The sequence below is a fragment of the Magnetospirillum sp. LM-5 genome, from assembly GCF_902729445.1.
Classification (GTDB): domain Bacteria; phylum Pseudomonadota; class Alphaproteobacteria; order Rhodospirillales; family Magnetospirillaceae; genus Magnetospirillum.
Genome location: NZ_CACVCE010000034.1, coordinates 1 through 56,438, shown reverse-complemented (window position 1 = coordinate 56,438; position 56,438 = coordinate 1). Strand labels below are relative to the sequence as shown.

Genomic DNA, 56,438 nt, shown 5'->3' with positions numbered 1-56,438 from the left:
CGCCGGCGGCGTGGCCCAGCGTGTCGTTGATCACCTTGAAATGGTCAAGGTCGATGAACAGCAGGCCGATCAGGGTCTCGGTGCGCCTGGACTGCGCCAGGGCCTGGGTCAGTCGGTCCTCGAACAGGAAGCGGTTGGCCAGGCCGGTCAGGGAATCGTGGGTGGCCTGGTGTTCCAGCTGGCGCTCATAATTCTTCTGGGCGCTGATGTCTTGCAGCGTCTCGACGGCGCCGACCACGCGCCCGTCCAACCCGCGCAAGGGGGCGGCGGTGAAATAAAGCCAGCGGGCGCCGCCACGGCAGTAGGGGAAGTGGTCGACGGCTTCCCAGGCGCCGTCGATCAGCTCCGACGGCTTGTACTTGCCGTCGTAATGGGTGGCGACCCGGGTTTCGGTGTCGGAATCGACCACCAGATCGGCCATCACCGGCCGGGCCTCGGGATAGAACGGCCGCCACTGGTCGCGGGTGCCGACCATCTGTTCCTTGGTCAGGCCGATGATCGCCTCGCAGGCCTTGTTCCAATGGGTGACCTTGTGGTCTTCGTCGATGACGAACATCGGCACCGGGCTGCCCTCGACGATGGCGGCCAGGCGATGTTCGCTTTCGCGCAAGGCCTGTGCCGCCCGCTTCTCGGCGGTGATGTCGCGCAAGGTCTCGATGGCGCCGACCACGGTGCCGTCGCAATCCTTCAGGGGCGCGGCCGAGAAGGACAGCCATTTGCCGCCGCCGGGGAAATGGGCGAAGAAATCCTCGGCTTCCCATACGCCGGGAACGGTCGCCGAGCGACGGCACTTGCCGCCGTAATAGGTATCGACCTGCTCGGCCAGGATGCCATCGACGATCAGGTCGGCCATCACCGGGCGTTGCTTGGCATAGAACGGCGCCCACGACCGGTCGGTGCCGACGACCGCCGAGGCCTTACACCCGGTCACCGCCTCGCAGGCGGGATTCCAGTGGGTGACGCGGTGCTTGGCATCGATGACGAAGGTCGGGACCGGGGTGCCGTGGACGATCTGATGGACCCAGTCGTCGGACTGTTCGGGTACGGACAGGGGCACCCCGTCACCATGGGGCTGGATCATGCAGTCATTTGCTCCGGGGCGCCGCGTGTGCCGACGGCTGTGCTCACCGGGCGAAGCATACGGTGATGACCCGATGGGATGCAACATTTACAAGGTGTTCACCCCGGTTAATTCCCGCCAAATCAGGCCGGCGGTAGAGCCCTTCCGTCGTCGCGCAACCAAACATAAAGGGCCGGTATGACCAGCAATGTCAGCGCGGTCGACGAGGCCAGGCCGAACACCAGACTGATGGCCAGACCCTGGAAGATCGGATCGGCCAGGATGAAGGCGGCTCCGATCATGGCGGCGGCGGCGGTCAGGGCGATGGGCTTGAAGCGTGTGGCGCCCGAATCCAGCACCGCCTGGCGGATCGAGGCGCCCTCGGCCAGCCGGTGGCGGATGAAATCGACCAGAAGGATCGAGTTGCGCACGATGATGCCGGCCAGGGCGATGAAGCCGATCATCGAGGTGGCGGTGAAGGGGGCGCCGAACAGCATGTGGCCGATGACGATGCCGATCAGGGTCAGGGGCACCGGCACCAGGATCACCAGCGGCAGGCGGAAGCTGCCGAACTGGGCGACCACCAGCAGATAGATGCCCAGGATGGCCACCCCGAAGGCGGCGCCCATGTCGCGGAAGGTGACATAGGTGATTTCCCATTCGCCGTCCCACAGCAGGCTCGGCTTCGATTCGTCGGTCGGCTGGCCGTGATATTTGACGTCTATGCTGCCTGCCAGCTTGTCCTCGACGGCGAACATGCCGTAGATCGGCGCCTCGGTACGGCCGGCCAGTTCGGCGGTGACCATCTCGGCATAGCGGCCGTCGCGTCGGAAGATCGGCGGGCTGGCGGCTTCATAGCTGACCTCGACCACGTCGCCCAGTTCGACCGTTCCCTTGCGGGCCGGGACCGGGGTGTTGGCCAGCAATTCGCCGGGATGCTTGTCGCCCGGCGCCAGCGCGATGACGATGTCCTTGGGCACCGCGCCTTCACCACGATGGGAATATCCGACACGGATGCCGCCCATCAGGGCCTGGATGGTGTCATAGACCGCCTGCTGTTCGACCCCGAAGAATTCCAGCCGTTCCTGGTCGATCGAGACGTGCAGGCGCTGCCACGGCGCCGCCAGCGAATCATCGACATCGACGACGAAATCGACGCTACGGAAGGCGTCGCGGACCTTGGCGGCGGCGGCGCGCCGGGTTTCGGCATCGGGGCCGTAGATCTCGGCCAGCAAGGTGGCGAGAACCGGCGGGCCGGGCGGCACCTCGACCACCTTGACCGAGGTGCCTTCGGGGACGTCCAGGCCCTGCAGGCGGGCGCGGACATCCAGCGCGATGGCGTGGCTGGCCCGGTCGCGGTCGTGGCGACTGGTCAGGTTCAGCTGCAAATCGCCCAGCTCGGGGCTGGCCCGCAGGAAGGAATGGCGGACCAATCCGTTGAAGTTGAACGGCGCGGCGGTGCCGGCATAGGCCTGGATCGATACCAGCTCGGGCAGCGAGGCCAGGCGCCCTGCTGCGGCCAGCAGGGCGCGGTCGGTGTCCTCGAAGGTGGCGCCCTCGGGCAGGTCGATCACTACCTGCAGCTCGCTCTTGTTGTCGAACGGCAACAGCTTCACCGTCACCGCCTTCAACGGGAACATGGTCATGGACAGCAAGGTGGCGATGGTGATTCCGGCCAGCAGCTTCCTGGACGGGGCACGGCCGTTCAGCAGCGGCCGGGCCAGGCGGCGATAGAACCCGTCCAGCCGGTCGGCGTGGCCGTGGTGCGAGGCAGCGTTCGAGCGGCCGGCGATCTTCAGCAACAGCCAGGGGGTGATGATGATGGCGACGAAGAACGAGAACATCATCGCCGACGAGGCGTTGGCCGGGATCGGGCTCATATATGGCCCCATCAGGCCCGAGACGAACATCATCGGCAACAAGGCGGCGATGATGGTCAGCGTGGCGACGATGGTCGGGTTGCCCACTTCGGCGACGGCGGCGATGGCGGTGTCGGCCTTGTCGGCGCCCGGCTTCAGGCCCCAATGGCGGACGATGTTTTCGACCACCACGATGGCGTCGTCCACCAGGATGCCGATCGAGAAGATCAGGGCGAACAGCGACACCCGGTTGATGGTGTAGCCCAACAGCCACGAGGCGAACAGGGTGAGCAGGATGGTCGACGGCACCACCAGCGCGACCACCAATCCCTCGCGCCAGCCCAGCGCCCAGGTGATCAGCACGACGATGGACAGCGTGGCCAGGCCCAGATGGAACAGCAATTCGTCGGCCTTGTCGGATGCCGTCTCGCCGTAATTGCGGGTGGTCTTGATGGCGATCTCGGTCGGCACCACCCGGCCCTGGATGGCGGCCAGGCGGTCCATGATCTGGTCGGCCACCAGCACGGCGTTGGCGCCGGCCCGCTTGGCAATGGCCAGGCTGACCGCCGGCACGCGGGCGAGCGTGCCGTCGGCCGCCTTTTCCAGGTGCCAGGCGCGCTGTTCGCGGTGTTCGGGGCCGATCACCACGCGGGCGACGTCCTTGACATAGACCGGGCGGCCGTCACGGGCCAGCAGCAGCAGATTGGCGATTTCGGGCACGCCCTTCAGGGTCTGGCCGCCGACCACCGGCAGGAAGCGCCCGGCCTCGCGCACGCTGCCCGCCACGAACGAGCGGTTGGCCGCCTCGATCTTGGTGACCAGCTGGTTCAAGGTGATGCCGTAAAGGGCCAGGGCCTCGGGGTCGGGCTCGACCCGGATCTGGTCCTTGCGGCCGCCGACCACATAGGTCAGGCCGACATCCTCGACCTTGACCAGTTCCGAGCGTAACTCCTCGGCGATGCGGAACAGGGCGGAATCGTCCCAGCGGTCGGCCGCCTCGGGCTTGGCCGACAGGGTCAGGACGATGATGGCGACGTCGTTGATGCCGCGGCCGACGATCAGCGGCTCGCGGATGCCGGTGGGCAGGCCGGTCAGATTGGCGCGCACCTGTTCGTGCACCCGCAAGATGGCGGCATCTTCCGAGGTGCCGACCTTGAAGCGGGTGGTCACCACCACGCGGTCGTCCCAGGTCTGGGAATAGACATGCTCGACGGCGTCGATGCCCTTGACGATGGTTTCCAGCGGCTTGGTCACCAGTTCGGCGGCGTCGGCGGCCTTCAAGCCTCCGGCCTCGATGATGATATCGACCATCGGCACGCTGATCTGCGGCTCTTCCTCCCGCGGCAGCGCGGTCAGGGCGATCAGGCCGACCGCCAGCGCCGCCAGCAGCAGCAGGGGCGTCATCGGCGAGCGGATGAAGGCGCGGGCAAGCTGCCCCGACAGGCCCAGCTTCATGGCGCTCACCATGTCACCACGTCGCCGGATTTCAGGCCGCTCATCACCTCGATCCCGTCGGCGGTGGGGGCGCCCAGTTGCACGGCGACGGCGCCGACGCCCTTGACGGTGACCAGATCGACGCCCATGCGCCGGCTGACCGCCTCGCGCGGCACGATGATGGCCGGGCGCTTGCCGGTAGAGATGTGGACCGGCACCCGTTCGCCGACGAAGAAGCTGTCCAGCCCCTCGACGCCGACGTCGGCGAAGACCCGGCCGTCCTCGATGCGGGGATAGACCTGGCGCACGGTGCCGGGGCGCAAGCGGGCGTCGGCGGTGCCCAGCGCGCGGGCGCCGACCTCGACGGAATCGCCTTGCTTGATGAAGCGGGCATGGCGTTCCGGCAGGGCCAGGCGCAGCACGTAATTCTCGGCGGCGATGGTGGCGATGGTCTCGCCGGGCAGCACGACGCTGCCCTCGGTGACGTGGACCTTCAGGACCCGGCCGGCCTTGGGCGCCAGTACCGCGCCCTCGCCCGAACGCTCGGCCGAGACCTGGACCTCGGCGCGGATGGCGGCGATGGCCCGGTCGGCCACTTCGAGGCGGGTGGCGGCGTCCTCGACCCGGGCCTTGGTGGCGGCACCCTTGGCCAACAGGTCCTGGGCGCGGCGATGCTCGATGGCCGCCAGGTCGCGCTCGGCCTCGGACGCCTTCAGCTTGGCGGCGATGCCGGCGGTGGTCAGAGCCAGCTTGGGATCGCCCACGGCGGCGATGCGCTCGCCGGCCTTGACCTGCGTTCCCTCGTCCACCAGCAGGGCCGACACCGTGCCGCCGATGCGGGCGCGGGCCAGCACCTCATCGACGCTTTCGACGGTGGCGAACACCGCCTTGACATCGTCCACGGGTTGGATGTCGATGGTCGCCTCGCCGGCCAGGACGGGGCTTGCGGCGCACAGCAGCACCAGGGCGGAAAGACGGGCGAGGGCGGGCATGGCGGACTCTTTCGCGAAGGGTTCCCTTGACATATATATTAGCTTGCGCTAATTTTCAAGCAACACACGGCCCATTTGGCAATTAAGGATAAACCATGAGCATCGATCGCGTCGTCTTCGCTTTTGCCGGCACCGTCATCCTGATCAGCCTGGGCTTGAGCCAGGTTCATTCGGTCTATTGGCTGCTGATGGTGGCCTTCGTCGGCGCCAACATGCTGCAGGCCGCCTTCACCGGCTTCTGCCCGCTGGCGATGATCCTGAAGAAGTTCGGCGTCAAGCCGGGCTGCGCCTTCGAATAGGGATTGTTCGGCGGCGCCCGGCGAGGGGCATGATTTAACGCGCCGCGAACATCCGCCAGCGGCGTTCGGTGTCGATGGCCCCTTCGACGGCGGTCGGCGACAGGGTCAGGCAGCGTTCCTCGCCGTGCTGGCGCAGGCGCAGGCAGGCGGGGACGGCCTTTTCCTCTTTCAGCCCGGTGATCAGGCCGCGATAGCGCAAGCCGCCGTCGAACGGGCGAACTGTCACGACCGGCGTGCCGCCGCCCAGTTCCGCCCGCAGCGCCTTGGCCTCGCGCGCCAACTCACGAGCCACCGTGGCGCGGTCGCGTCCGAACGCCACCTCGATGGCCCAGCCGGCCGGGGCCTTGGGCAGGGCATGACTGTCGCCCGGCACGCCGCCCCGGCAGGAATCCGATGACAGGTCCGGGGCCGGCCCCGGCAGGTTGGCCAATTGAACCAACGCAGCACCTTCCGTCGCGCCGTTGAAGGCGCGGTCCATCAGCCGGGCGGCCAAGGACAGGCGCTGTTCCTTGCTGGCCGCGCCCATCACCACGGCGATGGCCTGGCGGCCGCCCCGGCTGGCGGCGGCGGTCAGGTTATAGCCGGCCGGACAGGTGAAGCCGGTCTTCATGCCCTCGGCGCCTTGATAGGCGGTCAGGAAGCCGTTGAGCGTGGGCAGGCGGTTCTTGCGCCATTCGACCTCGCGGGCGGAAAACAGCGACCAGCGGTCGGGGAAATCGCGCTTCAAGGCCAGGGCCAGCAGCGCCATGTCGCGGGCGGTGGTCAGGTGGCCGGCGGCGGTCAGGCCGGTGGCGTTGGCGAAGCGGGTGGCGTTCATGCCCAGGCGGGCCGCCTCGCGGGTCATGCGGGTGGCGAAGGCCGGTTCGGACCCGGCCAGATGTTCGGCCACCGCCACCGCCGCGTCGTTGGCCGACCGCACCACCACGGCGCGCAGCGCCTCGGCCAGGGTCAGCGACTGGCCGACCTTCAGTCCCAGCACCGAGCCGCCCTGGGCGGCGGCATGGTCCGAAACCGTCAGGCTTGTGTCGGGCGATACTCTTCCGGCGGCAAGCTCGGTGAAGGCGACATAGACGGTCATCAGTTTGGTCAGTGACGCCGGATGGCGGGGCTGGCCGGCCCGGTCTTCAAGCAACACCCGTCCGCTGCCCGCGTCGATGACCAGGGTGGCGGGCGAGGGCGGCTCGGCGGCGCGGGCGGGCGTCAGCCACAGGGCGATCAGGGCAAGGGCGGCAAGCTGTCTCATGGGGGGCGGATGACACCATCTTCGCCCCCATAAGGCAAGGGGATCAGGCGGCCTTGTCGACCAGGGCGTAGAACTCGGCCTCTTCGCGGGCGACCCGCGCCTTCAACCGGGCCAGCATGTCGCGGCTGGCGGCGACGAAGCCCACGGGGTCGCGGGCGATGGCCAGCGGGCCGGGCCACGCCTTCTTGTAGGCATCGAAATCCTGGCCCAAATCACCCATCTCGGCCTGGAAACGCCGCGCGGTGTCGCGCACCCTCAGGTCGGCGTGGGCCAGGCAACTGGGGTAAAGGGTGTTGTCCTCGATGGCCAGGTGGACCGAGAATTTGCCGAACAATTCGCGCACCACCGTCGCGACGGCGGCGGGATTGTCGGCGATGGCGGCTGCGTCCAGATGGGTTTCCAGCCGGGCGGCGATGGCGCGCAAGTCGTCGTGATGCTTGCGGTAGGTGTCGGTCTTGGGCATGGCGGGCCTCGTTTCGTTGTGGTCCGCCGTTGATAGCCGACAAAACAGCTATGGTAATTGACCCCAGTCAAGCCGGTTTGGTGCGGCAAAGTCGCACCAACCTGATTGGGTTTAGAAGCGATAGCCGACACTGACCATGGTCAGCCAGTTGTCCAGGCTGTCGGCCTCGGTCCACTGATAGCGGGTCTCGATCCCGAAGATCGCGTTGCCGACATAGGAATGGGCCGAACCGCCGAATTGCAGACCCAGCGAATCGTCGAGATTCTTGCCGTCGGCCCACACCCAGCCCAGGCCGGGTCCCAGTCCGATCCACAGATTGGGGCGGGCTTCCACCATCCAATGGACATTCCACTCGGCGCTGTTCAGTTCCAGCCCGTCCTGGTCGGAATGGTTCCACGAGAACATGTGGTGCAGTTTGCCGTAGGTGGGGGCGACGCCCAGATTGTCGATGGCGAATTCCGCGCCGAAGGCCGGCCGGCCGTTGGTTCCGGAATTGTCGATTTCCCACCAGCCGCCCTTGGCGGCGACCGACGGGTTGGCGTTGGTGCCGATATCGTCTTGGGCGATGGCCGGGCCGGCAAACGTCAAGGCGATCAGGGCGGCGCTCAAAGCTTGAAATAAGCGGCGCATGGCATCCTCCTTCGGAAGATGGCCGTCTATCCCATATGGTACTCCGATCGCTTCCTTCCAGGCGGGCAAGCTTTGCATCCCAGCCCTGCACGTCTTTGTGCTATCAGCGAGGCCATGGAAACCACGTCGTCCCGTCTTGGCTTCGCCGCGCTGATCTTTGGGGCCTGCTGCATCGGCTTCGCGCCGATTCTGGTGCGGCTGTCCGAGGTCGGGCCGGTCGCCACCGGCTTTCATCGCCTGCTGTGGTCGCTGCCGGTGTTCGCCCTGGTGGTGGCGTGGAGCCGCGCCCGCGTGCCGGTCGATCGCACCGCCTGGGCCGGCATGGCGGCATCGGGATTGTTCTTCGCCGCCGACCTGACGGTGTGGCACCTGGGCATCTGGCTGACCACCATCGCCAATGCCACGCTGTTTTCCAACACCGCGCCGGTCTTCGTGGCGATCGGCGCCTGGCTGGTCTGGGGCCAAGCCCCCAACCGCCGCTTCCTGGCAGCCCTGGTGGTGGCGATGGCCGGCGCCGCCTTGCTGGTCGGCTCGAGTTTCCGCCTGTCGCTCGACCGCGTCGCCGGTGACGGTCTGTCTTTGCTGTCGGGGGCCTTCTATGGCGCCTATATCCTGAGTGTCGGGCGCTTGCGGGCCAGGCTGTCGATGCCGCTGGTCATGCTGGCCGGCGGGGCGGCGGGCTCGGTTCTGGCTTTCGCCGCCGCCCTGGCCCTGGGCGAGTCCGTCTGGCCCGAGACGGCGCGCGGGTGGGCGGTGGTGGTCGGGCTGGCACTTCTGGGCCAGGTGGCGGGGCAGGGATTGATCGCCTGGGGGCTGGCCCATGTGCCCTCGACCCTGGGGGCGGTGGTCCTGCTGGTCCAGCCGGTGGTTGCCGCCGCCATTGCCTGGACCTTGTTCGGCGAACGGCTGGGGGCGATGGAGCTGACCGGCGGCATGGTGGTCCTGTTCGGCATCCATCTGGCCCGAAGGTCCCAGCGGGCTTGACAGTCGGGCGTCTGCGTCGGCACCATCATTGGTATGACCAGAATCACCGCTTCCACCGCCGAGGCCCGCATCCGTATCTCGGATCGTGTCGCCGATCAGATCCTGGCCCGCATCGCCTCGGGCGAGTGGGCGCCCGGCCAACGCCTGCCGGGCGAGCGCCAGTTGGCCGAGGAGATGGAAGTGTCGCGCGTGTCGGTGCGCGCCGCCCTGCAGGGGTTGAAGACCCAGGGCTTCCTGGCCGCCGTCCAAGGGGGCGGGACCCGGGTGGTGTCGAATGCCGCCAGCATGGACCCCAGCCTGGCCGAGTTGATCCGGGTCAACCACCAGAATCTGGCCGACCTGGCCGAACTGCGCTGCATCATCGAGGTGTGGGGCGCCGGCCGCGCCGCCAGCAACGCCACGGCGGCGCAGCGGGCCGAGCTGTCCGAGATCATGGACAAGATGGAAGCCGACATCGCCGCCGGCAAGCACAAGACCGAGAACGACATCCGCTTCCATCTGGCCATCGCCAAGGCCTCGGGCTCGGCGGTGCTGATGCATGTGATGGGGACCTTCCGCGGCATCTTGCAAAAGATGCTGGACGTTCATCGCTACGAGATGTTCCCGACCCCGGCCGACGACCAGACCATCCTGACCCATCACCGCGCCGTCCATGACGCCATTCTGGCCGGCGACAGCGAAAGGGCGAATGCGGCGATGCGGACCCATCTGGATTGGGTGGTCGCCGCCTATCGCGACGAACAGGTCCGCAAAGGCTCAGACCCGTCGTGACCGCGAACGGCGCGCTGCCCTGGGCGATGTGGGCCCTGGGGGCGGCCTATTACTGCTATGGCTTCTTCCAGCGGGTGGCCCCCGCGGTGATGGTCGATCAGATGATGGCCGAGTTCCAGGTCGGCGCCGCCATCGCCGGCATGCTGTCGGGCCTTTACTTCTACACCTACGCGCCGATGCAGATTCCCATCGGCCTGCTGCTCGACCGCTTCGGGCCCCGGCGGATGCTGGCGGTGTTCGCCGCCTTTTCCTGCGTCGGCAGCGCCCTGTTCGCCAGCGCCGACAGCGTGACCGCCGCCTATATCGGGCGCGGCCTGGTCGGGGTCGGCGCCGCCGTCACCTGGGTCGGCGCCCTGAAGCTGGCCTCGCTGTGGTTCCCCGCCGACCGCTTCGCCATGATCACCGGCCTGACCCTGGCCATGGGCATGGCCGGTGCCGTCGGCGCCCAGGCGCCCCTGGCGGCGGCGGTCGCTTCGGTGGGGTGGCGGGGCACCATGTGGGGGGCGGCCGTGGCCGCCGGAATCCTGGCCTTGGTGCTGGCCCTGTTCGTGCGGGACGGCGCCCATGGCGCGCGGTCCGGTGCCGGAGCGCCGTCGCTGCTTGAAGGTCTGCGCCGGGTGCTGGCCTTGGGGCAGACGTGGCTGCTGGGGCTTTATTCGCTGACCATGGCCGCGCCGATGCTGTCGTTCGCCGGGCTGTGGGGCGTGCCGTTCCTGATGCAGGTGCACGGGCTCAGCCGGGCCGAGGCGGCCTTCACCACCTCGGCGATGCTGGTCTCGTGGGGGATCGGCTCGCCGCTGACCGGCTGGATCTCGGACCGCATGGGCCGGCGCAAGCCGGCCCTGGTGGCGGCGGCCGCCCTGTCGCTGGTCTTCACCGTCGCGGCCCTGTTTCTGCCGGGCCTGCCGATGCTGGTGCGCCAAGGGCTGCTGTGCCTGTTGGGCATGGCCTCGTCGGGTTTCGTGCTGTCCTTCGCCACGGGGCGCGAGAACGTGCCGGTGTGGGCTTCGGGGGCCGCCTTGGGGGTGGTCAACACCGCCTCGATGAGTTCGGGCGCCATCTTCCAGCCCTTGATCGGCTGGCTGCTCGACCTTAGGTGGGAAGGAATGGTGATCGCCGGCAGCCGGGTCTATGGCGCCGACGCCTGGGAGATGGCGTTGGCGACCCTTCCGGCCTGCCAGGCGGTGGCACTGATGGCCGCCCTGGCCACGCGCGAGACCTGGTGCCGGCACCCCGAACGCTGACCCACCCCGTGGGGGATGGGGGAAAACCGTCATACCGGGGCGGTTTGCCGGGGGCGCCGGCTCTGCTATGGTGCCGCGCGAAAGCAAGATGGCCCTGAAACGACTACGGATATCGTCATGCGCAGGTCACGAAACGCCAAAATCATTGCCACCCTGGGGCCGGCCAGTTCGACCCCGCAGGCCATCGAGGGGCTGTTCATCGCCGGCGCCGATGTCTTTCGGCTGAATTTCAGCCACGGCAGCCACGCCGATCACCAGGAGCGCTACAACACCATCCGCGCGCTGGAAAAGGAACGCGGGCGTCCGATCGGGGTGCTGGCCGATCTGCAGGGGCCGAAGCTGCGCGTCGGCAATTTCGCCGATGGCAAGATCCGGCTGGAGAACGGCGACGCCTTCCGCTTCGACCTGTCGTCCGAGCCGGGCACCCAACAGCGGGTGTCGTTGCCGCACCCGGAAGTTTTCGCCGCCCTGACCGTCGGCACCGACCTGCTGCTGGATGACGGCCGCTTGCGCATGCGGGTCGAACATCACGGGTCGGATTTCGCCGAGATGCGGGTGCTGGTCGGCGGCGATCTGTCCAACCACAAGGGCGTCAACGTCCCCAACGTCATCTTGCCGATCTCGCCCTTGACCGATAAGGACAAGCTGGATCTGGACTTCGCCGTCGATATGGGCGCCGACTGGATCGCGCTGTCGTTCGTGCAGCGCCCGTCCGACGTCCTGGAGGCGCGCAAGCTGATCAACCGCAAGGTCGGCAATCGGGTCCGCCTGCTGTCGAAGCTGGAAAAGCCGTCGGCGATCGAGCACCTGGCCGAGATCATCGACCTATCCGACGCGGTGATGGTGGCGCGCGGCGATCTGGGCGTCGAATGCCCGGCCGAAACCGTGCCGATCCTGCAAAAGAAGATCGTCAAGGCCGGTCGCTGCGCCGGCAAGCCGGTGGTGGTCGCGACCCAGATGCTGGACAGCATGGTCCATGCGCCCACCCCCACCCGGGCCGAGGCCTCGGACGTCGCCACCGCCGTCTATGACGGCGCCGACGCGGTGATGCTGTCGGGGGAAACGGCGGCCGGCGATTACCCCATCGACGCCGTGACCATGATGCACCGGATCATCGTCCAGGTGGAAAAGGACGATCATTACCGCCTGATCACCGACGCCTCGCGCTCGCTGCCCAACGCCACCACCCGCGACGCCATCTCGGCCGCCGCCCGTCAGGTCGCCCACACCCTGGGGGCCGCCTGCATCATCACCTATACCGCGTCGGGCTCGACCACCCTGCGCGCCGCTCGCGAACGGCCGGAACAGCCGATCGTGTCCCTGACCCCCAACATCGAGGTGGCCCGCCAGATGGCGCTGGTGTGGGGCGCGCATTGCGTGCTGGGGCCGGAGGTGCGCAATGTCGGCGAGATGCTGGAACGCGCCGCCAAGGCGGTCCAGAAGGACGGCTTCGCCGGCCCGGGCGACAGCATCGTCATCACCGCCGGTGTGCCGTTCGGCTGTTCGGGGACCACCAACCTGCTGCGGGTGGCCGAGATCGACGATACCGGCGAGGGGGTCTAAAACAACGGTATGGCCGCCCTGCGTTGATGCCGCTTCCTGCACCCCAGGCCCAGGCGTATGATGGGTTTGTCAGGTGAGGGAGGCGAATATGTCCAATATCCTCTCTGTTATATCGGCCATGGCCGAGGTGGCGACGGTCACCCACGAGGAACCGACCACCCGCAAACCGAAGCAACCGGTCGTCACCATCTCGCGCGATTACGGATCGGGCGGCGACATCATCGCCACCCGTCTGGCCCAGCGCCTGAACATTCCCCTGTATGACGAGCGGGTGCTGAAGGAAATCGCCGTCCGTCTGAACGACGATCCGGCCATCGTCAAACTGCTGGACGAAGGGTTCGGCAAGGCCAAGGACATGTGGTTGTACCGCCTGTTCTCGGGCAAGGATGTCGGCCCCGATGCCTATCGCGACACCTTGATCAAGGTGGTGATGAGCCTGGGCCGCATGGGCGGCATCCTGGTCGGGCGCGGCGCCCACGTCATTCTGACCGACGCCTGCGCGCTCAGGGTCCGGGTCACCGGCTCGCCCGAAGTGTGCGCGCGCCGCATGTCCGCCTCGGGGCACGGCTCGTTCTCCGAGCAATTGGCCAAGGCCAAGGAAATCGATCATCAGCGCGGCAAGTTCGTGTGGGAGGTTTTCCACTCGCGCCTGTCGGATTCCAGCGCCTTCGACATCAACATCAACACCGACCGCATGGGCGATTTCGAGGATGTGGTCGATATGCTGATGGGCATGGCCAAGGCCATCCATTCCGGCCGGGTGTTGGCGCTATAGGTGTCCGTGCAAAAGTCCTTCGCTTCGCTCAGTGTGCTTTTGCACGGGGAACGGCCTAACCGATCCGTCCCAGGGCCTGGCCCCCGCCGGGGGGCTGGCCCGGCGGCAATTGCGGCGCGGCGGCTGCCGCGGCCGTCTTCATCAGCTTGTCGATCTCCTCCAGCATCTTCGAGGCCGTCTCGACGATGGGGGCGAATCCGTTGGGGTCGGCCAGACGTTCCAGCAGGGCCTTGTAATGGGCCAGCATCAGCAAGGCGTCCTGGTGCCTGGCCGGCAACATCGCATTGACCTCTTTGCGCAGGCGCGACGGAATGCGCCGGATCAGGCCCATGCGCCGGTTCGACAGCACCTTGAAATTCATCACCGACGCCATCTGGTCAAGGTCGGTGGCCGGGTCCAGCGACTCGAACAGGAACTCGATCAGCTCGATCTCGCCATGTTCGAGGATCAGGAAGGTCTTCTGGGTCTTTTGCCAATCGGCGATGAAATTGGCGATCCGACTGAGCTGGTTCGAGATGTCGGCGCGAAACAGGCGGGCATCCAGCATCCGCCACGCCCGCGACGACGCCATCGGCAGCTTGCCGGGCAGCCCGAAATTGCGGCTGAGATTGTAGGCGGTGGCCAACAGCGCGCGTCGATCCGATCCCGCCGTAGCCTTGCCCCAGGTGACGGTCAGCAGGTCCAGTGCGGCAAAGTCGGTGGCTGGCGGCGGATCGGCCAGCAACGCCTCGAGCCCCTCCTGGTTGGGCGGCAACTCGCCTGATCCCACGCGGGGGATGGGTGCGCCGAACGCGTCGCGGTTGGCGGCGATGATCGCCTCGGCCCAGGCGGCCAAGCCCGATTCCGGCTGATCCGAAGGGGCCGCGATTGGATCAGGCGCCACTTCGGGCGCGATTGGATCAGGCGCCACTTCGGGCGCGACCGGATCGGGCGCCACTTCGGGCGCCGCGGGCTCCGGTGCTGGCGCGGGGGCTTGTTCCGCGGGTTGCGGGGCGGCCTCGGCCACAGGCGGCGCTGCCGCAGCGATAACAGGCGGCGGAACGGGGGCCTCGACCACCCGCGCGGGCGGCGGCTCGGGCTGGTCCAGCGGGCCGACGGCAGGCGCCAATGCCGCAGGCGGCGGCGCGACGACCACCGGCACAGGCGCTGCGGCCGGAACTGGGGGCGGGGATTGCGCCGGCTCGGCCGCGGCGGCTTTGGGCGCGGGGGGGCGCCGGGACGGCTTCAGGCTGGCCTTGATGGATGGCGGCGGCGCGGGCGCCTTCGCCGGTTGCAAAGGTTGCGCGGCCTCCGCCGGTTCCAAAGGTGGCGCGGCCTCCGCCGGTTCCAAAGGCGGCGCGGCCTCCGCCGCGGCCGGGCTGGGGGCGGCCGGCTTTGCGGCGACGGTCCTTTTGCGTGTTCGCACGGGCGAGGCCACCATCTCGATCGTGGCGGGCGGTGCCGGTGGCGGCGGCGGGGGTGCCTCGATGGGCTCGGCGGAAACCGGTTCCATTGCCGGGGGGCGCCGCAGTGGCTGGGGCGCGGCGCTGGTCAAAGCCGGCCGAGGCGGCGCGACCAAGGTCGTCGATAGCGAAGGCGGCGTTTCCGGGTCGCTCTGGGGTGCGCCACCGGTCTCTCCCGCCGCGACCGTCGTCAACAAGTCGAAGTCGGGGCCGGACAGGCCGGGTCGGGTTGGCGGTGGGCGCCGGACAGGCTGCACGCTGCGGTTTTCGGTGCGCAGGTCGCTTCCCGGCGCCAACAGGTCCATGTCGGTGGGTTGGCCCGCAGGGATGAAGGCCGAGGCCTCGGGGGCCATCGATTCAAGCGCGGCGTCAAGGGACACCGGATAGTCGGTCGGGGGCGCGTCGGGGAAGTCGAGCGTGCCGGGGGCGTCTGTTTCGGCCGTCCACCCCCCGGGGGCGGTCAGAGGCCGGCTTCCGACCTCGGCCAGCACCAGGGCCGCCTCTGCCTCGCGCGCCAAATTGATGGCGAGCGGCGGCGGCGGCGGTGGCTCCGCGGTCGGAGGCTGCGCGGCATGGGCCGCCTGCTTGCGGCGGGCGAAACGGGTCGGCGGTGGCGCCGGCCGGTTCCATTGGGGGGCTTCGACGAGGATGGTGCCGGCATCGGCACCCGCGCCGTCGATCAGGTCGGGATTGGACAGGACCGCGTGGGCGATCCGCAATTGTGGCAACAGGTCGGGATCGATGTCGGGCAAAGACGGGAGGGAATCGTCGTCGGAAAACTTGTCGGGCAGGTTCTGCGCCGCCGCCTCGGCAACGGCGAGCAATCCGCTTGATGACGGGCGTGGGCGCGCCGGCTCGTCCTCGGCCAGGACTTGGTCAAGGAGTTCCGTCAAATGGTCTGCCGGCATGCCGACGATATCGGCAGGCGGCAAGAACCCGGCTCGGTCGGGTTTTCCGCGCATTGCCAAATGATAGCCCATTGGTCCCCTTACTCCCTATGGACTATTAGCCCAGGGTCGGTTACCGGAAAGTTTATGATCCAACAACTTGCGCGATTGTGCAGAACTCGGCGACGCTCAATTCTTCTGCTCGGCGCGTAGGCGGGATGGCCGCGGCGGCCAGGATCGCCTCGGCGTCGCCCAGCGCTTTCAGACTGGACCGCAGCATCTTGCGGCGCTGCCCGAAGGCGGCGGCGGTGACCCGTTCCAGGACCTCCAGCCGGGCCGGGGCCAACGGCGCCGGGCGTGGAATCAACTGCACCACCGTCGACATCACGTTGGGCGGCGGCGTAAAGGCGCGACGATCGATGTTGAACAAGGGCCGGACCTCGCACAGCCACTGGGTGATCACCGACAGGCGGCCGTAATCGGGGGAACGGGGCCCTGCTGCCAGGCGGTCCACCACCTCTTTCTGGAACATCAAGGTCAGGCTTTCGAAGGCGCTGGCCTGGCGCAGCCATTGCAACAGCAGCACCGTCGAGATGTTGTAGGGCAGGTTGGCGACGATGCGCCGTGGCGCCTCGCCCAGGCTGGCGGCATCGATCTCCAGCGCGTCGCCGGCGATGATCTCCAACTGACCGGGATAGGCTTCGGCGATTTCGGATTGAATGGCGATGGCGCGGTCGTCGCGCTCGATGACGATCAGGCGGCGGGTGCCGCAATCCAGCAGCGCGCGGGTCAGGCCGCCGGGACCGGGGCCGATCTCGATGGTGGTGCCAACGGCCAGATCGCCGGCCGCCCGCGCGATGCGGCCGGTCAGGTTGAGGTCGAGCAGGAAGTGCTGCCCCAGCGACTTGCGCGCCGCCAGCCCATGGGCGGCGATCACCTCGCGCAACGGAGGAAGCCGGTCGGTCATGACAAGGCAGCGGCCCGGTTGGCCGCGATCTCGGCGGCGGTCCTGATGGCCGCCATCAAGCTGGTTTCGACCGCCTGGCCGGTGCCGGCCAGCGCAAACGCGGTGCCGTGGTCGGGCGAGGTGCGCACGAACGGCAAGCCCAGGGTGATGTTGACGCCGCCGTCGAAATCGATGGTCTTGATGGGGATCAGCGCCTGGTCGTGATACATGCACAGCACCGCGTCGTAGGTCTGGCGGGCGCGGGCATGGAACAAGGTGTCGGATGGCAGCGGACCGAACGCGTCGATGCCGGCGGCCCGCAGGTCGGCGATGGCCGGGGCGACGATGTCGATGTCCTCGCGTCCCATTCCGCCATCCTCGCCGGCGTGGGGGTTGAGCCCGGCCACCGCCAGACGCGGAAGGGCCAGGCCGAAATCGACCCGGAGCGCGCGGGCGGTCTGGGTGCCGACCGAGACGATCAATTCGCGGCTCAGCAGGCGGATCGCCTCGGTCAGGGCGACATGGATGGTCACCGGCACCACCCGCAAGCCGGGGCAGGCCAGCATCATCACCTCGTGACCGTCCAGGCCGGCCAGATGGGCCAGGTATTCCGTGTGACCGGGAAAGGTGAACCCGCCCTGGTACATCACCGCCTTGTGAATCGGGTTGGTGACCAGTGCCGACGCCCGGCCCGCAGTGCATAATTCCACCGCCCAACTGATGGCGCGGGCGACGGCGCCGGCATTGGCCGGGTCGGGATACCCGGGGCGGACCATGGCCGGCAGGTCGAGCGCCAGCACCGGCAGGGCCTGGGCGAAAATGTCGGCGGCCTGGGCCGGGTCGGCGATGGTGACGATCGGGCAGTCCAGGCCCAGCCGGGCCGCCAGTGTCCGCAGGCGGTCGGGCTGGTCGATCATGAAAAAGGGGGGCAAGCCCTCGCTTCGCCGCAGCCAAGCCTTCAGGGCGATGTCGCCGCCGATGCCGGCGGGCTCGCCCATGGTCACGGCCAGCGGGGCGATCATCACAGGCGGACGTCGATGAAGGCCTGGCGGCGCAGATCGCGCAGATAGCGGCGCGAAAGCATGTCCATGCGCTCGTCCTCGATGGTCCGACGGACCTGATCGCGGGTCAGGCCGGCGACCTTGGTCGCGTCGTCGCGCGAACAAACCATCATCACCTGGATGCCGTCGGTGGTCAGGTTGGGCTGGGTGATCTGGTTGACCGCGACCGCCATCAGGATCTGGCGGGTTTCCGCATTCAGCGACGACAAGGCGGACGGACCGATCCGTTCAACCTTGAGGGCGCCGATCCGGTGGGCGTTGGTGTCGAACTCGGCGCAGGTCTTGGCCCCGGCCGAGACCTTGGCGGCTTGGGCCAGCAATTGCGGGCGCGGCGGCGCCCCTGGCCCCTGCGGCATCGGCAGGACCATGCGCGAATAGGTGACGGTGCTGGCCTCGGGATCGACGAACTGGCCGGCGACCCGTTGGTCGATCAGGGCGATGATATGAAAGCCGCTGGAGGTGCGGGTCAAGGGTGACACCTGTCCCTTGGTCAGCTTGGCGGCGATGGTGGCCACCTCCTCGTCCAGGCTGGTCTCGTTCATCCATCCCATGGTGCCGCCATTGGCGGCGGTCGGCGCGCGCGAGAATTGCCGGGCCAGGACCGCGAAAGGGGTGCCGGCGCGCAACTGCTCGATCAGGCCTTCGCCCAGTCGCTTGGCCTCGTCCTCGGCGGCGGCGGAATCGACCGGCAGGTAAATTTCGGCCAGCAGCGATTCCGGCTGCCCCTGGCGGGCGCGCATGATCTCGAACCGGTCGGTGATTTCTTCCTCGCCGACGCGAATCTGCGGCTGGATCGCCCGGGTCATCAGCCGCATCCAGGTCAGGTCGGCGCGAATCTGTTCGCGGATGGTGGTGGCCTCGATCCCCTGCCGCGTCAGGTTGGCGATCAATGTGCCCTTGGGCATGCGGTTTTGCTGCTCGATCATGCCGATGCCGGTGTCGATGTCGCCGGCGGTGATCGATATCTTCAGACGATTGGCCTCCTGCATCTGCAGGCGTTCGTCGATCATCTTGCGCACGACCTGCGGCACGACGCGGCGGCGGTTGTCGACATTGTCGGGGATGTTGGCCGAAACCAGCGACAGCCTGACCCGGGCGATGACATCGTGAAGCGAAATCGCCTCGTCGTTCACCACGGCGGCGACGCGGTCGAAGTCTTGCGCCCCGGCCGAGGCGGCGAAGGCCAGCGGCGCCAACAATGTCAAGGACAGGATCAAGCGGCGGAACATGGGTCACCCTTACCTTGGCGCACCGTCGATTGCGACGGTCCGATCGTCAGAATACGTTGAACGGCACGTCGCCCAAAGTCCTGAAGACGACGTTGAAGGTCAATTCATAGCCGGCCAAGATGTCGCGGTCATGAATGTAGGATCGGCGGAAATTGGTGACGAAGGCGAAGCACTCGTCCGAATAGATCAGCTTGGTCGCCCATCCCAGCGGCCCACCATTGTCCGACAGGTCCGAGGCCGCGCTGGCCTGCGCCGCCCAGTGTCGGGTCATTTGCGAGCTCAGGGTATAGGTCACCACCTGCTTGGACGGGAAGGTCAGGTTCTCGCTCTCGGTGGTGTCGAAGCGGTAGTAGCTGACATCGGCCCGCAAGATCGGGCTGCCGACGCTGATCCGCGTTTCGTTGCGGCGGACCTCGGCGGTCTCCTTGTCCAACCGAACGCGATTGAGGAACGAGATGTTGCCGGTCGGCGCATAATCGAAGCGGGCGACATAGTCGGAAAGGTTGTCGCCGAAACCGGATCGCTCGGAATAGGTCGAGTCGGCGTGCGCCCGCCAGCCTTGTGCGACCTGGGCGGCGACATAGCCCAGCCGGCGCGGATGGGCGCTCCAGCGCAGCCCGTAGCCGCCGCGCAGACCGCCCTCGACCCGGTCCAGTCCGGTCTTGCGGTTGGCACGCAGGATGTTGACGTCGTCCAACTCGCTGTCCAGCGAGTCCTCGTTGGGAATCGAGCGCGGATTGTTGCCGTTGGGGCTGGCCGCGACCATCACCATCGGCTCGATGATCTGCGGCATCGTGGCGCTGTCGCGGACGAAGGGGTAGCGCCAATTCGCCGCCACCTGCGGGACGACACGCCCTGCGGTCGCCGAGCCCTGGTTCTCGTTCAGATGGTCGGAATGGTAGCCGTCGCCGCGCAATGACACCGACACGTCGGTCAGGTCGCCTTGCTTGCCCCGGAATGGGCGGTTCCAGGCGACATTGGACGACAGGCGTCGTGCGGAAACGCCGTCCAGCCTGTTGTAGGCCAGCATGTCGCTATCGACGGTCCAAAAGGCGCCTCGCGAATTGGGGTGCGACTGGTGGCTGAACATCGCGTGGGGCAGGACCAGCGGCGAGGTGTCGTCATCGTCGGTTGGGCGCAGCCCCTGGAACGCCATCGCCTCGACCAGGGCGTAGTTGCGACGCCCGAACCCTTCCAGATAGGGGCGGGTGGTCAACCACGGGCGGTTGCTGTTGATCGGGTAGCCGTAAAGGCTGTTATAGGTGCCGTCCGACGTCCGCTGCAACTGATAGCCCGCCCGCCAGGTTCGGTCGAGGTCGAACCGGCCTTCGGAATCGATATGGCCACGGGTCGCGGCGGTGTGGCGATCCTGGGTCAGCGAGGCGTTCGTCGTGGCTTCGCCGGAACGCCCGATCCAGCGGTGATTGCCCGCCAGCACGACGCGTTGCAGCACGCTGTCTTGGGCGTCGTCCAGCGTCTCGGGAGTGCTGACCTTGGTGGCCGTCGAACTGGGGAACAGGAAGCGCGGCGAGAATGTGATGTCCTGATTGTCGGCGATCGCCCAGAAATAGGGAACGGTGATGTTGGCGCCCAGGCTTGACGACAAGCCCATGGTCGGAGCCAGCAGGCCGCTTTTGCGCTTCACCGTCGGATCGGGGTGCGACAGATAGGGGGTGTAGGCCACCGGGATGCCGGCCAGTTCCAGCCAGGCATCGCGATATTCGATGACCTGGGCTTCCTGGTCATGGGTGATGCGGACCGCCTTGGCTTCCCACAGCGGGCGGCGGTCGGGCTGGTTCCGGCACGGCTCGCAGGCGGTGTAGACCGCCTTGTCGAAGTCGGTGCGGTTGCCGCCCGAGCGGATGCCGCTGGCCGCCGCCATGCGCGAGCGATCGGACAACAGCACGCGCAATTCCTTGCCGACGCCATCCTTCAGGTCCCCGGTCAGCTCGAAATACTCGGCGAACATGGTGTCGCCGGTCGGTTCGACCAGGGTGACGTTACCCGACGCCGTCATCACGTCGTGCTTGAGGTTGTAGCTCAAGGTATCGGCGATCAGGGTCCGGCCGGTCTGCCCCACCTCGACCCGGCCCTTGGCGGTGACGATGCCCAATTCGCGGTCGTGGATGATCTGGTCGGCGGTCAGGCGGACCGGCTCCTCGGCCTCGTCGCCATCAACGCTGTCCTGGGTCGCCGGCGCCATTGGCCGCGGCGCCTTGGGGGCGGCCTCGGGCTCGGCGGCAGCCGGCTGAACCGAGACCGGACGCACCGGTCGGTTCGTCTGCCCGGGTTCGGCCGGGGCGTCGTCGTTCCAGGCGTCGCCCCATCCGCGAATGTCCGAAGCCGATGCGGCCGGAGCCCTTGGCGCGGCGGCGACCGGTGTCGATGCCGTCGGAAATGTCGGCGCCGTCGCCGGAATGGTCGCCCGGCGCGGCTGTGGCGGTTCCGGAACCCCGTCGTCCCCCCAGGCCTGGCCCCAGCCGCCGGGTTGGACCGGCGCGGGCGCAGCGATCGGGGCCGGCGCCATCGGGGCTATCGGCGCGACCGGCCTAGCCGCCGGAATCGCGGCGCGGGTACGGGCCGGAGCCGGTTCGGGAGCGGATTCCTCGCCCCAGGCCTGCCCCCATCCGCCGGGTTGGACCGGGGCTGGCGCTGGCGCGGGCTGCGGGGCGGCGACCGGAGCGGCCGGCTGGGCGGCCGGGATGGTCGCACGGGGTCGGGACGGCTGTGCCGGGTTGGGGGCCTGGTCTTCGCCCCAGGCGTCGCCCCAGCCGCCGATCTCGCCGGCGCCGACCGCCAGGGCAGGTGCGGCGGCCACGGTCAGCGGCGTGGTCAGGACGGCGATCAAGGCAAGGCGGCGCATCGGCAAGGCCTCGCGGATCAACCGGCAAGACCGGCGAAACCGCCGATCCTGCGCCGACGGGGCCGGCCCGTCGGGTGTTGGATGAACCACAGGCCGCCGGCGATGGGAATGGCGGCCGCGACATACAGCAAGGGAATGAAGGCAAGCGACGAGGTCGCCAGATTGGCCACGCCCAAGGCCATGGCCTGGGCGGCGATCATCAAGCCGACCGCGGTCAGGATCGCCGGCGTCTGGCCGCGGCGGTCGAAGCCGGCGCCCAGCAGGCAGGCCAGGGCGATCACCGCGAAGCCCAGATTGTAGAATGGCGAGGAAAAACGCTGGTGCAGCTCGACCTTGGCGCGGCGGTACTCGGACCGGCCCAGTTCGGACTCGTTGACCGTCAGCAATTCGGCGATCGAGCGCTCGCGGGCGTCGCGGTAGCGGTCGCCGCCCTTGCCGGTCGCCGTGGCCAGATCGACGGTATAGGAATCGAAATGCAGCACCGACAATTGTCCGGTTCCACGCGGCAGGCTTTGCCGGTTGCCATTGACCATCAGCACGCGCGGGCCGGACTCGGTGAAGATCAGGGCGCCGCGTTCGGCCATCATGGTCATCGGCTTGTCGGGATTACGCTTGTCGTGCACCAAGATCCCCAAAAGCTCGCCATCGGGGCTGCGCGCCCCGACATAAACGGTCAGGCCGTCCCCGAACTTGTTGAACGCCCCTTCCTGCAGCAACACATTGGTAATGTCGTTGCGGATCGACCATTGCAATTCGCGGAAGTGCTGGACCGAGGCGGGGATGATCCACAGCGACAATGCCAGCCCGACCGCTGTCGTCACCCCGGCCAGCAGCAAGGTCGGCTGTGCCAAAGCCCAGTTGGACACCCCGGCCGAGCGCAACACCACCAATTCGCGGTCGGAATTGAGCTTGTTGTAGGTGAAAAGCGCCACTGCGAAAAGGGAAATCGGCAAGATGACCACCAGGAAGGTGGGCATCAGCATCATGGTCAACTTCAAGAAGGTCGAGGCCGAAATGCCCTTGGTGACGATCAATTCGATGAAGCGCAGCGACTGGGTCAGCCACAGCACGCACGACAGGGCCAGGGAGACGAAGATCATCCCCACCCCGAGCTGCCGCAGTATGTATCGCGTGATCCCCGTCATGGCGGCGGATTATAGACAGGCCTTCGCCCGGCGGCCAAAGGGAATCCTACGAGACGGCTTGCTTTCGTGCCGCCAGCGGCAAGGTGAAGCGGAAGCAGCACCCGCCCTGCGGCGAGTCCGAGATGTGCACGCGGCCGCCATAATGATCGATCACCCGAGTACACAAGGTCAGGCCGATACCGGTGCCCTCGGGGACCGACAGCGGGTCCAGGCGCTGGAACATGGTGAAGACCTTCTCGCGATATTCGGGGGCGATGCCCTTGCCATTGTCGCAAACCCAGAACTCGGCGTCGGGGCCGGTTCCGTCGCAGCCGATGTGGATCGAGGGGCGACGGTCGGGATGGTGGTGGCGCAGCGCGTTCTCGATCATCTGCCTGAACAAGATGTCGAGGTGGCCATCGCGGATGTTGAGCACCGGCAAGGGGTGGTCGATGGTGATTTCGGCGTGAAGCCCTTCGACCAGGGGGGCCAGATCCCCGACGACGCGATTGATCGTCTGTTCAGGTCGGATCTGCCCTAGCGGGTCGTCTATTCGTGAAATGCGGGTGTAATCCAGCAACGCCAGGACCAGTTCGTTCATCCGCTTGGCGCCGTCGCGGGCAAAGCCGATGAAGGCGCGGCCGTCATCGTCCAACTGCCCGCCATAGCGGCGTTCCAGCATCGAGACATAGGTGGCCACCGCTCGCGACGGCTCGCGCAGATCATGCGAGGCGACCCAGGTCAGCGTTTCCAATTCCTGGGCCGAGCGCGCCAGGCGCATGTTGGCCTCGCTCAGCTCCCGGGTCCGCGACTCGACCGCGTGCTCAAGGCCGACCAGATGACGGAATTCACGTGCGGCCAGCCACAAGCCGACCAGCGCCAGCACCACCGCCGGCGGCAACAATTGGAACAAGAGCGGCGTGTCGTGCAGATATTCCAGGATGCCGTAGGGCGCGGGATGCATCGCCAGCACCGTCCAGCCGGCGCTGGCGATGGTTTCGCGGTGATATTGCCACTGGCGGCCGGCCAGGGTGGCAAGTCCCGACGCGCTGCTCAGACTGTCCACGAAAGCCGGACTGGCGTCGCGCGGCAATGCCGGAACGGCCGCAGCGGCCGGGCTGGAATGGATCAGGCGCCCGGCGCGATCGAACACCAGGGCCGGCATGTCCTTCGGCCCGGGCAATTGCCGCCACCGATCGTCGAGTTCGGCGAATTCCAGCGACAGGCCGAGTATGCCGGAAAACTGGCCGGATGTGTCGCGCAACGGGATCGCCAGTCCGGTCACCACCTGGCCGCTGACCGGGCCGGTATGCGGGTCCATGACCTCGAACAGACTTCCCTTGGTGGCGAGATTGATGAAGAACGGCGCCTGCGAGATATTCGTGGGTTTGCCGCCGGGGAAGGGTTTGCCGCTGGCCACGAATATTCCGGCGGAATCGGTGGCGGCGAAGTTGACCGCGGCCGGGAAACGCTGGTTCAACCGGGCGAACAAGGCCCCGCAGGACGTTCCATCCCGAGTCTTGACGCAATCGGTTTCAGCGATGGCGATCAGGACCAACCGATAGCCGGCGATGAAATCCTCGGCGGCCTTTTGGTGGTCCTGGGCGATTTGCTCGATCTGGCTTTGCAGGCTGTCGCGACGAGCTGTGTAGTCCGAGACCACGATGGCGCCGCCATAGGCCAGCGCCATGGTAACGGCCGCAACCATGGCCATGGTCAGTTGGTGATGGACCAAACGCACCATGGATCACTCTCCGCCGATTGCCGCCGCGACACCTCCCTCGCCCCATACTGAAGTTGGGATGGTGTGGGCGGCAATCAAGCCCCAGACGTCACTGCCGCATGCCGGTCAGGAAGGACCCCACTTCGGTCCGCAAGGTTTCGGCCTCGCTCAGCAGATCGTTGGCGGCCAGGAACATGCTCTGGGCCATCGAGCCGGTTTCGCCCGCCGCCCGCGACACGTCGGCGATGTTGCGGGTGATTTCGCCGGTTCCGTCCGAGGCCTGCTGGACGCTGCGCACGATTTCCTGGGTGGCGGCCGATTGTTCCTCGACCGCCGACGCGATCGAGGCGACGATGCCGCTGACCTTGTCGATGGTGTCGCCGACGGCGCGGATGATGGACACCGCATCATGGGTGGCCGACTGAACGGCGCTGATCTGGGCGGAAATCTCCTGCGTCGCCTTCGAGGTCTGATTGGCCAGGCTTTTCACCTCGTTGGCGACCACGGCGAAGCCCTTGCCGGCCTCGCCGGCGCGGGCCGCCTCGATGGTGGCATTCAGGGCCAACAGGTTGGTCTGGCTGGCGATGGTGTTGATCAGGCTGACCACCTCGCCGATGCGCTTGGCACTTTCGTCCAGGCTGGACATGGTGGCGTTGGCGTTCTTGGCCCCTTCCACCGCTTCCGCCGTGGCTTCGACGGTGGTGGTGATCTGCCGGGCGATTTCCTGGACCGACGAGCCCAATTGCTCGGCGGCGACGGCGACGGTCTCGACGTTGGCCGCGGCCTGTTCGGCCGCCTGGGCGACGGCGGCGCCCTGTTCGCTGGCCCGGCTGGCGGTGTTTTGCAGGCCGTCCGAGTTGGTGTGGACCTGGCGCACGGTTTCCATCACCGTCTCCAGGACGTGCTCCATCGCCTCGTTGAAGCCTTCGGTCAGCTTCTCGCGCCGTTGGGCGCGCTCGGCGCTGGCGGCGGCCGCCGCCTGCTTTTCCTGCTCCAGCCGATTGGTCCGCTCGATATTGTCGCGAAACACGGCGACGGCCTGGGCCATCTCGCCGATTTCGTCGGTCTGGCCCAGCGACGGCACCTCGACCGAAGTGTCGCCGCGCGACAGGCGTTCCATCACCGAGGTCATCTCGTGCACCGGCCGGGCGATCAGCCGGCCGGTGATGATGACGACGACGATGCCCAGAACCGCGAAGAAGCCGAAGGTGCCGTAGAACTGCAGTTGGGCCGCAGCCGCGGTGTCCTGGGCCTTGGCGTAGACCTCGCCGGTCTTGGCGTCGGTCACCTCGGCCAGCCTGCGGATGCCGCCTTGCAGGCGGTCGAAGGTCTGTTCGGTCGAGGTCATCAGGATCAGGCCGGTGGTGGCGTCGATACCGGCCATCTCGACCACCTCGCCCGCCGAACGGCCGTATTCCTGCACGGCCATCGCCACCGCCTTCATCATGGTGCCCTCGTCGCCTTCGGGCATCTTGGCGGCGAAGTCGCGGGTCTCGGTGCCCAGCATGGCGATGTCGGCCTTGATCCGCTCTTCCAGCGTCTTGATCTTGGCCTTGTCGATGCCTGCATTGGTCCAGCCCAACAAGCGGTAGGTGTTGGACTGAACGCGGGTGCTGACCGTCTCGATCTTCGAGACGAAACGGTTGTTGGCGAACGAGACGTCGTGCAATTCGGTCAGGGCCGCCGTTTCGCGGGTCAGGCCGACCTGGAAGATGACGGCCAGGACCAGCATGCTGGCGAACAGGATCAGAGGCGCGAACAACACCTTGACGGCGATGCGCGTGTTGGCGAGGCGGTTGGCGAGCATGAGGGGCGGCTCCTGACCGAATGCCTTAGGGCTTGTAGATGCCGGCGCCGATGAAGACATCGCCCGACTTCTGGACATAGGTGGATTTGGGCTCGATCTTCTTGGACTGGGCGTTGACCCACTTGTAATCGACCCAGCCGGCGCCCTTTTCCGAGGCGACCTTCATCATGGCGGCGACGAATTCGGTGCCGTCGGAATCCTTCAGGGTCTTCAGGTCCTTGGTGTTCAGTCCGGGATTCTTGGCATGGCAGATCATGATTCCGTCGAGCTTCTGGACGAAGACGTAAAGGTCCTTCGACTGGAAGCCGCCATTCGGGTCGGCGAAGGCGGTGCAGGCCTTTTCCGGGCCGGCCGAGCTGTAATGGGCGGTGGCCTTCTTGACCAGCGCGACCGCTTCGTCGGCGGTACCATGCTCCTGGGCCAGGGCCGGTTGGACGATCAGGGCGCCGACCGCCAAGGTGGCGATACGCAGAAAAGCTTTGGACATAGATGGCCTCCTGTGAGCTCTTACTTTAGTATTTGATTAAATAGGTACCGGAATACCTATTTAACGCAGATACGCACCGGCCCGGTCAAGGCGTAGATGGCATTCATCTTCGGTATGAGAGGACTAAGGGAGGATCTTGCCGGGGTTCATTCGCCCGTCAGGATCAATGGCGGTCTTGATCCTGCGCATCAGATCCAGTTCGGTCGCCGACTTGTAGCGGGCCATTTCGTGCCGCTTCAGCAGGCCGATGCCGTGCTCGGCCGACACCGATCCGCCCATGTCGGCGACGATGTCGTGGACGATGCGATTCATGCGCTCCCATTGGGCGATGAACCACGCCTTGTCGGCGCCGACCGGCTGGCTCAGGTTGAAATGGATGTTGCCGTCGCCGATATGGCCGAAGGCGACCACCCGCACGCCCGGCAGGGCCGCTTCGACCGCGGGCGTGCACCGCGCGATCATCTCGGGAACCCGGCTGGTGGCGACCGCCACGTCGTGCTTGATCGAGCCGCCTTCCTTCTTCTGGGCCTCGGGCACGCCTTCGCGGATCTTCCACAGGGCGCGCCGCTGATCTTCCGATTGGGCCAGCACGGCGTCGGCGGCGGTGCCGTTCTCCAGGGCCTCGGCCAGAACCGATTCCAGGGCGTCCTTCAATCCGCCGGGCCTGGATGAGGACAGCTCGACCAGCAGGACCCACGGATGGGGGGCGTCGAACGGGTCGCGCACGCCGGGGACGTGGGCGATGCCGATCTCCAGGCCGATCCTGGGCACCAGTTCGCAAGCGGTCACCGCATCGCCCGAGGCGCGCCGGGCGGCAGCCAGAATGGCCAGGGCGGCCGCCGGGTCGGGCAGGGCGACCAGGGCGGTGGCGGTCTCGCGCGGGGCGGGGAACAACTTGACCACGCAGGCGGTGATGATGCCCAGCGTGCCCTCGGCGCCGACGAACAGATGCTTGAGGTCGTAGCCGGTATTGTCCTTCCGAAGTGCGCGCAAGCCGTTCCACACCTGGCCGTCAGGCAGCACCACCTCGAGACCCAGGACCAGGTCGCGGGTGTTGCCATAGCGCAGCACGCCGACGCCGCCGGCATTGGTCGACAGGTTGCCGCCGATACGGCACGAGCCTTCGGCGCCCAGCGACAGCGGGAACAGGCAGCCGACCTCGGCGGCGGCGTCCTGCAAGGATGCCAGCACGCAGCCGGCCTCGGCGGTCAGGGTGAAATCGACCGGATCGACGGCGCGGATGCGGTTCAGCCGCTCGGTCGAGACAAGCAAGGCGCCACCCGACGGCACCGCCCCACCGCACAGGCCGGTATTGCCGCCCTGGGGCACGATGGCGATGTTGTCCCGGACGCAGGCCTTGACCAGTTCGGCCACCTCGGCGGTGGTGCCGGGGCGGGCCACGGCGACGGCGCTGCCGTGGTAAAGGCCCCGTTCCTCGACCAGATAGGGGGCCATGTCCGAGGCCGTCTGCAACAGGTTGCCCGGGCCGACGATGGCGGCCAATAGATCGAGCAGGCTCATGGCTGGCCTCGTGGCGCGGCGGCGCGGCGCAGCCGGTCGTTGATGGCCAGGCCCAGCCCGTGTTCCGGGATCGGCGCCACCGCGATGGCCCGATGCGGGCCGCCATCCAGCAGGCGCAGCATGGCGAACAGGTTGGCCGCCGCCTCTTGCAGATCGCCGGCCGCCGACAGGGTCAGGGTGCCGTCGATCGCGCCGAAGCCCAGCAGCGCTTCGTCTTTTTCGGCCGTCGCGGCGTTCAGGCGCACCGGCAGGCCGGGGGCGTAATGGCTTTCCAGCATGCCCGGGCTTTTGGGGGCATGGGGGTCGATGGCGGCGCGCGCCAGCGGCGAGCCCAGAACCGCCTCGATCTCCTCGGCGGCGATGCCGCCCGGGCGCAACAGGCAGGCGGTGGCGGTCGACAGGTCCAGCACGGTCGATTCGACGCCGACCCGGCACGGTCCGCCATCCAGCACCAGCGCCACCCGGGCGCCCAGCGAATCGACCACATGCAGGGCCAGGGTCGGGCTGACCGCGCCTGAGCGGTTGGCCGACGGCGCCGCCAGCGGCCGGCCGGCGGCGCGGATCAGGTCCAGGGCCACCGGATGGTCGGGCATGCGCACGGCGATGGTGTCCAGGCCGGCGCTGGCCAGCAGGGAAACCGGCGAGCCGGCCCGCCGGGGCAGCACCAGGGTCAGCGGTCCGGGCCAGAAGCGGGCCATCAGCAGGCGGGCGCGGTCGTCGATTTCGACCAGCGCCAAGGCGTCTGCGGCTTCGGCGACATGGACGATCAGCGGGTTGAAGCTGGGGCGGCCCTTGGCCTCGAAGATGGCGGCGACGGCGCGGTCGCAGGTGGCGTCGGCGCCCAGGCCGTAGACGGTCTCGGTGGGAAAGGCCACCAGGCGACCCTCGCGCAGCAGGCGCCCGGCCTCGGCCAGGGACAGCGCGCAGGCCGGCTCGATCAGGGCGGGAAGCGGAACCGGGTTCATGCCGGTCACCATAACCGCTTTGCCCGCCGATGGGGAGAGGTCTGCTTCAGCCCTTGGCGCGTGCCAGGAAATCGCCGTTCCGAAAGCCCGGCTTGCCATAGGCCAGCGGGGTTTGATCGTCGAAATTGATCACCTCGCCGCCGGCGGCGGCCAGCACGGCATGGGCGGCGGCGGTGTCCCACTCGCTGGTCGGGCCGAAGCGCGGATAGAAATCGGCCGAGCCTTCGGCGACCAGGCAGAATTTCAGGGACGAGCCGGCATTGTGCATGACCGGCTGGGCCAGGGTGGACAGGAAGGCGTTCAGTCGGTCCGGAGCCCGGTGCGAGCGCGAATCCAGCACGACGGCGCCGCTGGCCGGCACCTTGCGGCAGCGTGCCGGCTGGCGGATACCGTCCTTGTCGACCACGAAGGCCGCGCCGTCGGCGCCCGACCACAGCCGGTTCAGCACCGGGGCGAACACCACCCCGGCCACCGCGCGGCCATCTTCGACCAGGCCGATATTGACGGTGAATTCGCCGTTCTTCTTGACGAATTCCTTGGTGCCGTCCAGCGGATCGACCAGCCAGAAGCGCCGGCCGACGGTGGGGATGCGGCCGGCGGCGGCCTCTTCCTCGGCGACGATGGGAATATCCGGGGTCAGGGTGCGCAGCACCGGCAAGATCACCGCCTCGGCCTCGCGGTCGGCGGCGGTGACCGGGTCGTTGGTCCCCTTCATCTCGACGGCGAAATCCTGGGCGTAGATGTCCAGGATGGCGCGGCCGGCCTGGCGGGCCACCGCCTCGAGGGCCGGCAAAAGGGACGAGTAGGTCATGGGGCGCTCCGAATGGGTGGGGTGGTTCTAACGGACCATCCATTCGCAGCCAAGCACAATGAGAACTTACCCGGTGCTCCAGGCGCGCGGGCGCTTCATGCCGGCGATCTTGCAGGCCTGCTGGACATAGCCATAGGGGAACAGCTCGAACAGGCGGTTGCGGCCGGCGCCGGTCGCTTCGGTCAGATGCTTCATGACATGGCGGACATCGGGGGCGACCTGCTTTTCCTCCTGCCAGGCCCGCATGAAGGCGACCACCCGCCAATGATCGGCGGTCAATTCGATGGCCTCGGCCTGGGCGGCGGAGCGGGCGAAATCCTCGGTCCAGTCGGCGGGGTCGACAAGGTATCCTTCGGCATCGGTGGCGGTCATATCCGTCTCGCTTGTTTATGCATTAGAACTAATTTAAACCGAGTGAGCCCCAGGTCAATCCCTGCCGTCTTGACGATGGTCAAGAATAGCCAGGGTTTCTAGATTCTTTACTTCGATTGACGGAAGTCAAAGTAAAGTAGTCAGGAAATCCCCACATTGCCTTCTATCCTATGCGCTCTGCCGAACGCGCCGGGACCGGCCGGGTCCGATCATCCCCCTCAAACCATCGGACCCGGCCACCTCCCTCGAATTGCCCCCTTTGCACCATCGTCTCGTCCCAATGAGCCGCAGGCCGCTTGACCGTCGTCACACCACCCAACGCTGGCGCTGCCGACAATGGCTGAAACGCATGACGTCCGGGGGTAAACCATGGAAATCTCGATGACGCCGTCTGGCGAGGCCAGGCGTATCCATGGCGACGATTTGCAGATCATGGCGCGGGTGCCTTTGTTTGCCGGCCTGACGCCCGAGGCGCTGGCCGACATCGCCGGTCAGTCGCAGGTTTCCCGGGTGCCGCGCGGGGCGACGCTGTTTCGCCAGGGCGACGCGGCCAAGGTGCTGCATGTCCTGCTCGAGGGGCAGGTGGCGTTGATGGCCGGGGTCGAGGGCGGCGGCGAGCAGACCATGCTGGAGATTTTGGACTCGGGCGAATCCTTCATCGCCGCCGCGCTGCTGACCGGCAAGCCCTATCTGATGAGCGCCATGGCCCTGGCGCCGTGTCGGCTGATGGAAATTCCGCGCGACGCGCTGCTGACCCGGCTCAGGGCCAATCCCGACCTGGCATTGGCCATGCTGGCCTCGCTGTCGCGGCACTTCCGGCTGCTGATCCAAGAGGTCAAGGACCTCAAGCTGAAATCGGCCAGCCAGCGTCTGGCCCTTTACCTGATGGGCCTGACCCAGCGTCGGCGCGGCTCGGTCACCTTGCGCCTGCCCCATAACAAAGGCCTGATCGCCGCCCGTGTCGGCGTGCGGCCGGAAACCTTGTCGCGCGCCTTCGCGCACCTGAAAGGGCAAGGGGTTGGGGTCGATGGCCAGATGGTCACCATCGCCGACCTGGCCCGGTTGGGGCGCTATTGTCACGAGGGGCGTGAAATAGTCTGACCCTTATCCATACGAAATGATTAAAGGCGGTTTGCAACCGGGCCTCTCCGTTTTATAGTGGGAATCCGCGAGCCCACCCGATCGGGCAAATCAGGAGCCGCTTCGTGACCCTGCGAAACTCACCCGAGACATTCGAGATCCTGCTGGTCGAGGACAACCCCGGCGACGCCCGCTTGGCCCAGGAAGCCCTGAAGGAGGGGCGGATGGCGAGCCGTCTCAAGGTGGTGGTCGATGGTGTCGAGGCCATGACCTATCTGCGCCGCGAGGGCTCGTTCGGTGACGCGCCGCGTCCGCATCTGGTGCTGCTGGATTTGAATCTGCCGCGCAAGGACGGCCGCCAGGTGCTGGCCGAAATGAAGGCCGACCCTGAATTGCGCCGGATTCCGGTGGTGGTTCTGACCACCTCGCAGGCCGAGCAGGATGTCGGGCGTTCCTACGATCTTCACGCCAATTGCTACATCACCAAGCCGGTGGATCTCGACCGGTTCATTTCCGTCGTGCGCTCCATCGAGGAATATTGGTGCTCGGTGGTGACCTTGCCGCCCCGGTAAGCCCGGACATGGGCGACCGCACCCCGCCGAGGACGGTCCTGGTTGTCGAAGACAATCCCGGTGATGCCCGCCTTGTCGAACTTTTCCTGATCGAGGATCCGTCGCGGCCGTTTCGGGTCTACAAGGCCGAGACCTTGGCCAGCGCGCTGGAATCACTCGAGACCAGGCCGGTCGATGTGGTCTTGCTGGATTTGTCGCTTCCCGATTCGTTCGGGCTGGACACCCTGGCCCGGCTGCGGGGCGCCTTTCCGCTGATCCCGGTGGTGGTGCTGACCGGCACCGACAACGAGGCTCTGGCCCTCGAGGCCCTGCGGCAAGGCGCACAGGATTACCTGGTCAAGGGCCAGGGCGACGGGGATCTGGTTCGCCGCTCGATCGGCTATGCCATGGAGCGCTTTCGCGGCGAATTGGCGCTAAGATCCTCGGAAGCGCGCTTTCGTGCGGTGTTCGAAAGTGCCGGCATCGGGGTGGTGACCAGCACGCCGGACGGCACGATCAACAGCGCCAACCCCGCCTTTTGCGAAATGCTCGGTTATGACGAGGCCGAGCTCAGCACCTTTTCGGCGGTCGATATCACCCATCCCGACGACCGCGCCGCCAGCCGCGAGCTTTACCGCGAACTGGTCGAAGGCACCCGCGACCGCTATCACTTCACCAAGCGCTATGTCGCCAAGGATGGCCGCGACGTCTGGGTCCGCCTGACGGTGACGGCGGTGAAGCTGACCTCGGGGCAGCTTGATTTCTCGATCGCGGTGATCGAGGACATCACCGAAAAGAAGCGGCTGGAAGACCATATGCGGCTGGCCGCCACGGTGTTCGAGAATTCCGGCGAAGGCCTGTTCGTCACCGATTCGGACAGCCTGATCATTCATGTCAACGCCGCCTTCAGCGACATCACCGGCTATCAACCCGCCGAGGTGATCGGCAAGAATCCCCGGATTCTGGCCTCTGGCCGTCACGACCTGGCCTTCTACGAAAAGATGTGGTCCGACCTGACCACCCACGGCCGCTGGCAGGGCGAGATATGGGATCGCCGCAAGGATGGCGAGATGTTCGCCAGTTGGGAAAACATCGCCGCCGTGCGCGATTTGGAAGGCGTGTTGACCAATTACGTCGCGGTGATCAGCGACATCACTACCCGAAAGCAGGTCGAGGAGCGGCTGTCCTATGCCGCCAACCACGATCCTCTGACCCGCCTGCCCAACCGCACGCTGTTCCAGGAACGATTGGGGCGGGCGATGGCGCGCGCCCAGCGCAACCAGGCGCTGGTCGCCTTGCTGTTCATCGATCTGGACCGCTTCAAGCAGGTCAACGACAGCATGGGCCACCTGGCCGGCGACATGCTGCTGCAGCAGGTGGCCGAGCGATTGTCCGACTGCACCCGCCAGGGCGACACGGTGGCGCGACTGGCCGGCGACGAGTTCACGGTGATCTTGGAAGACATCGACGAGCCGCGCGACGCCGCCATCGTCGCCCACAAGATCCTGCACCGTCTGGTCGAGCCGTTCGATCTGGGGGGCGAGGGGGCGCAGATCAGTTCGTCGATCGGCGTCGCCCTTTACCCGTCGGACGCCGCCGACGCGCAAGGCCTGATCAAGCTGGCCGACGAGGCGATGTACCGGGCCAAGCATATGGGCCGCAACCGGTGCCAGTTCCATTCGCTGCAGGTCAACGCCCAGGCCTTCGAGCGCCTGGCCCTGGAAGCCTCGCTGCGTCACGCGATGGAGCGCGACGAGTTCGAACTGGTCTATCAGCCGATCTTCGACCTGGCCAGCGGCCGGGTGGCGGCGGTCGAGGCGCTGTTGCGCTGGCGTCACCCGGAAGTGGGCGCCCTGGTTCCCGCCCAGTTCCTGCCGCTGGCCGAGGAAACCGGCCTGGTGCTGGACATCGGCGCATGGGCGCTAAGCCTTGCCTGCGGCCATGCCGTGGCCTGGCGCAAGGCCGGCTATCCCGACATGGAATTGCATATCAACCTGTCGGGACGGCAATTGCGCGATGGCCAGTTGCTGGCCGGCGTCGCCCTGGCGCTGGAAGATTCGGGCCTGCCGCCGTCGGCCTTGGTGCTGGAAGTGCCGGAAACCCAGGTGGTCGATCGCGGCCCCGAGGTCCAGGCCCTGTTCCAGCGCATCGCCGCCCTGAATCTCGGGCTGTCGATCGATGAATTCGGTTCGGGCTATTCCTCGTTCGCCTTCCTGCGCGGTCTGGGGGCCAGCTCGGTCAAGGTGGCGCAGGCCTATGTCCGCAGTGCCGCCTCGGTCGGCGACGATGCCGAGATCGTGTCGGCCATCGTCGCCTTGGCGCGCGGGCTGCGCATGGCAGCCACGGCGCCCGGCATCGAAACCGCCGAGCAACTGGATTTCGTCATCCGTTCGGGCTGCAGTCGCGGCCAGGGCTTCCTGCTGGCGCGGCCGATGACCGTCGATGAGATGGCGGACTTCCTGGCCAAGGGCGATCTGCCGGTCGCCCTGAAGAAAAGGCTGGATGCATGAAGCTGGCGCGGTGGGGGGCAAAGGGGGCCGAGCGGCCCGGCCTGATCGACGCCAAGGGAAATCTGCGCGACCTGTCCGGCCATTGCACCGACCTGACCCCCGACATGCTGGCCGCCGACCGGCTGTCCCGTCTGGCGGCCCTTGATCCGTCCAGCCTGCCCCTGGTCCCGGGCGAGCCCCGTCTGGGGGTGCCGCTGGACGGCATCGGATCGATCATCGCCATCGGGCTCAATTACCGTGATCATGCCGCCGAAACCGGCCTGGCCCTGCCGTCCGAGCCGGTGGTGTTCTCGAAGCACCGCAGCTCGCTGGCCGGGCCTTACGATCCGCTGGCGATCCCGCCGGGAACCGAGAAGCTGGATTGGGAAGTCGAACTGGCGGTGGTGATCGGCAACGCTGCCTGGCAGGTGTCCGAGGCCGACGCCCTGGATCACGTCGCCGGTTACTGTACCGCCAACGACATCTCGGCGCGCGACTGGCAGATCGAGCGCGGCGGTCAATGGATCAAGGGCAAGTCCGGTCCGGGCTTTTGCCCCCTGGGTCCGTGGCTGGTGACCAAGGACGAGGTGGCGGACCCGCAGGCGCTTTCGCTGTCAACCCATGTTGATGGTCGGCGCAAGCAGAACGGCACCACCGCCGACATGGTGTTTCCGGTGCGCGCCCTGGTCGCCTATCTGTCGCGTTTCATGATTCTGGAAGCCGGCGACGTCATCGTGACCGGCACCCCGGCCGGGGTGGGGCTGGCCACCGGCCATTACCTTTATCCCGGTGCGGTGATGGAGGCCGAGGTCGCAGGCCTGGGCCGTCAGCGGGTGGTGGTGGGTTAAATCCCAATCCCCGAGAACTCGGCCACCACCTGATCGTACAGCGAGCGCTTGAACGGCACGATCAGGGCCGGCACCTCGGCCAGCTTCATCCACCGCCATTCGGAAAATTCCGGATGCTCGGTGTCGATGTCGATGTCGGCATCCGAGCCCAGGAACTTCAGGGCGTACCATTTCTGCTTCTGGCCGCGAAAGCGGCCCTTCCACACCTTGTCGGCCAGATCGGGCGGCAGGTCATAGGATATCCAGTCGCGGCTTTCGGCGATCACTTCGGCCTTGTCGGTGCCGATTTCTTCCTTCATCTCGCGCAACGCCGCTTCCAACGGTTCCTCGCCCTCGTCGATGCCGCCTTGCGGGAACTGCCAGGCCGGTTCCTTGGTGTCGATGCGCCGGGCGGTGAAGACCAGGCCTTCGGCGTTGAACAGCACCAGGCCGACGCCCAGGCGATAGGGGCGCTTGTGCAGCGGCAAGGGTTTGCTCATGGGGCCGTCCTCTTATGGTTTGACCACCGAGCTGACCGGGGCCAGGACGATGTTGTGGTCGGGGAACTTGTCCATCCAGCCGAGCAGGCGGTCGAAGCTGATGGGGCGGGCGTTGATGGCCACCACCGCCCGGCCCATTTCCTTGGCCGCTTCGCTGGCCTGGATCTGGCGGGCCTCGATGGCGTTGCGGTACGGCTCGGCATCCAGTTGGCCGGCCAGGGCCGCCATCGGCGGCTTGGGCTCGCCGTTGCCGCCGTCGCCGACATAAAGCAGGCCGCGATCCTTCAAGGCGGCCAGCACCAGGCCGACCTGCTTGGACCGGGTGAACGGGCCGTCGGCGGCCCACACGCCCACCGCGCCGGGCGCGCGCGCCAGCACCTTTTCCAGCCGGGCGATGATTTCTTCCGGCGGCGTGGTGACCATCAGACCCAGCGGGCCGGGATCACGGGCGGGAAAGCCCGACATCTCGACCGGCAGGGCCACCATCACTTCGTGGCCGGCATCGCGGGCGCGCTTGATCAGCTTGTCCAGGCCCGACGCATAGGGGCTGAACACCAGGGTCATATCGGCCGGGGTTTTGGTGATGGCGGCGTCGGTGGCTTCCTTGTCCATGCCCAGGCCGACCACCATCACCGCCATGCGGATCTTGTCGGAGGCCGCGTCCCATGGCCGCGCATAAACCTTCCAGGCCTGCTTGCCGTCCTGGCCGATCACCGGCAGCGGCCCGTTGGGGCTTTGGCGCAGCAAGGTCTCGACCGGCGCGGGCGCCAGGGCCACCGGCTTGGCCGCCGGCACCGGCAACGAGGCGAAGGTCGGCAATTGGTCGGCCGGGCGGGGTGTCGGCGTGGCAGGGGTCAGACCGGCCACCGACGGCGCCGGTGCGGCGACCACCGGCGGTGGCGGGGCCGGCGGCGCGGCATGGCCGTTGGTCTTGCCGTTGGCGCCGTTGACGGGAGCGGGGGGCGGGGCCGCGACCGGCGGCGGCACCGCCGGCAGTTCGACCGCCGGGGCAACGGGCGGCGCGGGCACGGGCGGCGGCGTGATGGCAGGAGCGGCGGGCGGCTCGGGGGGCGGAGGCGCCGCGACCCCGCCCGGCGGGGTCAGAAGACCGCCGGGATTGGTCGGGCCGCTGGGCGCCGGTTCGGCCTCCTTGCCGTCGCGACCGGGCAATTGTATCGACAATTGCGGCCGGTCGGCGACGTCCAGGGCGGCGATGACGTCCCTGGTATCCATGTTCGAGACGAAGTACCCGACGGTTCCCAGACCGCCACCCAGGACCAGGATGAGAAGGACCATGACCAGCCGGCGCCAGCGAATGGGCCGGCTGGGCGGCGCCTCGTCCATTCCGACCGGGCGAGCCGCGATGAAGCGGTCGATCTCGTCCTCGTCCAGGGTGTCCATGGAGCGATCAGTTGCCCTGTGGACGATAGAGCGACAGGCCGCGGATCAGATCCAGGGCGCGGGCCAATTGGTAATCCTGGGCCGGGTCGCCCATCTTGATCACCGCGGGTGCCCCGCCCTTTTCCTTTTCCTTCTCGGGTTCGGGCTGCGGCGCCGGCTTGGCGGCACCCTCGGCCGGCTTGGCGTCGGGGGCTTCCTTGCCGTTCTTGGCCGGGTTCTGCAGGGCATTCCTGAGATTGGCCTCGGACCGGCGCTCGCGTTCGGGCACGTTGATCGGCTCGACCTTGGACTGCAGGACCTTGATGTCGGGTTCGATGCCGACCGCCTGGATCGAGCGGCCCGACGGCGTGTAATAGCGCGCGGTGGTCAGGCGCATCGAGCCATGGCCGGGCAGCGGGATCAAGGTCTGCACCGAGCCCTTGCCGAACGAGCGGGTGCCCAGCACGATGGCGCGGCGATGATCCTGCAAGGCGCCGGCGACGATTTCCGACGCCGAGGCCGAACCGTCATTGACCAGCAGCACCAGCGGCAGGCCATCGACGATGTCGCCCTGCTTGGCATTGAAGCGCTGGGTGTCTTCGGCCCGGCGCGAGCGGGTCGAGACGATCTCGCCCTTGTCCAGGAAGTCGTCGGACACCGCGATGGCCTGGTCCAGCAGGCCGCCCGGATTGTTGCGCAGGTCGATGACGAAGCCCGACAGCCCCTTGCCGATGTCCTTCTTCAGCTGGGCGACGTGCTTCCTGAGATCGGCATCGGTGGTCTGCGAGAATTGGGTGATGCGGACATAGCCGATATTGCCCTCGGCGTGCGAGCGCACCGTCTGGATCTTGATGACGGCGCGGGTCAGCTTGACGTCGAACGGCTCGACCGAGGCGCGGCGCACCGTCAGCTTGATGTCGGTGTTGACCAGGCCGCGCATGCGATCGACCGCTTCCGACAGGGTCAGGCCCTGGACCGGCTCGCCGTCGAGATGGGTGATGAAGTCGCCCGGCTGCAGGCCGGCCCGATAGGCCGGGGTGTCGTCGATGGGCGACACCACCTTGACCCAGCCGCTTTCCATGGTCACTTCGATGCCCAAACCGCCGAACTCGCCCTTGGTGCTGACTTCCATGTCGCGGGCGTTCTTGGCGTTCAGATAGCTGGAATGCGGGTCCAGCGACGACAGCATGCCGTTCAGGGCCGCCTCGACCAGATCCTCGTCCTTGACCGGCTCGACATAGTCCGAGCGGACCTTTTCGAACACCTCGGCGAACAATTCCATCAGCCGATAGGTTTCCTTGCGCTCGGCGGCATGGGCCGGGACCAGGGACGACGTCGCCAGCCAGGCAGTGGTGCCGGCGGCCAGAAGCACTTTGCGAATCATCCGCTACCCTTATTCTTTTGTGCCGTGAGCCAAGGCAACGGGTTGACCGGCTGCCCCTGGCGGCGCAGCTCGACATATAATGTGGGTCTGGCCTCGTCCTGCCCCATGACGCCGACGGGCTCCCCCGCAGCCAGACGCTGGCCGACGGTTGCGTCGATTCGGGCCATCCCCGCAAGGAGCGTATGATAGCCCTCGCCGTGTTCGATGATCAAGAGCAGCCCATAGCCACGGAACGGGCCGGAAAAGGCGACCTGGCCGTCATGGGGGGCGATGACCTGGGCGCCCTGGCGGGTGCCGATGGTCAGACCCTTGGAAATCACGCCCACTTCGTTGGGCTGGCCGAAGCGGCCGACCACCGTGCCTCGCGCCGGAAACGGCATCTTGCCTTGGGCGGCACCGAAGGACGGCATGGTTTGCGGGCGGGCGGCGGCGGCCTCGCGGGCGGCGGCTTCGGCGGCGGCCACCGCCTTGTGGGCGGCCAGTTCGGCGGCGCGCGCCTCGGCCTGGGCGCGGATTTCCGCTTCGCGGGCGGCCCTGGCTGCGGCCATTTCGCGTTCCTGGCGTTCCTTTTCGGCACGCCGGGCGGCGGCCTCGGCCTCGCGGGCGGCCTTCTGCGCGGCGATTTCCGCCTCGCGGGCGGCCTTTTGCGCGGCGATCTCGGCCTCGCGGGCGGCCTTTTCGGCGGCCGCCTTGGCGGCGGCCTCGGCCAGACGGCGCTGGCGTTCCTCTTCCAGGCGGATCAGCAATTCGCGCAGATCCTCGGCCTCGCCGGCCAATTTGCGCATGCGCGCTTCCGACGCCTCGGTCTCGGCCAGGGCGACGAACTGGATGGCGCTTTTTCTTTCCCACAGGCCCTTCAGGCGCTTGTGCTCGCCGTCCAGGCGGATGGCGGTGTTGCCGATGCGGGCCTTCTGGTCGTGGATGTCGGCCCGTAACCGGCCCAGCATGTCGATTTCGCCCTTGAGGTCCTGGACCGAGCGTTCGATCTGCGGCACCGCGGCGCGCAGCAAGATGGCCGACCGCACGGTGTCGGCCGGGCTTTGCGGCTGGGCGATCAGGGCGTCGGTGGGGCGCCAGGCCAGGCGCTGCAGCGCGGTCAGCACGCCGGTCATCTGGCCGGAACGGCGCTGCAGGGCGCCGGCGCGGTCGATCTCGGTGACCTTCAGTTCCTCGAGCTGGCTTTCCAACTCGGACAACAATTCCTCGCTTTCCTGGGCGGCGCGGGCGGCGGCGACCATGTCCGAGCGGATGCGGCCCAGCTCTTCCGAGATCTCGCGGGCCTTCTTCTTGATTTCGTCGTGCTCGGTCCGGCTTTTGCGCAACTGGTCTTCCAGCTCGCGCAGGCGGCGGTCGGCGGCGATGGGATCGGGGCTGGACTGGGCAAGCACGGGGCTTGCCCCGCCCGCCAGCAGGATCAGGATGGCAAGGGCGAGCCTAGCCGCCAAGCAGGGACGTCCCGGTCATGTCGGCCGGCTGAGGCAGGCCCAGCAGGGCCAGCAGCGTCGGCGCCACGTCGGCCAGGCGACCGTCCTTCAGCGCGCTCACGCCCGCCGGCGGATTGACCAGCACCGCGTTCACCGGCCCGGTGGTGTGGGCGGTGTGGGGCTGGTGGGTCTCGGGGTCGGTCATCTGCTCGGCGTTGCCGTGGTCGGCGGTGACCAGCATGGTGCCGCCGGCCGCCTTGATGGCCGTTTCCAGCTTGGTCAGGCAGGCATCGACGGTCTGGGCCGCCTGCATGGCCGCCGCCAGGATGCCGGTATGGCCGACCATGTCGCCATTGGCGAAATTGGCGACGATCAGGTCGTACTTGCCCGATCCGATCGCCTCGGCCATGCGGTCGGCGACCTCGGGCGCGCTCATTTCCGGCTGCAGGTCGTAGGTGGCGACCTTGGGGCTGGGCACCAGGATGCGGTCCTCGCCGGGATAGACCTGCTCGCGCCCGCCATTGAAGAAGAAGGTGACGTGGGCGTATTTTTCGGTCTCGGCGATGCGCAGCTGGGTCAGGCCGGCGTTGGACGCCACCTCGCCCAGCAGGTTGGTCAGGGTCTCGGCCGGGAACAGGCACGAGAGGAAGGCGTTCAGATCCTTCGAATATTCGGTCAGGCCCAGGCGAGCGGCGAAGCTTGCCAGCCGCGCGCGGGGGAAGCCGTCGAAAGCCGGATCGACCAGGGCGTGCAGGATCTCGCGGGCGCGGTCGGCGCGGAAATTGCCCATCAACAGGCCGTCGCCGTCCTGCATGCCGCCATAGGTGCCGATGGTCACCGGCAGCATGAATTCGTCGGTCTTGCCGGCATCATAGGAATCCTGGATCGCCGCCAGCGGGTCGGCGGCGTTGGGGGCGCGGCCCAGCATCATGGCGTCGAAGGCCAGTTGCACGCGGTCCCAGCGCTTGTCGCGGTCCATGGCGTAATAACGCCCGGCCACACTGGCGACGCCGACATCGTGGTCAGCGATATCGGCCAGGAACTTGGCCATGAAATCCTTGGCCGAGGACGGCGGCGTGTCGCGGCCGTCCAGGAAGGCGTGCACCTTGACCGGCACGCCCTGGCCAGCGATGGCCTTGGCCAGGCCGGCCAGATGATCCTGGTGCGAATGGACGCCGCCGGGGCTCATCAGCCCCATCAGATGGAACACGCCGCCCTTGGCCTTGACGGCGGCGACGGCGGCCTGGAACACCGGATTGGCCACCGCCGAGCCGTCGGCGATGGCGGCGTCGATGCGCGGCAGGTCCTGCATCACCACGCGGCCGGCCCCCAGATTCATGTGGCCCACTTCCGAATTGCCCATCTGGCCGTCGGGCAGGCCGACCTGCAGCCCCGACGTCGCCAGCAGGGCGCGCGGGCAGGTGTCCATCAGGCGGTCCCAGGTCGGCGTATCGGCCAGGGCGATGGCGTTGTCGGTCGGATCGTCGCGATGGCCCCAGCCATCAAGGATGCACAGGACGACGGGGCGGGGGGCGTGGGTCTTGCTCATGGAATCCTAGTGTACTGGATGTGGCGATTTATCTCCACCCCACCTCGTGGGCGAAGTCGGCCAGGGCGTGCTGGCGATGCAGCCATTCGGCGGCGGGATGTTCCTGGCTGGCGGCGGCCTCGGCCTCGGCCTGGGCCAAAGCCTGGGCCAGCGGCGGCAGGCCGACCTTGGCGCGGCGCTGATCGAGGCTCTCCTCGGCATCAATGGGCAAGGGCGCCAGGTGGCCATCCTCGTCCCAGTCGAGCTGGGTGCCATAGATCTGCGGGCGGCCTTCCAGCACGCGGATGCGGTCTTCCAGCATGGCGGCGTGGCGGGCGGGAATCTCGCCCCGGTTGGCGGCCATCTTCATGTGGGTCAGGCAGCGGCGCTGGAAGGACGGCCGCGACATGGCGTTCAAGGCGATCAGGAAGGCGGCTTCCAGGGCGTCGTCACCGATCTCGTCGGCGGTCGGCCAGCCCTCGTCGTCGATGGCCAGTTCAAGCTCGCGGGCGTTGGCTTCGTGGATGGCCCGGATCTCCGGGTGATAGCCTTCGAGCAATTCGCCCGACAGCGCCAGCCGGTGGCGCAGCTTGCTCTCCTGCTCGGCCAGTTGCAGCAGATGGTCCCGCAAGGTGGTTCGCCTCCTCACCGCGGTAGGGTCGCACCCGCCCGAAAGGGCGGTATGTGCGCTTTAGCGCTTTTCGCGCCTGGCGTCCACGAAGAAGTTGGTCAATCCCACTGGAAGCAATCCAGCCGCAGCACCGGGCCGTCGGATTCGGCGAACAGTCGCCGTCCACGACCGCCGCCGGCCGCCATCGCCACCGGAAGCGGCAGGAAATGCTCGTCGGTCGGGTGGCAGCGGTCGGCGAAGGGGGCCTTGCCCCAATCGGCCATGGCGGCCAGATCGCCGGCTTTGATGCGTTCGCCCACCCACTCGGCGAACAGGTCGGCATAGCCGAACGGCATGTCCAGCGGCATCGAGCCGTAATCCCTGAGATTATGGGTGATGCCGCCGCTGCCGATGATCAGCACGCCCTGGTCGCGCAACGGGGCCAGCGCGCGGCCGACCGCCAAGTGGTGATAGGCGTCGCGGCCCGGCTGCACCGAGATCTCGATGACCGGAATTTCGGCGTCGGGCCACATCAGCGCCAGCGGGCACCAGGTTCCATGGTCAAGATGGGGGCGGTCCTCGGTCTCGACGGTCAGGCCGGCGGTGCGCAGCAGGGCGGCGGCGCGGGCGGCCATCGGCGGGTGGCCGGGGGCCGAATAGGCGATGTCGTACAATTCCTTGGGAAAGCCGAAGAAGTCCCGCAGCGTCGCCGGCTTGGCGGCGGTCGAGACCCGCACCTCGGGCGTGGTCCAATGGGCGGTGACCGACACGATGATGTCGGGCCGGGTCAGGCTTTGCCCCAATTGCTGCAGAAAAGTGCGGTGCGGGCTGTCCTCGATCAAGACCAAGGGCGAGCCGTGCGACAAGAACAGGACCGGTTGGCGGAAGGTCATGATGGTCCGCCCGTTATGGCGTTCAGGTCTGGGCTTCTTCGTCACCGGCGGTGGCGGCGGCGGTGACGATCATGTCGCCGAACTCGCGCAGATAGACCGAGCCCTTGACGGTGCGCTGCACCAAGACCGAGCGGCGATCCGTCTCGTCGATCTTACGCTTGATCAGCCCCAATTCCGAGAGCCGATCGAGCGCGCGGGTGATGGCCGGCTTCGAAACGTTCAAGGTGATGGCCAGGCCACGCACGGTGTGCGGCGGCGGTGTCAGATAGACGGTCAGCAGCAGGGCCATCTGGCGCGCCGAAAGATCGGGGCCGTCGCGACGCACGCTCTCGACGATCGCGCCTCGCCACAGATCAAGCGCCTGTACTGCCTTCAACTGGAAGCCCATGACCCTGCCTGTTCATTCCGCCGACGAAACTTCTACCCGAGGAAACCCGCGCCGACAATGGCCCTCGTGAGGATTGATGCGGGAATTTGGTTAAACAATCGTTCCAAAGCGGGCCAGGATCACCGCGAAGATGGCGCGGATGGCCATGGCCTCGCCGCCGTCGGGCCGTCCGGGCCGGCCGGACCCGTTCCACGCCATGATGTCGAAATGCGCCCAGGGGATGCCCGAGCCTACGAATTCCTGCAAGAACAGGGCGGCGGTGATGGCCCCGGCATGGGGACCGTCCGAGACGTTGGACAGGTCGGCCACCTTGCTGTCGAGCATGCGGCGATAAGGCTTGTGGAGCGGCAGGCGCCAGATGGGATCGTGCTCGTCCTCGCCGGCCCGCATCAAATCGGCGGCCAACAGGTCGTTGTTGGAAAACATCGTGGCGATGTCGGTGCCCAGCGCGGTGCGGGCGGCCCCGGTCAGGGTGGCGATGTCGATCAGCAATTCCGGCTTCTCGCGCGAGGCCTCGGCCAGGGCGTCGGCCAGGATCAGCCGGCCCTCGGCGTCGGTGTTGCCGACCTCGACGGTCAGTCCCTTGCGGGTGGCGAGCACGTCCAGCGGCCGCATGGCGTCGCCGCCGATGGCATTCTCGACCGCCGGGATCAGGACGCGCAGCCGCACCGGCAGGCGCGCCGCCATCACCATCGAGGCCAGGCCCAGCACATGGGCGGCGCCCCCCATGTCCTTCTTCATCAGCTTCATGTTGCCGGCGGCCTTGAGGTCCAGCCCGCCGGTATCGAAGCACACCCCCTTGCCGACCAGGGTCAGGCGCGGCGCCTTGTCGTCGCCCCACACCAGATCGATCAGGCGCGGCTGGCGCGGATGGGCGGCGGCCTTGCCCACGGCGTGGATGGCCGGATAATTCTCGACCAGCAGCCCGTCGCCGACGATCACCCGCACCCCGGCTCCGAAGCGCGAGGCCAGGGATTCCGCCGCCGCCGCCAAATCGGCCGGCCCCATGTCGGCGGCCGGGACGTTGATCAGGTCGCGCACCAGGGCGATGGCGTCAGCCATGGAGTCCACCAAGGCGCGGTCGCAGCCTTCGGGCCATACCAGGCGCGGCCAGGTGCGGTCGGGCTTGGTCTTGTAGCGGCCGAAGACATAGGTCGCCAGGACCCACGACAGGGCCAGCCAGCGGGCCGCTTTCGGCTCGGCCGGCTCGGCCAGGCGGTAAAGGCCGACCGGCAGGCGTGCTGCCAGGGCCGCGCCGGCCCACGGATCCTCGTCCTCGCCAAGGGCCGCCAGCACCATGGACAGTTTGCCATCGGCGCCGGGGACCAGGCTGATGGCGCCGGGCTCGGCCTGGAACGCGGTCGTTTCGACCCAGGATCGAACAAACTGCGGCTGCAGTCCCAGCCAGACGGCCAGCTCGGACTTGCGGATCAGGCGGATCGGCACCGATCCGGCATCGTCGTCGGTCAAATGGTCGGTCAGCGGCAAGGCTTCGTGTCCCGTTCGGCAGGTGGTGCCCTCGAAGATGGCGAAAACGGTTGCGCTTGGAAAGGGCCGCTGGTCAGATTGTGCGTCCGTCGTTCGAAAAAAGGTAAAGCCATGAGCGCGCGCCCGACCCTGATCATCGGCACCAAGCAGTTTTCATCGTGGTCGCTGCGGCCGTGGCTGGCGGCCAAGATGGCCGGCATCGCTTTCGAGGAAGTGGTGATCGCCCTGCGCCAGCCCGACACCAAGGCCAAAATCTCGAAGCACTCGCCGTCGGGCAAGGTGCCGTGCCTGATCGATGCTGACCTGGCGGTATGGGACAGCCTGGCCATCTGCGAATACCTGGCCGAGCAAGTGCCGTCCTTGTGGCCCGAGGACCGGGCCGCCCGGGCGGTGGCGCGCGCGGTGTCGGCCGAGATGCATTCCGGCTTCCAGAACCTGCGCAATCTGTGTTCGATGGATGTGTTGTCCGATCTGCCGATGGCCGAGATCGCCCCCGAGCTGGCCCCGGAAATCGCCCGGATCAACGCCATGTGGACCGATTGCCGCACCCGTTTCGGGCTCAGCGGGCCGTTCCTGTTCGGCCGCTTCTCGGTGGCCGACGCGATGTATGCGCCGGTGGTCACCCGCTTCAAGACCTATCATCTTCCGCTGGAATCGGTGCCGGCCGCCTATGCCGGCGCGGTGATGGCCTTGCCGGCCATGGCCGAATGGATCGAGGCGGCGACCATAGGGTCTAAAGCCAGCCCTTCCGCTTGAAGATCCAATAGGGCAGGACGGCCGCCGCCACCATCAGGGCCAGGGCGAGGGGATAGCCCCAGGGCTTGTCCAGCTCGGGCATGAAATGGAAGTTCATGCCGTAGATGCTGGCCACCAGGGTCGGCGGCAGGAACAGCACCGCCACCACCGAGAACAGCTTGATGATGTGGTTCTGCTGGATCGAGATCATCCCCAGCGTCGCATCCAGCAAAAAGCCGATCTTGCTGTTCAGGAAGTCGGAATATTCCGACAGGGATTGCAGGTCGCGGGCGATGGTCTTGACCCGGGTGGTGGCGTCCTTGCCGCCCAGCACGTCGCTGGCCGAGGCCAGATACGACACCACCCGCCGCAGGCCCAGGATGGTGTCGCGGGACTTCGACTGCAGGTCGCCGCCGCGGCCGATGGTCCGCAGCATCACTTCCAACTCGCGCGCCGACGAGCGGCGGCGGCTGCGCACCGGGGTCGGCTGGTGGAAGATGCGGTGCGAGAAGCCGTCCAGTTCCAGCGCGATCCGTTCCAGCACGTCGGCCATGCGGTCGACCAGGGCTTCCATGATCTGCAGCATCAGGTCGCCGGCCCCGGCCGGGCCGGGCTTGGCGCGTTCCAGCCGGCCCATGAAGCCGGCCACCGCCTGGGGGGTGGCGTAACGCACGGTGATCAGCCGCTTGGGCGTCAGCACGAAGGTCAGCGAGATGTTTTCCGGGTTGAATCCGGTGGAATTGGTCAGGACCGGGGTGGTCAGATAGATCACCTCGCCCTGGCGCGCGATGCGGCTGGACACCTCGATCTCGGCCATTTCCTCGCGGGTCGGCACCTCGATGCCGGTCAGGCGCTCGACGGCGGCTTCTTCCTCGGGGGTGGGGGCCAGAAGGTCGATCCACAGGGCGTCGTCCGCCCCTTGCTCGGCGGTCAGCACTTCCGGCCCGCCACGGCTCAGGCGGGCATGGCCGCTGTGGTAGACGGTCAGCACCTACTCGGCGACCCAGCGGCTGAGATAGGACTTGATCAGCCCCTCCATCTGGGAATCGATGTCGCGGATCAGGGCGTCGGTCACCTCGAGCATCACGCGGTCGCGTTCGTTGAGGCTGACCCCTTCCGGCACGGTGCGCGAGCGGGTGGCGCGGGCCAACACGTCGGCGATGGGGAAGTGGCGGTCGTCGAGAATCTGGATGGCGACATCCAGCACGGCGTCGTAACGCTCGGCCTGCTCTTCCTTGAACATGCCGGTGAAGCTCTTGTCGGTCTTCAAGGCGACTTCGACCACGCGGGCGTCCTTGATCAGCACGCGCGCTGCTCCGGTGCGGCCCATCGGGCGGATACGGTCTTGCGCCCAGCGCACGGTGGCCGCCTCGGGGCTGATCGGCATCAGATGCTCGACATTGGGGCGCTTGCCCGGGCTTTGATATTCCGGAACGATTTCCAACTGGCCGACATTCAGCGTGATCGGCCGTTTGTCGGCAAAGCTGATCTCCGGCAGCTTCTGGACGGTCGGCTTGGTTTCGCAAGCGGACAGCGCGAACAGGGCGAGGGCGGCGATCATCAGGCGCGAGCCACGGACGAACATGCTGGAACATTCCCGGCTAGTGTGGTGAATGCGCCATTCTGGCAAAGCTTGGCCGGCTTGGCGATGATGATTTTAAGGCGTCTTGCCTTTGGTCGGCGGCATGTAGGCCTGTTCCAGCTCGCCATCGCCGAAGGCATAGTCGGTGCGGCAGAATTCGCAGGTGATCACCACCTTGCCGGACTCGTCCTTCAGGGATTCGATTTCGGCCCGGGGGATCGAGCGCAGCATGCGCGCCACCGCCGCTTCCGAGCAGCGGCAGCGGGCGTGCAATTCCTTGGGCTCCCACACCTGCAGGCCCTCGGCATGGAACAGGCGATGGACCAGTTGGGCCGGGGGCAGCGCCTCGTCCAGCAGTTCTGCGCGGGTCAGGCTTTTCATCAAGATCGTGGCGGTACGCCACGCCTCACGCGAATCCTCGGCGGTCAGGATCGGCGCGCCGGGCTGGTCCCCGGGCATGCGCTGGATCATCAGAACCGCCGCCAGCCACCCCCGTCCGTCGGTGCCGGGCCGGGTCTCGACCCGGACCTCGGTGTCCAACTGCTCGGACTGGGTGAAATATTCCTTGGCGCACTCGGCCAGGCTGGCGCCCGACAGTTCGACGATGCCCTGATAGCGCTCGATCTTCAGGCCCTGATCGACGGTGAAGGCGAGATACCCCTTGCCCAGCAGAGCGCCGATGCTGGCGTCAGCGGCGCTGTCCAGCCGCTCGGGATCGAAGCGGGCATAGCCGCGCAGATCGCCGGTGCTGGTGACGTCGGCTACCACCAGCGACACCGGGCCGTCGCCCTGGGCCTGCAGGGTGAACAGCCCGTCATATTTCAGCGAACCGGCCAGGATGGCGGCCAGGGCCAGGGTCTCGGCCAGCAAGGCGGCGACCGGGTCGGGATAATGGTGGCCCTCCAGGGCCTTGTCGACGGCTGTGCCCAGCCTGACCAGGCGGCCGCGAACCGCGCCCGCCCCTACCGCGAACGGCAGGATCAGATCGGTCACAGAAGGCACCAGGACATGATGCCCTTCTGGACGTGCAGCCGGTTCTCGGCCTCGTCCCACACCACCGATTGCGGGCCGTCCATCACCGGATCGGTGACTTCCTCGCCGCGATGGGCCGGCAGGCAATGCATGAACAGGGCGTCGGGGGCGGCCTGGGCCATCAGCGCCTCGTTGACCTGGTAAGGCGCCAGCAATTGGTGACGGTTGCCGTCGGTGCAGCCCATGCTGACCCAGGTGTCGGTCAGCACCAGATGGGCGCCCTGGGCGGCGGCCTTGGGGTCGGCGCCCAGCACGACGTTGCCGCCGTTGGCCCGGGCCCAGGCGACGACGTCGGCATTGGGGGTCAGTTCCGGCGGGCAGGCCAGGCGGATCTCGAAGCCGAAATGGGCCGAGGCCTGAATCCAGCTGGCGGCGACGTTGTTGCCGTCGCCGACCCACGCCACCACCTTGCCGTCCAGCGAGCCGCGATGCTCCTCGAAGGTCATGATGTCGGCCATCACCTGGCAGGGATGGGTGTCGTCGGTCAGGCCGTTGATCACCGGCACGGTGGCGTACTGGGCCAGATCGTGCAGCTTCTGGGCGTCGTCGGTGCGGATCATGATGGCATCGACATAGCGCGACAGCACGCGGGCGGTGTCGGCGACGGTCTCGCCCCGGCCCAATTGCGAATCGCCCCGGGCCAGCACGATGACGTCGCCGCCCAGCTGCTTCATGCCGGCCTCGAACGAGACGCGGGTGCGGGTCGACGGCTTCTCGAAGATCATCGCCAGCAGGCGACCGGCCAGCGGCTTGTCCTTGCCGAAGGTCTTCTCGCCCCGCTTGTAGGCGGCACCCAGATCAAGGATGCGGCGCAGGGTCTCGGTGTCGAAGCGGTCCAGATCCAGGAAATGCCGGGTCTGTCCGGCGCGCGGCCGGCCAGGGGTCACGGTCATGGCTTCACCTCGGAAAGGGTGCGGTCAAGGATGGAAAGCGCCTCGTCGATCTCGGCCTCGCCGATGATCAGGGGCGGCAGCAGGCGCACGACGTTGTCGCCGGCGGGAATGGTGATCAGGCCGTTGGCCATCAGCTTGGCGACCAGATCGGTATTGGGAATCCGCGCCTTGAGGCCCAGCATCAGGCCCAGGCCGCGCACGGTCTCGATCACGGTCGGATGCTTGGCGCACACCCGGCCCAGGCCGGCGCGCAAGCTGGCACCCATCGCCTCGACCCGGGCGAGGAAGCCCGGCTCGGCCATGACGTCCAGTACGGTTTCGGCCACCGCCATCGCCAGCGGGTTGCCGCCGAAGGTCGAGCCGTGGGTGCCGGCGGTCATGCCCGAGGCAGCCTTCTCGGTGGCCAGGCAGGCGCCGACCGGGAAGCCGCCGCCCAAACCCTTGGCCAAGGCCATGATGTCGGGGGCCACACCCACATGTTCGTGGGCGAACAGCCGGCCGGTGCGACCCATGCCGGTCTGCACCTCGTCGAAGATCAGCAGCAGGCCGAATTCGTCGGCAGTGGTGCGCAGGCGGCGCAGGTAATCGGGGTCGCCCGGCACCACGCCGCCTTCGCCCTGGACCGGCTCGACCAGGATGGCGCAGGTCTGGCCGGTGATCGCCGCCCGCAGCGCGTTCAGATTGCCGAAGGGGACATGCACGAAGCCCGGCATGGCCGGGTCGAAGCCCTTCAGGTGCTTTTCCTGGCCGCCGGCGGCAACGGTCGCCAGCGTGCGGCCATGGAAGGCGCCGGTGGCGCAGATGATCTGGTTGCGTTCGGGCTGGCCGGCATCGTGATAGTGCTTGCGCGCCATCTTGATGGCGCACTCGTTGGCCTCGGCGCCCGAGTTGCAGAAGAACACGGTGTCGGCGAAGGTCTTGGCCACCAGCTTGGCCGCCACCCGCTCCTGGCCCGGCACCCGGTACAGGTTCGAGCAATGCCACAGGGCGGCCGCCTGATCGGTCAGCGCCTTGACCAGCCGGGGATGGCAATGGCCCAGCGCGTTGACGGCGACGCCGGCGCCGAAATCCAGGTAACGTCGGCCGTCGGTCGCCCACAGCCAAGCTCCCTCGCCCCGTTCGAAGGCGATATCGGCGCGTGCGTAGGTCGGCATGACGACTGGTATCAAGGTCCCTCTCCCCAACAGCAAAGCCGGAAGCCTTCGTCTCAACTGACGATCTGGGCCGGCGCGTTGAAAAGGAAAGGCGCGAATATCCTCTTAACACCCCGGTCTGTCAACAGTTTGGGCAAACGATCGTCATCTAAACGTCACTGGCGATTGCCGCCCGCTGGGCCTAGCCATGTCTTGGTTCAACCATCCAGGCAGGGGTCATGCGGATCTGTATCGTTTCCGACGCTTGGGCGCCGCAGCGCAACGGGGTGGTGCGCGTGCTGGAAAGTCTGGCAGCGACCCTTGCCAGCCACGGGCACCGGATCGACATCATCCATCCCGGCCTGTTCGTCCAGGTCCCCTGTCCCAGCTACCCGGAAATCCCCTTGGCGCTGTTTCCGGCGCGCAAGCTTGGGCGATTGCTGCACGATATCGCCCCCGACGCCATCCACATCGCCACCGAAGGGCCGCTGGGCTGGGCGGCCCGGCGCTGGTGCCTGGATCGGGATTATCCTTTCACCACGGCCTACCACACCAAGTTCCCCCATTATGTCCGCGCGCGGACCGGGGCGCCGCTGTCCTGGCCCTATGCGCTGATCCGGCGCTTCCACGCCCCGTCGCGGGCGGTGCTGTGCCCGTCGGATTCGGTGCTGCGCGAACTGGGCGAATGGGGATTCACCAACGCGGTGCCGTGGGCGCATGGGGTCGATGCCGGTCGCTTCCGGCCGCAGCCCAAGGACTTCGTCACCGTGCCCCGCCCGCTGTTTCTTTATGTCGGCCGGGTGGCGGTGGAAAAGAACCTGCCGGCCTTCCTGGGTCTGGACCTGCCCGGCACCAAGATGGTGGTGGGCGACGGGCCGGCGCGGGCCGGCCTGATGCGCCGTTTCCCCGACATCGACTGGCGCATCGCCAATGGCGACCAGGAATTGTCGCGTTATTTCGCCGCCGCCGATTGCTTCGTCTTTCCGTCGCGGACCGACACCTTCGGCCTGGTGATGCTGGAAGCCCTGGCCTCGGGCGTGCCGGTCGCCGCCTTCCCGGTGCCGGGGCCGCAGGATGTGCTGGGCAACGCCCCGGTGGGCGTGATGAACGAAGACCTGAAAGCGGCGGCGCTGGACGCCCTGACCATATCGCCGGAACGCTGCCGGGCCTATGCGCAGACCTTCTCGTGGGACCGGGTGGCGAGCGAATTTCTCGCCAGGCTGTGCGTAATTGCGCCATTGTCTTGCAACCCGGCTGCGGAATAAGCGACACTGCGCGGGCTTGAAAACCAGCACCACAAGGGGGGCAGCCTTTGCGCCGTATCACCACCAGCGCCGCGCTCGCGGTTGCGATGTCCGCTGTCTTTGTCGCTCCGGCCCTGGCCAAGCCGCAATGCTATTCGGCGCAGGAAATCCGCGCGATGCAACTGCGCCAGGTGCAGGTCGAGCTGATGGTCGGCGCCCTGAAGTGTCAGGACCCGCAAATGGGGATGCGCGACAAGTACTCGACCTTCGTCAACCGCTTCAACGCCAACATCAGTTCCAATGCCAAGGAATTGCGGGCGATGTTCAATCGCCAGGGCACGGGCGAGCGGGGGCTGGACCGCTACATGACCGGGCTGTCCAACGACGCCTCGATGCGGGCCGTCCATGTCGAGGATTATTGCGGCGAGATCGGCGAGATGTTCGACAAGGCCTTGTCGATGAAGCCGGCGGAACTGGGCACCTGGGCCGCCGATACGGTGGCCAAGCCGGTGGCGGCGATGTCGTGCTCGGCTCCGGAAAAGGCCAAGCCGGTGCAGCAGGCCAAGGCCGAGGTGGCGCCGCAGAAGGCCAAGGCGGCCGGTCCCGACAAGAAGGTCGAGAAGAAGAAGACCGACGGCAAGAGCTGACGGCGGGCCTCGCTGCGCTACGCCCCGCCGCGCTGCCCCCAGACGATGACCATGGAGATCGCCGCGCCAAGGGCGTCCCAGCGATCCGGGCGCGCCCCTTCGATCCCCCACATCCACGCCAGCGACGCCACGATATAGTCCCCCGTGAAAAAGTCCCGCGGCTTCGCCCCGGTGTACTTTTCCCCGATTTTGTTGGGCAATCCCGTGCTCAAGCAAGCTTTCCGCGCGGGATTGGTTTGTATTCCCGCCATGAGGCGAGCACGGCTCGCCTCATGGCGGCGGTCAAACGCGAAAAATAGGCGCAGGGCCGCCCCAAGCCTATTTTTCTCCTTTTGAATCAACGTGTAAAAGTACACTGAGCGAAGCGAAGGACTTTTACACGGACGGGATATAGATGCTGCCATAGGCGGCAAAGGCGCGCCCGGCGAAATCGGCATCGACCCGGGTCAGAACCCAGGCGAACAGGGCCGACCACCCATCAGATTGGCTTTCCCAGCCGCAGCCAGGCCCAGAAGGCGAAGCAGCCAGCGATCTCGGCCAGGGCCGCCACGATAAAGGCGGGAATGGGTCCCATGCGGCCATCGTTCCCCATCGTTCAGACAGAAAAAAAACCCCCGGCCGAAGCCGGGGGTAATTTCATGCGAACCGTTGTTCTGCCGATTAGGGCAGGACGATCTCGACGCGGCGGTTCTGCGGCTCGCGCACGCCATCGGCGGTGCTGACCAGCGGAGCGCTCTCGCCCTTGGCGACGACCGAGATCTGGTTGGCCGGGATACCCTGCTTGACCAGGGCGTCCTTGACGGCGTTGCCGCGCTTCAGGGACAGGGCCTGGTTGTACTTGTCCGAGCCCGAGCGGTCGGCGTGACCGGTCAGATCGACCTTGGTGGCGTTGCCGGCCTTGGCGGCGGCGGCGGCCTGGGTGATCACCTTCGAAGCTTCGGGGGTGATGTCGGCCTTGTTGAAGTCGAAGAACACGATGAAGTTCTTCAGCGGAGCCGGGGCCGGCTTGGCGACCGGGGCCGGAGCCGGGGCAGCGACCGGGGCCGGAGCCGGGGCCGGAGCGACCATCGGGGCGGGCTTGGCGAACTTGTAGGTGAAGCCGACCAGGATCGAGTGGTTGTCGTAGTCGGATTCGCCGGCATTGGCGGTGCCGACATCGGCGTCCAGCGAAGCGAAGTAGCGATACTGCGCCTTCAGAGCCCAGTTGGCGTCGACGTCGTAGGCGACGCCGGCGATGCCCTGGTAGGCGAAGGAATTGTCGGAATTGCGGGCGTTGGTGCCGGTGAAGTCACCGTCCAGCCAGGCCCAGCCGATACCGGCGCCCAGGAAGGGGTGCCACTTGCTGTTCGGCATGAACTCATAGATGCCATTGATCATGGTGCTCCACGAGTCGATCGAGTCGTTGGCGCGGTAGCCGCCTTCGAATTCAACCTTCGGGCCGCCGAAATTGTAGCCGACCTGAGCCAGACCAACCCAACCCCAATCGGAATCGGCGCCGGTCGACGAACCCGGGTCCTGCATGTAATTGGTGCCGGCGTCGGCGCCGACATACCATTGGGCGTTGGCGGCGACCGGCAGAGCGGCCAGCACGCCGGCGACGAGAAGCGACTTCATGGTGCGCATGGACTATAGCCTTCCTTAAAAAGAACGGGGCTGATTCGAAACTATTGCAGGCGTTCTACCCGAGGTCGGGGGCGCAGGCAAGCGGGCAAACGAACCAGCAGACTGTTTCACGGTTCACCGTGGCATTTTCGCAACGCTGTGGCGGGCCGCCGGTCACGGATTCGGCGACGGTTGGTCCTCGGGCGGCTCGGCGGCGGCTTCGGCCACCTTTTCGGCCTCGCGCTTCAGGCGATGGAAGGCGCGGATGCTCAGCGGAATCAGGCCGAGATAGCCCATACCGATCACCGTCAGGGTCAGCCACGGCTCGGTGACCAGGAAGGCCGCCAGCGCGCCGACCACGATCAGCATCGGCAGGACCCAGGCATTGGGAACGCGGACCTTCTTGAACGAGAAGGTCGGGATGGTGCTGACCATCAAGAACGAGACGCCGGCCAGGAACACGGTGGCCACCGACGGGCGGGCGAACAGGGCCGGCCCGAACTCGAAGCTGGCGACCATCGGCACCATCACCAGCCCGGCGGCGGCCGGTGCCGGGATGCCGGTGAAGAAGTTATAGGCATAGGGCGGCAGGTCGGCCTGGCCGATCATGGTGTTGAAGCGGGCCAGGCGCAGGCCGCAGCAGACGATGTACAGCAACACGATGGCCCAGCCCAGGCCGCCGGCGGTCTGCATGGTCCACAGATACAGCAAGATCGCCGGGGCGACCCCGAAGCTGACGAAGTCCGACAAGGAATCCAGCTCGGCGCCGAATTTCGAGGTTCCCTGCAGCAGGCGGGCGACGCGGCCGTCCAGCCCGTCGAGGATGCCGGCCAAAAGGATCGAGGTCACCGCCTGCGGCCATTGCTCGTTCAGGCCGAAACGGATCGAGGTCAGGCCGGCGCACAGGGCCAACAGGGTCAGGATATTGGGAATCAGCCGATTGATGGACAGGCCGGGAATCCGCGGCGGGCGCAGCCGGTGGGCGCGCTTGCGGCGGCCGGGCTGGCGCGCGGCGAACATCAGCGGACCTCGCCGGCCCGGACAGGCTCGACCGAGTCGAGGTCGGCCAGCACGGTCTCGCCGGCGATGCAGCGTTGGCCCGGGGCCACCAGGGAATGGGCGCCCGGCGGCAGATAGACATCGACGCGCGAGCCGAAGCGGATCAGTCCGAAACGCTCGCCGGCCTTCAAGGTGAAGCCTTCCGAGACATCGCACTTGATGCGCCGGGCCACCAGGCCGGCGATCTGCACGAAGGCGACCGGGCGGCCATCTTCCATGTCGACGCGCAGCGCCATGCGCTCGTTTTCCAGCGCCGCCTTGTCCAGCGCCGCGTTGACGAACCTGCCGGCGTGATAGGCCAGCTTGACGACGCGGCCGGGGACGGGCGAGCGGTTGATGTGAACGTCGAACACGCTCATGAACACGCAGACGCGGGTGCGCGGCTCGTCGCCCATCTCCAGTTCCGGCGGGGCCGGCACCTGATCGACGGCGCAGACCACGCCGTCGGCGGGGCTGATCACCAGGCCGGGGCGGGTGGGGGTGACGCGGTCGGGATCACGGAAGAAATAGGCGCACCACAAGGTGGCGGCACCGCCCAGCCAGCCCAGCGGTCCCCACAGCAGGCCCAGCAGCACCGCGGCCAGGGCGAACAGGGCGACGAAGGGCCAACCCTCCTTGTGGATCCGAACCAGGATGTAGCTGGCCATCGATAAGGTCTTGGGCTGCACGAAGAACCTCGTCCCTGTCACGTATTTCATGGTGCGCGCGCCGGCAGGCTGGCGCGCGCACCTTAACTCGGATCGCGCCCGAGTTCGCGGTTTTTTTCCGACCGGTCGTCGTGTTACTGTCATGGTCTCGTGAAACAGCCGTGACGCCCATGTCGGAAATCAAGCATGTCGTGATCGGCGGAATGTGTCTGCCGCTGGATGTCGAGGCCCTCGAATCCCTGCCCATCAATCCTGGTGGGGTCATCCAGTTCACCTTCCTGTACGCCAATATCAGTTTCGCCGCCCGCTACGACGAAGGCGAGCAGGTCGGCCGTCTGCGGCTGGTCGGCGATGTCGGGCCTTTGCCCTATTCGGCGGAATCGCCCGAGGCCAGGGCCGGGTTGGCGCAGATCATCCGCGCCGCCAACGACGCGCTGGGTCCGTGTTTGCGCACGGCGCAGGGGCGGATTCTGTTGGGTGCCGACGTGTCGATCGCCCGTCCGGTCACGGCGGTCAGCCTGATCGCCCAGGTGGCGGCCAGCCTGATCCCGGCCAAGCCGTATCTGGACGTGATTTCGGTTTACGTTCGCCCGCCCTTGGAAAAGGCCCGGCCCGGCACCAGCTCGGTCCGGCCGGAATGGCGCCGCCGCCGGGCATAGGGGATGCGCGGGCTTTCCGATCCGACGCGGTCGGACCGGATAATACTCTCTGGTGCGGTGGCCTGCTTACCCCAGAAACTCGCATGCGAATTTCTGGGGCGGGACACT

51 protein-coding genes and 1 pseudogene (1 of these 52 running past the window's edge) are annotated in these 56,438 nt (G+C 67.3%); 14 read left to right on the top strand and 38 right to left on the bottom strand.

Going from position 1 to position 56,438, the window contains the following annotated elements; genetic code table 11:
* The 3 genes from MTBLM5_RS12200 to MTBLM5_RS12190 form a co-directional block, all read right to left on the bottom strand.
* Nucleotides 1–1,081, bottom strand: the 5' end (the start) of a protein-coding gene (locus tag MTBLM5_RS12200; protein ID WP_173976375.1) for an EAL domain-containing protein. It extends 1,130 nt beyond the left edge of the window; 1,081 of the gene's 2,211 nt are visible here — the first part of the coding sequence; the start codon lies at nt 1,079–1,081; its stop codon lies off the left edge, out of view.
* A 122-nt stretch (nt 1,082–1,203) separates the two neighbouring features.
* The gene (locus MTBLM5_RS12195) at nt 1,204–4,374 is read right to left on the bottom strand and encodes an efflux RND transporter permease subunit (protein WP_173976374.1); all 3,171 of its coding nucleotides are present in this window, start codon (nt 4,372–4,374) and stop codon (nt 1,204–1,206) included.
* Between the two features lie 5 nt (nt 4,375–4,379).
* The gene (locus tag MTBLM5_RS12190) at nt 4,380–5,345 is read right to left on the bottom strand and encodes an efflux RND transporter periplasmic adaptor subunit (RefSeq protein ID WP_173976373.1); all 966 of its coding nucleotides are present in this window, start codon (nt 5,343–5,345) and stop codon (nt 4,380–4,382) included.
* A gap of 95 nt (nt 5,346–5,440) precedes the next feature.
* Here MTBLM5_RS12190 and MTBLM5_RS12185 point away from each other — a divergent pair, with 95 nt between their 5' ends.
* Nucleotides 5,441–5,644, top strand: a complete 204-nt coding sequence (locus MTBLM5_RS12185; RefSeq protein WP_173976372.1) for a DUF2892 domain-containing protein — start codon at nt 5,441–5,443, stop codon at nt 5,642–5,644.
* 34 nt (nt 5,645–5,678) lie between these two features.
* Here the strand turns inward: MTBLM5_RS12185 and MTBLM5_RS12180 are convergent, their stop codons facing one another.
* The 3 genes from MTBLM5_RS12180 to MTBLM5_RS12170 form a co-directional block, all read right to left on the bottom strand.
* Nucleotides 5,679–6,887, bottom strand: a complete 1,209-nt coding sequence (locus MTBLM5_RS12180; protein WP_173976371.1) for a D-alanyl-D-alanine carboxypeptidase family protein — start codon at nt 6,885–6,887, stop codon at nt 5,679–5,681.
* A 43-nt stretch (nt 6,888–6,930) separates the two neighbouring features.
* Nucleotides 6,931–7,350 (bottom strand): hemerythrin domain-containing protein, encoded by a 420-nt coding sequence (locus tag MTBLM5_RS12175; RefSeq protein WP_173976370.1) that lies wholly within the window; start codon nt 7,348–7,350, stop codon nt 6,931–6,933.
* Nucleotides 7,351–7,461: 111 nt separating this feature from the next.
* Complete coding sequence (locus MTBLM5_RS12170; RefSeq protein WP_173976369.1) at nt 7,462–7,980, bottom strand: hypothetical protein; 519 nt, start codon at nt 7,978–7,980, stop codon at nt 7,462–7,464.
* Nucleotides 7,981–8,094: 114 nt separating this feature from the next.
* Between MTBLM5_RS12170 and MTBLM5_RS12165 the strand changes: the two genes are divergently transcribed.
* The 5 genes from MTBLM5_RS12165 (at nt 8,095) to MTBLM5_RS12145 (ending at nt 13,317) form a co-directional block, all read left to right on the top strand.
* Nucleotides 8,095–8,964 carry a DMT family transporter gene (locus MTBLM5_RS12165; protein ID WP_173976368.1) on the top strand — a complete coding sequence of 290 codons (870 nt, stop codon included), beginning with the start codon at nt 8,095–8,097 and terminating at the stop codon, nt 8,962–8,964.
* Nucleotides 8,965–8,997: 33 nt separating this feature from the next.
* Complete coding sequence (locus MTBLM5_RS12160; protein ID WP_173976367.1) at nt 8,998–9,735, top strand: FadR/GntR family transcriptional regulator; 738 nt, start codon at nt 8,998–9,000, stop codon at nt 9,733–9,735.
* The gene (locus MTBLM5_RS12155; RefSeq protein ID WP_173976366.1) at nt 9,732–10,979 is read left to right on the top strand and encodes an MFS transporter; all 1,248 of its coding nucleotides are present in this window, start codon (nt 9,732–9,734) and stop codon (nt 10,977–10,979) included. Before MTBLM5_RS12160 ends, MTBLM5_RS12155 begins: the two co-directional genes overlap by 4 nt.
* Before the next feature lie 117 nt (nt 10,980–11,096).
* Nucleotides 11,097–12,542 (top strand): pyruvate kinase, encoded by a 1,446-nt coding sequence (pyk, locus tag MTBLM5_RS12150; RefSeq protein WP_173976365.1) that lies wholly within the window; start codon nt 11,097–11,099, stop codon nt 12,540–12,542.
* 88 nt (nt 12,543–12,630) lie between these two features.
* The gene (locus MTBLM5_RS12145) at nt 12,631–13,317 is read left to right on the top strand and encodes a cytidylate kinase-like family protein (RefSeq protein ID WP_173976364.1); all 687 of its coding nucleotides are present in this window, start codon (nt 12,631–12,633) and stop codon (nt 13,315–13,317) included.
* A 55-nt stretch (nt 13,318–13,372) separates the two neighbouring features.
* Here MTBLM5_RS12145 and MTBLM5_RS12140 read toward each other — a convergent pair whose 3' ends face one another.
* From MTBLM5_RS12140 to MTBLM5_RS12080, 13 genes are all read right to left on the bottom strand, one after another.
* Nucleotides 13,373–15,739, bottom strand: a complete 2,367-nt coding sequence (locus MTBLM5_RS12140; RefSeq protein ID WP_173976363.1) for a hypothetical protein — start codon at nt 15,737–15,739, stop codon at nt 13,373–13,375.
* A 52-nt stretch (nt 15,740–15,791) separates the two neighbouring features.
* Nucleotides 15,792–16,613, bottom strand: a complete 822-nt coding sequence (gene rsmA / locus MTBLM5_RS12135) for a 16S rRNA (adenine(1518)-N(6)/adenine(1519)-N(6))-dimethyltransferase RsmA (protein ID WP_173976362.1) — start codon at nt 16,611–16,613, stop codon at nt 15,792–15,794.
* A complete protein-coding gene (gene pdxA, locus MTBLM5_RS12130) occupies nt 16,610–17,614 on the bottom strand; it encodes a 4-hydroxythreonine-4-phosphate dehydrogenase PdxA (protein ID WP_173976361.1) in 1,005 nt (334 codons plus the stop codon). The genes rsmA and pdxA overlap by 4 nt, the downstream gene beginning before the upstream one ends.
* Nucleotides 17,614–18,882: a peptidylprolyl isomerase gene (locus tag MTBLM5_RS12125; RefSeq protein WP_173976360.1), complete on the bottom strand. Its 1,269-nt coding sequence runs from the start codon at nt 18,880–18,882 to the stop codon at nt 17,614–17,616. Before MTBLM5_RS12125 ends, pdxA begins: the two co-directional genes overlap by 1 nt.
* A gap of 46 nt (nt 18,883–18,928) precedes the next feature.
* Nucleotides 18,929–21,745: an LPS-assembly protein LptD gene (locus MTBLM5_RS12120; protein ID WP_173976359.1), complete on the bottom strand. Its 2,817-nt coding sequence runs from the start codon at nt 21,743–21,745 to the stop codon at nt 18,929–18,931.
* Between the two features lie 17 nt (nt 21,746–21,762).
* Complete coding sequence (gene lptF, locus MTBLM5_RS12115) at nt 21,763–22,890, bottom strand: LPS export ABC transporter permease LptF (RefSeq protein WP_256367177.1); 1,128 nt, start codon at nt 22,888–22,890, stop codon at nt 21,763–21,765.
* Nucleotides 22,891–22,936: 46 nt separating this feature from the next.
* Entirely contained in the window at nt 22,937–24,613 is a 1,677-nt protein-coding gene (locus MTBLM5_RS12110) for an ATP-binding protein (protein WP_173976358.1), read from the bottom strand.
* Between the two features lie 88 nt (nt 24,614–24,701).
* Entirely contained in the window at nt 24,702–26,399 is a 1,698-nt protein-coding gene (locus MTBLM5_RS12105) for a methyl-accepting chemotaxis protein (RefSeq protein WP_173976357.1), read from the bottom strand.
* A 25-nt stretch (nt 26,400–26,424) separates the two neighbouring features.
* Complete coding sequence (locus tag MTBLM5_RS12100) at nt 26,425–26,886, bottom strand: cache domain-containing protein (protein ID WP_173976356.1); 462 nt, start codon at nt 26,884–26,886, stop codon at nt 26,425–26,427.
* Nucleotides 26,887–27,009: 123 nt separating this feature from the next.
* The gene (locus MTBLM5_RS12095) at nt 27,010–28,407 is read right to left on the bottom strand and encodes an FAD-binding oxidoreductase (protein ID WP_173976355.1); all 1,398 of its coding nucleotides are present in this window, start codon (nt 28,405–28,407) and stop codon (nt 27,010–27,012) included.
* A complete protein-coding gene (locus MTBLM5_RS12090; RefSeq protein ID WP_254431024.1) occupies nt 28,404–29,372 on the bottom strand; it encodes an L-threonylcarbamoyladenylate synthase in 969 nt (322 codons plus the stop codon). The genes MTBLM5_RS12095 and MTBLM5_RS12090 overlap by 4 nt, the downstream gene beginning before the upstream one ends.
* A gap of 46 nt (nt 29,373–29,418) precedes the next feature.
* The gene (gene cysQ, locus MTBLM5_RS12085) at nt 29,419–30,183 is read right to left on the bottom strand and encodes a 3'(2'),5'-bisphosphate nucleotidase CysQ (RefSeq protein WP_173976353.1); all 765 of its coding nucleotides are present in this window, start codon (nt 30,181–30,183) and stop codon (nt 29,419–29,421) included.
* 66 nt (nt 30,184–30,249) lie between these two features.
* Nucleotides 30,250–30,555, bottom strand: a complete 306-nt coding sequence (locus MTBLM5_RS12080; RefSeq protein WP_173976352.1) for a TusE/DsrC/DsvC family sulfur relay protein — start codon at nt 30,553–30,555, stop codon at nt 30,250–30,252.
* 381 nt (nt 30,556–30,936) lie between these two features.
* On the opposite strand from MTBLM5_RS12080, the gene MTBLM5_RS12075 reads away from it, so the two are divergent.
* The 4 genes from MTBLM5_RS12075 to MTBLM5_RS12060 all read left to right on the top strand — a co-directional run bounded on the left by MTBLM5_RS12075 (nt 30,937) and on the right by MTBLM5_RS12060 (nt 35,523).
* The gene (locus MTBLM5_RS12075; protein WP_254431023.1) at nt 30,937–31,656 is read left to right on the top strand and encodes a cyclic nucleotide-binding domain-containing protein; all 720 of its coding nucleotides are present in this window, start codon (nt 30,937–30,939) and stop codon (nt 31,654–31,656) included.
* A 104-nt stretch (nt 31,657–31,760) separates the two neighbouring features.
* On the top strand, nt 31,761–32,207 hold the full coding sequence (locus tag MTBLM5_RS12070; protein WP_068497308.1) for a response regulator: 447 nt from the start codon (nt 31,761–31,763) through the stop codon (nt 32,205–32,207).
* Nucleotides 32,208–32,215: 8 nt separating this feature from the next.
* Nucleotides 32,216–34,696 (top strand): EAL domain-containing protein, encoded by a 2,481-nt coding sequence (locus tag MTBLM5_RS12065; RefSeq protein WP_173976350.1) that lies wholly within the window; start codon nt 32,216–32,218, stop codon nt 34,694–34,696.
* A complete protein-coding gene (locus MTBLM5_RS12060; protein ID WP_173976349.1) occupies nt 34,693–35,523 on the top strand; it encodes a fumarylacetoacetate hydrolase family protein in 831 nt (276 codons plus the stop codon). Before MTBLM5_RS12065 ends, MTBLM5_RS12060 begins: the two co-directional genes overlap by 4 nt.
* Here the strand turns inward: MTBLM5_RS12060 and MTBLM5_RS12055 are convergent.
* From MTBLM5_RS12055 to MTBLM5_RS12015, 9 genes are all read right to left on the bottom strand, one after another.
* Nucleotides 35,520–36,002, bottom strand: coding sequence for an RNA pyrophosphohydrolase (locus MTBLM5_RS12055; RefSeq protein ID WP_173976348.1), 483 nt, complete (start codon nt 36,000–36,002; stop codon nt 35,520–35,522). The genes MTBLM5_RS12060 and MTBLM5_RS12055 overlap by 4 nt on opposite strands.
* Before the next feature lie 12 nt (nt 36,003–36,014).
* Nucleotides 36,015–37,403 (bottom strand): divergent polysaccharide deacetylase family protein, encoded by a 1,389-nt coding sequence (locus tag MTBLM5_RS12050; RefSeq protein WP_173976347.1) that lies wholly within the window; start codon nt 37,401–37,403, stop codon nt 36,015–36,017.
* Between the two features lie 7 nt (nt 37,404–37,410).
* On the bottom strand, nt 37,411–38,766 hold the full coding sequence (locus tag MTBLM5_RS12045; protein ID WP_173976346.1) for a S41 family peptidase: 1,356 nt from the start codon (nt 38,764–38,766) through the stop codon (nt 37,411–37,413).
* Nucleotides 38,763–40,211 (bottom strand): murein hydrolase activator EnvC, encoded by a 1,449-nt coding sequence (locus MTBLM5_RS12040; protein ID WP_254431022.1) that lies wholly within the window; start codon nt 40,209–40,211, stop codon nt 38,763–38,765. The genes MTBLM5_RS12045 and MTBLM5_RS12040 overlap by 4 nt, the downstream gene beginning before the upstream one ends.
* A complete protein-coding gene (gpmI, locus tag MTBLM5_RS12035; protein ID WP_173976345.1) occupies nt 40,201–41,739 on the bottom strand; it encodes a 2,3-bisphosphoglycerate-independent phosphoglycerate mutase in 1,539 nt (512 codons plus the stop codon). Before gpmI ends, MTBLM5_RS12040 begins: the two co-directional genes overlap by 11 nt.
* A 28-nt stretch (nt 41,740–41,767) precedes the next feature.
* Nucleotides 41,768–42,349 (bottom strand): DUF6624 domain-containing protein, encoded by a 582-nt coding sequence (locus MTBLM5_RS12030; RefSeq protein ID WP_173976344.1) that lies wholly within the window; start codon nt 42,347–42,349, stop codon nt 41,768–41,770.
* Nucleotides 42,350–42,447: 98 nt separating this feature from the next.
* Nucleotides 42,448–43,221: a class III extradiol ring-cleavage dioxygenase gene (locus tag MTBLM5_RS12025; protein WP_173976343.1), complete on the bottom strand. Its 774-nt coding sequence runs from the start codon at nt 43,219–43,221 to the stop codon at nt 42,448–42,450.
* Nucleotides 43,222–43,243: 22 nt separating this feature from the next.
* Nucleotides 43,244–43,609 carry a MarR family transcriptional regulator gene (locus MTBLM5_RS12020; protein ID WP_068497325.1) on the bottom strand — a complete coding sequence of 122 codons (366 nt, stop codon included), beginning with the start codon at nt 43,607–43,609 and terminating at the stop codon, nt 43,244–43,246.
* A gap of 90 nt (nt 43,610–43,699) precedes the next feature.
* Entirely contained in the window at nt 43,700–45,097 is a 1,398-nt protein-coding gene (locus MTBLM5_RS12015; RefSeq protein ID WP_254431021.1) for a M17 family metallopeptidase, read from the bottom strand.
* A 111-nt stretch (nt 45,098–45,208) separates the two neighbouring features.
* Here MTBLM5_RS12015 and MTBLM5_RS12010 point away from each other — a divergent pair, with 111 nt between their 5' ends.
* Complete coding sequence (locus MTBLM5_RS12010; protein WP_173976342.1) at nt 45,209–45,853, top strand: glutathione S-transferase family protein; 645 nt, start codon at nt 45,209–45,211, stop codon at nt 45,851–45,853.
* Here the strand turns inward: MTBLM5_RS12010 and MTBLM5_RS12005 are convergent.
* The 5 genes from MTBLM5_RS12005 to MTBLM5_RS11985 form a co-directional block, all read right to left on the bottom strand.
* Nucleotides 45,831–46,823, bottom strand: coding sequence for a magnesium transporter CorA family protein (locus MTBLM5_RS12005; protein WP_254431020.1), 993 nt, complete (start codon nt 46,821–46,823; stop codon nt 45,831–45,833). The genes MTBLM5_RS12010 and MTBLM5_RS12005 overlap by 23 nt on opposite strands.
* Nucleotides 46,824–47,417, bottom strand: a complete 594-nt coding sequence (locus MTBLM5_RS12000; RefSeq protein ID WP_068497332.1) for a hypothetical protein — start codon at nt 47,415–47,417, stop codon at nt 46,824–46,826.
* Between the two features lie 72 nt (nt 47,418–47,489).
* Nucleotides 47,490–48,407, bottom strand: a complete 918-nt coding sequence (locus tag MTBLM5_RS11995) for an Hsp33 family molecular chaperone HslO (RefSeq protein WP_173976341.1) — start codon at nt 48,405–48,407, stop codon at nt 47,490–47,492.
* A complete protein-coding gene (argF, locus tag MTBLM5_RS11990) occupies nt 48,404–49,339 on the bottom strand; it encodes an ornithine carbamoyltransferase (protein WP_173976340.1) in 936 nt (311 codons plus the stop codon). The genes MTBLM5_RS11995 and argF overlap by 4 nt, the downstream gene beginning before the upstream one ends.
* Nucleotides 49,336–50,493, bottom strand: coding sequence for an aspartate aminotransferase family protein (locus MTBLM5_RS11985; protein WP_173976339.1), 1,158 nt, complete (start codon nt 50,491–50,493; stop codon nt 49,336–49,338). Before MTBLM5_RS11985 ends, argF begins: the two co-directional genes overlap by 4 nt.
* 218 nt (nt 50,494–50,711) lie before the next feature.
* Between MTBLM5_RS11985 and MTBLM5_RS11980 the strand changes: the two genes are divergently transcribed.
* Together MTBLM5_RS11980 and MTBLM5_RS11975 are read left to right on the top strand one after the other, a co-directional pair.
* On the top strand, nt 50,712–51,737 hold the full coding sequence (locus MTBLM5_RS11980; protein WP_173976338.1) for a glycosyltransferase family 1 protein: 1,026 nt from the start codon (nt 50,712–50,714) through the stop codon (nt 51,735–51,737).
* 86 nt (nt 51,738–51,823) lie between these two features.
* Nucleotides 51,824–52,363, top strand: coding sequence for a hypothetical protein (locus MTBLM5_RS11975; RefSeq protein WP_173976337.1), 540 nt, complete (start codon nt 51,824–51,826; stop codon nt 52,361–52,363).
* 17 nt (nt 52,364–52,380) lie between these two features.
* On the opposite strand, the gene MTBLM5_RS11970 is transcribed toward MTBLM5_RS11975, so the two are convergent.
* The 5 genes and pseudogenes from MTBLM5_RS11970 to MTBLM5_RS11950 all read right to left on the bottom strand — a co-directional run bounded on the left by MTBLM5_RS11970 (nt 52,381) and on the right by MTBLM5_RS11950 (nt 55,722).
* Nucleotides 52,381–52,575 carry a hypothetical protein gene (locus MTBLM5_RS11970; protein WP_254431019.1) on the bottom strand — a complete coding sequence of 65 codons (195 nt, stop codon included), beginning with the start codon at nt 52,573–52,575 and terminating at the stop codon, nt 52,381–52,383.
* A 175-nt stretch (nt 52,576–52,750) separates the two neighbouring features.
* Nucleotides 52,751–52,937: pseudogene (locus tag MTBLM5_RS11965) on the bottom strand (hypothetical protein); the annotation flags it as partial.
* A gap of 86 nt (nt 52,938–53,023) precedes the next feature.
* Entirely contained in the window at nt 53,024–53,986 is a 963-nt protein-coding gene (locus tag MTBLM5_RS11960) for an OmpA family protein (RefSeq protein ID WP_173976336.1), read from the bottom strand.
* 153 nt (nt 53,987–54,139) lie between these two features.
* Nucleotides 54,140–54,985 (bottom strand): CDP-diacylglycerol--serine O-phosphatidyltransferase, encoded by an 846-nt coding sequence (gene pssA, locus MTBLM5_RS11955; RefSeq protein ID WP_173976335.1) that lies wholly within the window; start codon nt 54,983–54,985, stop codon nt 54,140–54,142.
* Nucleotides 54,985–55,722 (bottom strand): phosphatidylserine decarboxylase, encoded by a 738-nt coding sequence (locus tag MTBLM5_RS11950; RefSeq protein WP_371814017.1) that lies wholly within the window; start codon nt 55,720–55,722, stop codon nt 54,985–54,987. The genes pssA and MTBLM5_RS11950 overlap by 1 nt, the downstream gene beginning before the upstream one ends.
* 119 nt (nt 55,723–55,841) lie before the next feature.
* On the opposite strand from MTBLM5_RS11950, the gene MTBLM5_RS11945 reads away from it, so the two are divergent.
* Nucleotides 55,842–56,330, top strand: a complete 489-nt coding sequence (locus MTBLM5_RS11945; RefSeq protein ID WP_173976504.1) for a hypothetical protein — start codon at nt 55,842–55,844, stop codon at nt 56,328–56,330.
* Nucleotides 56,331–56,438 lie beyond the last annotated feature (108 nt).

Bases quoted from the DNA above. Each gene is read 5' to 3' on its own strand.
- MTBLM5_RS11980 (WP_173976338.1), top strand. From the start codon at position 50,712: ATGCGGATCTGTATCGTTTCCGACGCTTGGGCGCCGCAGCGCAACGGG.
- MTBLM5_RS12075 (WP_254431023.1), top strand. From the start codon at position 30,937: ATGACGCCGTCTGGCGAGGCCAGGCGTATCCATGGCGACGATTTGCAG.
- MTBLM5_RS11985 (WP_173976339.1), bottom strand. From the start codon at position 50,493: ATGCCGACCTACGCACGCGCCGATATCGCCTTCGAACGGGGCGAGGGA.
- MTBLM5_RS12145 (WP_173976364.1), top strand. From the start codon at position 12,631: ATGTCCAATATCCTCTCTGTTATATCGGCCATGGCCGAGGTGGCGACG.
- MTBLM5_RS12140 (WP_173976363.1), bottom strand. From the start codon at position 15,739: ATGGGCTATCATTTGGCAATGCGCGGAAAACCCGACCGAGCCGGGTTC.
- MTBLM5_RS12160 (WP_173976367.1), top strand. From the start codon at position 8,998: ATGACCAGAATCACCGCTTCCACCGCCGAGGCCCGCATCCGTATCTCG.
- gpmI (WP_173976345.1), bottom strand. From the start codon at position 41,739: ATGAGCAAGACCCACGCCCCCCGCCCCGTCGTCCTGTGCATCCTTGAT.
- MTBLM5_RS12025 (WP_173976343.1), bottom strand. From the start codon at position 43,221: ATGACCTTCCGCCAACCGGTCCTGTTCTTGTCGCACGGCTCGCCCTTG.
- MTBLM5_RS12090 (WP_254431024.1), bottom strand. From the start codon at position 29,372: ATGAACCCGGTTCCGCTTCCCGCCCTGATCGAGCCGGCCTGCGCGCTG.
- MTBLM5_RS12185 (WP_173976372.1), top strand. From the start codon at position 5,441: ATGAGCATCGATCGCGTCGTCTTCGCTTTTGCCGGCACCGTCATCCTG.
- MTBLM5_RS12125 (WP_173976360.1), bottom strand. From the start codon at position 18,882: ATGTTCCGCCGCTTGATCCTGTCCTTGACATTGTTGGCGCCGCTGGCC.
- MTBLM5_RS12195 (WP_173976374.1), bottom strand. From the start codon at position 4,374: ATGAAGCTGGGCCTGTCGGGGCAGCTTGCCCGCGCCTTCATCCGCTCG.
- MTBLM5_RS12065 (WP_173976350.1), top strand. From the start codon at position 32,216: ATGGGCGACCGCACCCCGCCGAGGACGGTCCTGGTTGTCGAAGACAAT.
- MTBLM5_RS12175 (WP_173976370.1), bottom strand. From the start codon at position 7,350: ATGCCCAAGACCGACACCTACCGCAAGCATCACGACGACTTGCGCGCC.
- argF (WP_173976340.1), bottom strand. From the start codon at position 49,339: ATGACCGTGACCCCTGGCCGGCCGCGCGCCGGACAGACCCGGCATTTC.
- rsmA (WP_173976362.1), bottom strand. From the start codon at position 16,613: ATGACCGACCGGCTTCCTCCGTTGCGCGAGGTGATCGCCGCCCATGGG.
- pssA (WP_173976335.1), bottom strand. From the start codon at position 54,985: ATGTTCGCCGCGCGCCAGCCCGGCCGCCGCAAGCGCGCCCACCGGCTG.
- MTBLM5_RS12020 (WP_068497325.1), bottom strand. From the start codon at position 43,609: ATGGGCTTCCAGTTGAAGGCAGTACAGGCGCTTGATCTGTGGCGAGGC.
- MTBLM5_RS12060 (WP_173976349.1), top strand. From the start codon at position 34,693: ATGAAGCTGGCGCGGTGGGGGGCAAAGGGGGCCGAGCGGCCCGGCCTG.
- MTBLM5_RS12000 (WP_068497332.1), bottom strand. From the start codon at position 47,417: ATGTTCGTCCGTGGCTCGCGCCTGATGATCGCCGCCCTCGCCCTGTTC.
- MTBLM5_RS11945 (WP_173976504.1), top strand. From the start codon at position 55,842: ATGTCGGAAATCAAGCATGTCGTGATCGGCGGAATGTGTCTGCCGCTG.
- MTBLM5_RS12045 (WP_173976346.1), bottom strand. From the start codon at position 38,766: ATGATTCGCAAAGTGCTTCTGGCCGCCGGCACCACTGCCTGGCTGGCG.
- MTBLM5_RS12170 (WP_173976369.1), bottom strand. From the start codon at position 7,980: ATGCGCCGCTTATTTCAAGCTTTGAGCGCCGCCCTGATCGCCTTGACG.
- lptF (WP_256367177.1), bottom strand. From the start codon at position 22,890: ATGACGGGGATCACGCGATACATACTGCGGCAGCTCGGGGTGGGGATG.
- MTBLM5_RS12180 (WP_173976371.1), bottom strand. From the start codon at position 6,887: ATGAGACAGCTTGCCGCCCTTGCCCTGATCGCCCTGTGGCTGACGCCC.
- MTBLM5_RS12095 (WP_173976355.1), bottom strand. From the start codon at position 28,407: ATGAGCCTGCTCGATCTATTGGCCGCCATCGTCGGCCCGGGCAACCTG.
- MTBLM5_RS11950 (WP_371814017.1), bottom strand. From the start codon at position 55,722: ATGAAATACGTGACAGGGACGAGGTTCTTCGTGCAGCCCAAGACCTTA.
- MTBLM5_RS12105 (WP_173976357.1), bottom strand. From the start codon at position 26,399: ATGCTCGCCAACCGCCTCGCCAACACGCGCATCGCCGTCAAGGTGTTG.
- MTBLM5_RS12050 (WP_173976347.1), bottom strand. From the start codon at position 37,403: ATGGACACCCTGGACGAGGACGAGATCGACCGCTTCATCGCGGCTCGC.
- MTBLM5_RS12165 (WP_173976368.1), top strand. From the start codon at position 8,095: ATGGAAACCACGTCGTCCCGTCTTGGCTTCGCCGCGCTGATCTTTGGG.
- MTBLM5_RS12100 (WP_173976356.1), bottom strand. From the start codon at position 26,886: ATGTCCAAAGCTTTTCTGCGTATCGCCACCTTGGCGGTCGGCGCCCTG.
- MTBLM5_RS11975 (WP_173976337.1), top strand. From the start codon at position 51,824: ATGTCCGCTGTCTTTGTCGCTCCGGCCCTGGCCAAGCCGCAATGCTAT.
- cysQ (WP_173976353.1), bottom strand. From the start codon at position 30,183: ATGACCTACTCGTCCCTTTTGCCGGCCCTCGAGGCGGTGGCCCGCCAG.
- MTBLM5_RS12055 (WP_173976348.1), bottom strand. From the start codon at position 36,002: ATGAGCAAACCCTTGCCGCTGCACAAGCGCCCCTATCGCCTGGGCGTC.
- pdxA (WP_173976361.1), bottom strand. From the start codon at position 17,614: ATGATCGCCCCGCTGGCCGTGACCATGGGCGAGCCCGCCGGCATCGGC.
- pyk (WP_173976365.1), top strand. From the start codon at position 11,097: ATGCGCAGGTCACGAAACGCCAAAATCATTGCCACCCTGGGGCCGGCC.
- MTBLM5_RS12190 (WP_173976373.1), bottom strand. From the start codon at position 5,345: ATGCCCGCCCTCGCCCGTCTTTCCGCCCTGGTGCTGCTGTGCGCCGCA.
- MTBLM5_RS12080 (WP_173976352.1), bottom strand. From the start codon at position 30,555: ATGACCGCCACCGATGCCGAAGGATACCTTGTCGACCCCGCCGACTGG.
- MTBLM5_RS12120 (WP_173976359.1), bottom strand. From the start codon at position 21,745: ATGCGCCGCCTTGCCTTGATCGCCGTCCTGACCACGCCGCTGACCGTG.
- MTBLM5_RS11960 (WP_173976336.1), bottom strand. From the start codon at position 53,986: ATGCGCACCATGAAGTCGCTTCTCGTCGCCGGCGTGCTGGCCGCTCTG.
- MTBLM5_RS12010 (WP_173976342.1), top strand. From the start codon at position 45,209: ATGAGCGCGCGCCCGACCCTGATCATCGGCACCAAGCAGTTTTCATCG.
- MTBLM5_RS12110 (WP_173976358.1), bottom strand. From the start codon at position 24,613: ATGGTGCGTTTGGTCCATCACCAACTGACCATGGCCATGGTTGCGGCC.